Genomic DNA, 57,671 nt, shown 5'->3' with positions numbered 1-57,671 from the left:
CTCGGAAAGCACGTTATAGCGGGGAACTGGGCCTGACAGCTTATGATGCAGGCGTCATTACATCCTCTAAACTGTTAGCGGACTTTTTCGAAGGGTGTCTTGCCTATACGCAGGATGCCAAGGCTGTAGCTAACTGGATTATGGGTGACTTGCTTGCCTATTTGAATGGTAATAATCTGGAGTTGTCGCAGGTACAAATTACACCACAAGGGCTAGGCGAGATGATCGGGCTGATTGCAGCCGGAACCATCAGCAGCAAAATCGCTAAAACAGTATTTAAAGAAATGCTAGAGAGCGGTAAACTGCCAGCTGTTATCGTTGAGGAAAAAGGTCTAGTGCAGATCAGCGATGAAGGTGCCATTAAAGGGATAGTGGAAGCAGTCGTAGCCGCCAATCCGCAATCAGTGGAAGATTATAAAGCGGGTAAACAGAAAGCAATCGGCTTCCTGGTCGGACAAGTCATGAAAGAAAGTAAAGGTAAGGCGAATCCGGGTCTTGCTAATAAACTTCTCATCGAGGTATTGAGCAGCTAAACGCTTGTCGTCTGTAAAAGGACGCCAGCGGCGTTTATAATTGGGGTAATATACTTATGTAATAAGCTAAGGGCTTGTCGGCAACGGCAGGCCCTTAGCGGCATATAAGGGGACTGGTTAGGATGAATACAATTAACAAGCTAAATCTGCAGGATGAAAGCACCGTTAATGAATTATGGAGTCTTCAGCATAAGGCCTATAGACTGGAAGCTGAACTTATAGGCTTTCGTGAAATACCACCTCTGATGGAGACGAGAGAAATGCTCAGCAGCTCTAAAGAGGGTTTTTATGGCTGCTTCGATAAAGATGAGGAACTAATGGGTGCTGTTGCTGTAGAGGAAGAATCTCCTGGAAAATTGACGATTACACGAATGATGGTGGGGCCGGACTTTTTTCGTAGAGGTATCGCTAGCCATCTTTTGGAATATGTATTTGAGCATTTTGCAGGGATGGAGCAATTCATTGTGTCGACAGGCAAAAAGAATACACCTGCCGTTTCGTTGTACAGTAAACATGGTTTTCTGCCTACCGGTGTGGAGGAAGTCGCTCCAGGAGTTGAATTGATTGAATTTCATCGGAGTGGTTCTCTTTGAAAAAAGATATTCATAGACAACTATTTACGAAAGGAGGAGTCCAAAATGAAACATGACTCTGCAATGCTCCCAGAGCAGGAAGAACTGCAAGGTTCTGTTGATATAGAGACTAAGGAAAATGAGATACAGAAGAGGATTATTCCTCCGCGTCCGAAGCGGCGCCACCGCAAACGTAAATTTATTGCTGGACTGCTGGCAGCACTCATCCCTGGGACGGGGCATTTGTATTTTGGGCTTCTCCGAAAAGGGATCACCTTCATCTTTCTAATTCTTTTGGATATCTCAGCTTTATTGTATTTCTCATCCATCGGGATGCAGATCAATGTTCCACTGCTTATTTTACTTGCGCTCATTATTCCAGTGATCTATTTTTATAACGTGTATGACGTATTGCAATCAGCGGACAGGCTTCTTCGCTTCCCAGAGGATCATGATCTTGATATTTCTGTGACCAAAGCAAACGAGGCTCCTAAACGTCGTAGTATCGTCAGCGAGCCTGGGATATCCTTTGGACTCTTATTGCTCTTAGGGGGCGCCCTGCTTATTCTGTTCCGGCAGAAACCAACATGGCTCCAGTTCTTTATTGAACATTATGCCGAAATGGCCGTGTCTGTCATTTTAGTATGCGGTGGCTTATTTATAGGAGCTAGAGAAATTGCCAGAGCAGTTGTGCAGCGTAAAGACAATGAACCTCGCAAGCGGCGCGTGGGAAGATATACGGCTTCTGTATTACTGATAGCTATTTCTGTTCCTTTGTTTTTGGATTGGAGAGAGGGAACTGACTATATGCTTCTGCTCTTGAAGTGGTGGCCAGTCATCCCGGTGTTATGGGGGATTGAGTTCCTGCTGATGTTTATCTTCTCTAACCGTTCAGCCAAGGGAACCAGAATCAGATTGGATTTACGTGGGCTTTTATCTGCTATATTGCTAGCTGCGAGTGTATTTATTGTTGCAGAGCAAGAACATTATTTATATCTATGGAAAAATGTCAGTCTAAACCTGACGGCAGCAGCAGTGGACTATGGTGAGGCTAAAGGCAGCAAATATCAGAAAGCCCCGCTAATTGTTCCGGTGGAATTAAATACAGCAAAAATATCTATTGATAGTATTAATGGTGATATTTTATTACACCGTGCTCCAGTGGATGATATTCAAATTACAACGACAGTTTGGGTAGATCAGTTGGATGGGCCGATGGCTGAAGCTATATCAGAACAGTCCTTTGTGGACGTTGTTGAAGGGCCCAACATAAAAATCACCTCGAATAGCAAGGCCTATGGAGAATCTGGTAAACGCCAGCCACGCATGGATCTAGACATTTACTTGCCGGAGGATCGCCGCTTTAACCTCGATGTTCGCACTATGAATGGCGGGATCACGTTGCAGAATGTAGAAGCCATTGAAGACATTTCTCTGGAAACGGGGAATGGAGAGCTGATCCTTCATCGTATCTTTGGTAATGTTAAGGGAAAAACACTGAATGGAGCTGTCCGTGCCAGATCTGTTCAAGGTAGCGTTGATTTAACAACGAGCGGAGGCAATATGAATGCTTGGGATGTTACCGGTGCTTTGAAATTATCGACGGCTGTCGGCAATATTAGTGCGATCGGAAATAGCAATGATATCGATATTACTACCAAAAACGGTAATTTAGAGGTGGATGGAGCCAGATCCAAGCTACATGCCGAATCTCTAAATGGTACCATTGATGTTCGCTCTTCTGATGTCGCTGGAGATTGGGACATTTATAGCGCAGTTGGTGACATTCAATTGTATTTACCGATGTTAAGCAACTATACAGTGAATGGTTCCAGTGGATATGGTGATATTACTTCAGATTTGCCTGAACTTACAATTGATAAGAAAAAAGTATCAGGTGAAGTGGGAACCGGCGAGTTCAAGCTTCATGTTGAAGGAAATAGCAATCTAAATGTTAGGAAATATTGAAAAAAGTAATTTTTCTTATATAATAATAAATATAATGTATAGACTTCGTTGACAATATTGAAAAATCGGTCTTACAATCTTAAGAAGTATTTCTTTTATTTTTAAATTCAAAAGGCGGTGACAGTAATGGGGAGTGGAGTACAACATGCACTGGAACAATTAAAGACAACAGGTGTCCGTATAACGCCCCAGCGTCATGCGATTCTTACGTATTTGATGGAAGCAATGAATCATCCTACAGCTGACGATATATACCGGGCGCTAGAGCCGAAATTTCCGAGCATGAGCGTAGCAACTGTATATAATAATCTCAAGATGTTTATGGAAGCCGGCATGGTTCGCGAGTTGACCTACGGAGATAGTTCCAGTCGTTTTGATGCCAATGTATCTGATCATTATCATGTCATCTGTCAGCTATGCGGTAAGATTGAAGATTTTAGTTATCCTTCGCTTCATGATGTTGAGATACATGCAGAGCAGGAAACGGGCTTCAAAATTACGGGTTTGCGTATGGAATTGCATGGAGTTTGCAAATGTTGCAGAGAGAAGCAACAATAAGACAGAATACTACTGTACTTAAGGGCGTATAGCCAAGCTACACAATAAACGTGTGAAATCCGAAAGCGGAGGACTCACGTTTTTATTTTTTTCAAAATAACAAAATATAGTGAAAATGACTAACTTATACTGGTTATCCGGAACCAAGTGGATGTTATAATCGTATTGTTAGACTTAACTTAAAATTTTCTAGTATTTGGAGGATATATTTTGGACAGAAGATATAGACAGAAACGCGTCAAAAAGCGCGGAGGTCTTTTCCGACGCTTTTTTGGACTTTTGCTCATTGCGGCAGCAGCTTATTGGGTTGTGTTTTTTGTATTGCCAAATCGCCAGCACATCGATCCAGACTGGAAAGGCCTAGAACATCCTATCTTCGTAAAAGGAGAGCTAACAGGATATTCCGCCTCAGGGACCGGTGATAGCATGCTTTTACCTCTACCATTACTGCAGGAACATGTGGACTCATCTATTCGTTATGAAGAAAAGACTAAATCGGTCATCTTATCAACGGAAAGTGAACTTCTATATATGCAAGAGGATAAAACCAATGCTAGTCTGAACAATCGTCCGCTGCAGCTGCGGCTGGCACCTGAAGTTAAGGAAAAGATAACTTATCTTCCTGCGGATGTTTTAGAAGACCTGTATGGGTTTGAGATTCAAGAGGATACGACTACCGGGGCTGTGCTGTTAATGACAGCAGGGGAGAGTGTACCGCTGGGGAAAGTGAAAGGTGAAGCAGGTGATAAGACAGTCGCTCTTCGCAGCGAAGCGTCGATTCACGCACCCATCGTGGCCGATATGTCCCCAGGTGCCATCGTGAGTATTTGGAATAAGGAAAATGAGGACTGGCTGTATGTGCAGTTAAGCAGCGGTTATGCGGGTTATGCCAAGGTCAGTGATATTATCTCAGACGGTCAAAAGACAGTGGAACCCAAAAGCACCACTCCCTCACGGGCAGAACGAAGCTGGAAAGGGAAGTCAGTGAATTTATATTGGGAAGCTGTTTATCAACGCAAACCTGACCCAAGTACATTCGGTGAGCTTCCGGGCGTTAACGTGGCTAGCCCGACTTGGTTCAGTATCATAGATGGTGATGGGAATGTGCGCAGTCAGGCTGATAGTGCGTATGTGCAGTGGGCCCATGAGCGCGGTTTGGAAGTATGGGGGCTGCTCAGCAATAGCTTTGAACCAGACATAACCACTGAGGCATTGTCGAGCTATGAGAAGCGGATGAACGCGATCGTACAGATCCTCGAGTATTCAGATTTATACAAGCTGGATGGAATTAATATTGACTTTGAGAATGTATATACGAAAGACGGGGAGAATGTTACACAATTTATGCGAGAGCTAAAACCTATGGCTCAAGCCAAAAACTTAATCGTCTCCATAGACGTAACCCCTAAATCTAACAGTGAGATGTGGTCAGCATTCCTTGATCGTAGAGCTCTTAATTCAGTAGTTGATTATCTTATTGTTATGGCTTATGACGAGCATTGGGCTGCTAGTCCTGTAGCAGGCTCTGTTGCGTCTCTGCCGTGGGTAGAAAGCTCGTTAAGCCGGATCATAGAGGAAGACGATGTGCCGCCTGAGAAGCTGATTCTAGGGATTCCACTGTACACTAGAATCTGGACTGAGGCCCAGGTGGATGGCAAGACCAAAGTAAGCTCTAAATCGGTTAGTATGAATGCCGTTGAAAAAATTATTAAAGAGAAGAAGCTGACCCCGACCTTTGATAAGGCAGCAGGGCAGAATTACGTTGAGTATAAGGAAGATGGCGCTCTTAAAAAAATATGGATCGAAGACAAAGTTTCTTTAAAAGCTAGAGTTGAGCTTGCTAAGTCTTTAGGGCTTGGTGGCATTGGTTCATGGAATCGCAGCTTTAGTAATCCGTCTGCGTGGGAGGCATTACAAGGGATTCATAAGTAATTATTATTTCATTCATAATAAACAAAGGGGCCCCCATATTGGGAGCCCCTTTGTTGTATTAAGCAAATGTTTGATTGCATTATAAATCGCTAGTAATAAGCTTCTGTAAGATTTGTTTTATTGATTAAGCTGCTGACTCTTAAGTTGTTCCGCAGTAATATTGGCCTCAGCTGGATCCATAGTAAGGATGGTATGGCAGAACATACAGCGGTCTGTTTTGCCCAGCATTTTGGTCAGCTTGTGACATTCAGGGCATTCCAGTTGGACTGCGCTAGTTGACAGCATCCCAGCCCAGAAATAGATTGCAAGACTTGCCATCATTGAGATTAAACCGATTACAAGACCGATTCCAGCGAATACTTTTCCAGTTGAGCCCCAAAACACGATGCCCGCTGTACCCAAAACCATAAGTCCCATTCCGAGCATTGTGAGCAGTAATCCCCATGTGCGAAAAGCGTTGATCTTAGCCGTTTTAAACTTCATGAGTGTTTGCTCCTAACTAAATATAGTTGGGTTGTCCAGAAGGAACTGTCTTTCATATGTAGAATAATAATTATAACTGAATTATAACTGACTGGACGCAAAATCGCCAAATTTAATGGAGGGAAGCATGGAACTGTCCAATGTAACTTTGTTGAGTGGAGAAACGTTTGATGAGAATGTTTTAGGAGCGGTCGTTTTGCGGCAGAATGGGGATATTCCGTTTCAAAGCGCACTTCTTCAAGATTTTGATATGGTAGTGTTAGTATTGCATGAAGAACAGGATAGAGAGCATATTGTTCGCCATACCATTGCCGGTGACCAACGGACCCAGTCAGTCCATATTGGCCTTTTTGCTTTGGAGCAGGCTGTTATGGCAGGGGATAATAACGAACTTCTTATCAGTTTGATGAGGGGGGAAGTGATCTGGGACCCCAAGGGAATACTAGAGGAAATGCGACGTGAGATACTGCAATTTGAAGGACCGATCAAGGAACGGGTCGCATTTATGGAGTTTGCTCGCTTTTTGCATATGTATGTGAAATCCAAGCGCTATATAGAGGCTGGCTTTATTATGGATGCTTACAACTGTGTATTGATAGCCTTATACCATTGGGCAAGAATAGAAGTGAGTGAAGTGGGTGCTTTCCCCGAGCCAGCTATTTGGGAGCAGGTTAAAAGCATGAATACCTCTGTTCATAAACTTTATGAGGAGTTAACGGTCAGTACTGAGACCTTAGAGCAACGTGTGGAGCTTGTGCTTCTTGCATGTGAATTTGGGATTATGTCCAAAATGACGGACTGTTGTCTATTGCTCTTTAATATTTTGAATAGCCGTAAGGAAGCATGGAGCATTAAAGAATTACTGCAGCATTCAGGTCTGAGTCAATTAGAGTCTGAACTACCCCTTGTTTTACGAAAGCTGGTTTCTCGTTCGCTAATCCGAGAGATTACATCTTGGGCTGATGTTCACGAGGGAGAAGGGCATGCGATCCGCTATACATTATAGAGATAAATTAGATACAGTAGAAGATGTTTAATTATAGAGAGATGAGCAAGGATAGGGAGAGGCTGAGCACTCTCTTTTTTGTTTGTTTACTAATATGAAACGCTCATATTTATTCGGAAAAATTAATGGTTGACTCTTTCCTTGTTCATGTGTTAAATTATAACTCGTCCCTCTGACACAGAGATGTGCTTTCGAAAACATTCGAAAGACAACCGAAAAAAGAAATTAAAAAAAAGGTTGACTAAAACGAGGACGCTGTGATATATTATAAAGGTCGCTGCTGAACAACACATCGACGAAATAAACAGCTTGATCTTTGAAAACTGAACAACGAGTGAGTAGGAAATCACGTAAGTGAAATCCAAAATTAGAGAATTAATTTTCTCGTCAGATGTTTCAAAATGAGCATATCGCTCTTTTCAATACTAATTGGAGAGTTTGATCCTGGCTCAGGACGAACGCTGGCGGCGTGCCTAATACATGCAAGTCGAGCGGAGTTATTTTGAAAGCTTGCTTTCAAAATAACTTAGCGGCGGACGGGTGAGTAACACGTAGGCAACCTGCCCTTCAGACTGGGATAACTACCGGAAACGGTAGCTAATACCGGATAATTTCTTTTTTCTCCTGAGAGAAGAATGAAAGACGGAGCAATCTGTCACTGAGGGATGGGCCTGCGGCGCATTAGCTAGTTGGTGGGGTAACGGCCCACCAAGGCGACGATGCGTAGCCGACCTGAGAGGGTGAACGGCCACACTGGGACTGAGACACGGCCCAGACTCCTACGGGAGGCAGCAGTAGGGAATCTTCCGCAATGGGCGAAAGCCTGACGGAGCAACGCCGCGTGAGTGATGAAGGTTTTCGGATCGTAAAGCTCTGTTGCCAGGGAAGAACGTCCGGTAGAGTAACTGCTACCGGAGTGACGGTACCTGAGAAGAAAGCCCCGGCTAACTACGTGCCAGCAGCCGCGGTAATACGTAGGGGGCAAGCGTTGTCCGGAATTATTGGGCGTAAAGCGCGCGCAGGCGGCTATTTAAGTCTGGTGTTTAAACCTTGGGCTCAACCTGAGGTCGCACTGGAAACTGGGTGGCTTGAGTACAGAAGAGGAAAGTGGAATTCCACGTGTAGCGGTGAAATGCGTAGATATGTGGAGGAACACCAGTGGCGAAGGCGACTTTCTGGGCTGTAACTGACGCTGAGGCGCGAAAGCGTGGGGAGCAAACAGGATTAGATACCCTGGTAGTCCACGCCGTAAACGATGAGTGCTAGGTGTTAGGGGTTTCGATACCCTTGGTGCCGAAGTTAACACAGTAAGCACTCCGCCTGGGGAGTACGGTCGCAAGACTGAAACTCAAAGGAATTGACGGGGACCCGCACAAGCAGTGGAGTATGTGGTTTAATTCGAAGCAACGCGAAGAACCTTACCAGGTCTTGACATCCCTCTGAATCTGCTAGAGATAGCAGCGGCCTTCGGGACAGAGGAGACAGGTGGTGCATGGTTGTCGTCAGCTCGTGTCGTGAGATGTTGGGTTAAGTCCCGCAACGAGCGCAACCCTTAACTTTAGTTGCCAGCAGGTAATGCTGGGCACTCTAGAGTGACTGCCGGTGACAAACCGGAGGAAGGTGGGGATGACGTCAAATCATCATGCCCCTTATGACCTGGGCTACACACGTACTACAATGGCCGGTACAACGGGAAGCGAAGCCGCGAGGTGGAGCCAATCCCATCAAAGCCGGTCTCAGTTCGGATTGCAGGCTGCAACTCGCCTGCATGAAGTCGGAATTGCTAGTAATCGCGGATCAGCATGCCGCGGTGAATACGTTCCCGGGTCTTGTACACACCGCCCGTCACACCACGAGAGTTTACAACACCCGAAGTCGGTGGGGTAACCCGCAAGGGAGCCAGCCGCCGAAGGTGGGGTAGATGATTGGGGTGAAGTCGTAACAAGGTAGCCGTATCGGAAGGTGCGGCTGGATCACCTCCTTTCTATGGAGAATCGTTCTCTGCAATGAGAACATTCAAATCGGAAGCTCAGCTTCCAAAACTCAGGTTTAGGCCTGTTACTCACTCGTTGCTCAGTTTTGAGAGTTTAAGCTCTCAAGTAAGACTTGATCCTTGAAAACTGGATACCGAAACGAATTTGCGTTTTAGAACATCTTTTAGCAACTTGTGTAAACAAGTAAATGTTATTAGTGAGATTTTTCTTCGGAAGAATCAAGGTTAAGCTAATAAGAGCACACGGAGGATGCCTAGGCGCCAGGAGCCGACGAAGGACGTGGCGAACAACGAAACTGCCTCGGGGAGCTGTAAGCAAGCTTTGATCCGGGGGTGTCCGAATGGGGAAACCCAGCTGTGGTAATTCGCAGTTACTCATTTCTGAATACATAGGAAATGTAGAGGCAGACCAGGGGAACTGAAACATCTAAGTACCCTGAGGAAGAGAAAACAATAGTGATTCCGTCAGTAGCGGCGAGCGAACGCGGAACAGCCTAAACCTAAGAGCTTGCTCTTAGGGGTTGTGGGACGTCTCACATGGAGTTACAAAGGAATATGGTAGGTGAAGAGGTCTGGAAAGGCCCGCGATAGAGGTAAAAGCCCTGTAACCTAAACTGTATTCTCTCCGAGACGGATCCCGAGTAGTGCGGGGCACGTGAAACCCCGTATGAATCCAGCAGGACCATCTGCTAAGGCTAAATACTACCTGGCGACCGATAGTGAAACAGTACCGTGAGGGAAAGGTGAAAAGCACCCCGGAAGGGGAGTGAAATAGAACCTGAAACCGTGTGCTTACAAAAAGTCAGAGCCCTATTAATGGGTGATGGCGTGCCTTTTGTAGAATGAACCGGCGAGTTACGTTTAACATGCAAGGTTAAGCCGAGAAGGTGGAGCCGCAGCGAAAGCGAGTCTGAATAGGGCGAATTAGTATGTGGACGTAGACCCGAAACCGTGTGATCTACCCCTGTCCAGGGTGAAGGTGCGGTAACACGCACTGGAGGCCCGAACCCACGTACGTTGAAAAGTGCGGGGATGAGGTGGGGGTAGCGGAGAAATTCCAATCGAACTCGGAGATAGCTGGTTCTCCCCGAAATAGCTTTAGGGCTAGCCTCGGTATAAGAGTAGTGGAGGTAGAGCACTGATTGGGTGCGGGGTCCGCAAGGATTACCAAGCTCAGTCAAACTCCGAATGCCATATACTTATTGCCGGGAGTCAGACAGTGAGTGCTAAGATCCATTGTCAAAAGGGAAACAGCCCAGACCATCAGCTAAGGTCCCCAAGTGTGTGTTAAGTGGGAAAGGATGTGGAGTTGCACAGACAACCAGGATGTTGGCTTAGAAGCAGCCACCATTGAAAGAGTGCGTAATAGCTCACTGGTCGAGTGACTCTGCGCCGAAAATGTAACGGGGCTAAACACACCACCGAAGCTATGGCTAGATACGTATGTATCTGGGGTAGGGGAGCGTTGTGTAGGGGTTGAAGGTGTACTGAAAAGAGCGCTGGACACTACACAAGTGAGAATGCCGGTATGAGTAACGAAAAGATCAGTGAGAATCTGATCCGCCGAAAGCCCAAGGTTTCCTGAGGAAGGCTCGTCCGCTCAGGGTAAGTCGGGACCTAAGGCGAGGCCGAAAGGCGTAGTCGAAGGACAACAGTTTGAAATTACTGTACCACCGTAATCCGCTATGAGCGATGGGGTGACGCAGGAGGGTAGTGACGCGGACTGATGGATGTCCGTCTAAGCAGTGAGGCTGATGTGTAGGCAAATCCGCACATCATTAAGGCTGGGCTGTGATGGGGAGCGAAAATTATAGTAGCGAAGGTCATGATCTCACACTGCCAAGAAAAGCCTCTAGCCAGGAGAAGGTGCCCGTACCGCAAACCGACACAGGTAGGCGAGAAGAGAATTCTAAGGCGCGCGGAAGAACTCTCGTTAAGGAACTCGGCAAAATGACCCCGTAACTTCGGGAGAAGGGGTGCCCCGGTAGTGTGAATAGCACGAGGGGGCCGCAGTGAAAAGGCCCAAGCGACTGTTTAGCAAAAACACAGGTCTGTGCGAAGCCGCAAGGCGAAGTATACGGGCTGACGCCTGCCCGGTGCTGGAAGGTTAAGGGGAGTGGTTAGGGGTAACCCGAAGCTATGAACCGAAGCCCCAGTAAACGGCGGCCGTAACTATAACGGTCCTAAGGTAGCGAAATTCCTTGTCAGGTAAATTCTGACCCGCACGAATGGCGTAACGACTTGGGCGCTGTCTCAACGAGAGATCCGGTGAAATTTTAATACCTGTGAAGATGCAGGTTACCCGCGACAAGACGGAAAGACCCCATGGAGCTTTACTGCAGCTTGATATTGAATTTGGGTACGATCTGTACAGGATAGGTGGGAGCCGTAGAAATCGGAGCGCAAGCTTCGGTGGAGGCGCCGTTGGGATACCACCCTGATCGTATCTAGGTTCTAACCTAGTACCCTTACCGGGTACGGGGACCGTGTCAGGCGGGCAGTTTGACTGGGGCGGTCGCCTCCTAAAGAGTAACGGAGGCGTTCCAAGGTTCCCTCAGAATGGTTGGAAATCATTCGCAGAGTGCAAAGGCATAAGGGAGCTTGACTGCGAGACCTACAAGTCGAGCAGGGACGAAAGTCGGACTTAGTGATCCGGTGGTACCGCATGGAAGGGCCATCGCTCAACGGATAAAAGCTACCCTGGGGATAACAGGCTTATCTCCCCCAAGAGTCCACATCGACGGGGAGGTTTGGCACCTCGATGTCGGCTCATCGCATCCTGGGGCTGAAGTAGGTCCCAAGGGTTGGGCTGTTCGCCCATTAAAGCGGTACGCGAGCTGGGTTCAGAACGTCGTGAGACAGTTCGGTCCCTATCTGTCGTGGGCGCAGGAAATTTGAGAGGAGCTGTCCTTAGTACGAGAGGACCGGGATGGACGTACCGCTGGTGCACCAGTTGTTCCGCCAGGAGCATGGCTGGGTAGCTACGTACGGACGGGATAAGCGCTGAAAGCATCTAAGCGTGAAGCCCCCCTCAAGATGAGATTTCCCAATTAGTAAGACCCCTTGAAGACGACGAGGTAGATAGGTTGGAGGTGGAAGTGCAGTAATGCATGGAGCTGACCAATACTAATCGGTCGAGGGCTTATCCTATACGTAGAATGCAGATTCGTTTCGGATTCAGTTTTCAGGCATCAAGCCTGGTATGAATATTCCCTGATAGCTCAGTTGGTAGAGCACTCGACTGTTAATCGAGTTGTCACAGGTTCGAGTCCTGTTCGGGGAGCCATATGGAGAGGTGTCCGAGTTTGGCCGAAGGAGCACGATTGGAAATCGTGTAGGCGCCACAAGCGTCTCGAGGGTTCGAATCCCTCTCTCTCCGCCACAAATTTTTAATTAGTATGGCCCGTTGGTCAAGGGGTTAAGACACCTCCCTTTCACGGAGGTAACATGGGTTCGAATCCCATACGGGTCACCAAATTTTCACTTGATTTATCCTAGTGGACTTTGGTACAATAACAATTGTTGTTTATGGAGGCTTAGCTCAGCTGGGAGAGCATCTGCCTTACAAGCAGAGGGTCGGGGGTTCGATCCCCTCAGCCTCCACCATAACACTTTCTTACTGACGCGGGGTGGAGCAGCCCGGTAGCTCGTCGGGCTCATAACCCGAAGGCCGCAGGTTCAAATCCTGCCCCCGCAACCAATTAACTTAAGCAATTATATCTTTTGGAACCGTGGTGTAGTTGGCCTAACATGCCTGCCTGTCACGCAGGAGATCGCGGGTTCGAATCCCGTCGGTTCCGCCATTTTCATCATGGCTCGGTAGCTCAGTCGGTAGAGCAGAGGACTGAAAATCCTCGTGTCGGCGGTTCGATTCCGTCCCGAGCCACCATTTATCATCACAAAAGAATGAGTGCCATGCCGGTGTAGCTCAATTGGTAGAGCAACTGACTTGTAATCAGTAGGTTGGGGGTTCAAGTCCTCTCGCCGGCACCATCCTTGGAGGATTAGCGAAGTGGCCAAACGCATCAGACTGTAAATCTGCTCACGTGAGTGTTCGGTGGTTCGAATCCATCATCCTCCACCAGTTTTTAGGGGCATAGTTTAAAGGTAGAACAACGGTCTCCAAAACCGTTGGTGTGGGTTCAATTCCTGCTGCCCCTGCCAAGTTCTTTCTAAAGTTTAATATGGCGGCCGTGGCGAAGGGGTTAACGCACCGGATTGTGGTTCCGGCATTCGTGGGTTCGAGACCCATCGGCCGCCCCATTTACTTTAAAATGAATAATGGCAACAATATCAACTTAATATGGCGACTGTGGCGAAGGGGTTAACGCACCGGATTGTGGTTCCGGCATTCGTGGGTTCGAGACCCATCAGTCGCCCCATTTTACTTTAAAATGTTATTGGGGATTAGCCAAGCGGTAAGGCAACGGACTTTGACTCCGTCACTCATAGGTTCGAATCCTATATCCCCAGCCATTTTATGCGGACGTGGCTCAGCGGTAGAGCATCGCCTTGCCAAGGCGAGGGTCGCGGGTTCGATTCCCGTCGTCCGCTCCAAGTTTTCATGGCGCCATAGCCAAGTGGTAAGGCAAAGCTCTGCAAAAGCTTTATCCCCAGTTCAAATCTGGGTGGCGCCTCCATTTAGTTCATATGTGCCGGCGTGGCGGAATGGCAGACGCGCTCGACTCAAAATCGAGTGGGAAACCGTGGAGGTTCGAGTCCTCTCGCCGGTATCTTAAAAAGGTTTGTAAGAATGCTTTTATAAGCAATCTTACAAACCTTTTTCTTTATGTCCTTGGGTTTACAGCAGTAAGCCGTTGAATAGAGAGTTTCTCTATTTCAACGGCTTTTTTTAATCTGATTAGTGATTAACCTGATTGATTATTAATGCGGAATGCTCGCGGGGTAAGACCTATTTCTCGTTTGAACATATTGCAGAATTGGGCATCGTTCACAAAACCTGCAGCAGCAGATACTTCAGAGATTTGCATCTGAGTATGACGTAATAGAGATTTTGCATAATCCAGGCGTTTTAACAGCAAATACCGCAGGGGTGAAGACCCGAAACGTTCTTTAAATAGATGGCGAAAACGATCGTAACTATATCCGGACATTTCTGATAGTGTTTCGACGGACAATTTATGGCGATAATGCTCATTCATATAATTAAGGACATATTGTACTCGATCTTCTGTTGGGGATTGATATCCAGAGGCACTAAGAAGCCTCATAAGATGGACGGTAATCTCGCTCATTTGTAGGTTTAGAAGCTCAGAGAATCCGTCTTGCTTGCGTGTAAACTCTGCTTTCATTCGCAGCAGGATTTGAAGAACGGTCTGATCTTTATCATCTTCATATACGCCGAGCAGATTACTCATATTAGGGTGTTCTGAGTGGAAGCCTACAAATAATACATTTGCATCCTCACGGTGGTGCTCGTCATGTTTATGATTGGGTGGCACAAGCGCGAAAGAAGAGGAGCGAAAATGGTAACTTCGTGGGCCAACATTGGTTGTCCCTACCCCCTGTAAATAATAGACTAGTTCGTAGCATTCATGCTGGTGTGGAGGGATATAAGTATTTAGCTCATGTGTGGCACTTACAATATATAGAACACGATCCATGATGATCCTCCAATACTTATGTTTTAGCCGAATCGTACAAAACAATGACCGAAATCATATAATTATTTTTAATAATATTTGTTATGATCGTATCAATAAATCCGAAAGTTCGCAACCTGACTGGCCATCTCGTTCGGAAATAAAGCGGATTATTAATAATAATGGTATTTTTATTGCTATTTTTGAGCCTAAACGTTAAGTTTATTACTTTTAATGATACTTTATTTGGAAAAAAGAGAATTTCCATTTGAACCGTGAATTATACAATGGGTGAAGATGGGATTCTGCGGATTACTAACCAACTAAAATTAGGGGTGGAATAGAGTAATGAATAAAAAAGTTCTTTCTTTGTTGTTATTAATGGTGATGGTTCTGGTCACAGCATGTGGGAATAACACGTCCAATAATGGTTCTTCAACGAATACTGGATCCAAAGCGGACGAAGGCGGAGAAACAGGTGCAGGGGATAAACTCAAGGTTGTATTGCTGATTCCGGGGACACTTGGGGATAAATCATTTTTTGATTCCGCTAATAACGGCTTGCAAAAGGTTAAGGATGAACTTGGTGCAGTAACAAAGGTTGTTGAAATGGGCGTTGATAAAACGAAATGGGAGCCTACATTTAACGATATCGCTTCCGAGGATTGGGATGTAATTATTTCTGGCGGTTCTGAAATTACAGAGATGTTTAATGCAACGGCAGAATTGTATCCAGACAAAAAATTCATTAATTATGATACCGACATCGATGAAGCACCAGATAACATGTACAACATGTCTTATGCGACAAATGAAGTATCTTTCTTGGCAGGTGCCGTAGCAGCATTAGCTACACAATCGGATATGCCGAATGCTACCCCTGAGAATGTGATTGGGTTTGTCGGCGGTATGGATATTCCGGGGATTAATGCTTTCTTGGTCGGTTACATTCAAGGTGCTCAGTACGTTGATCCTGATGTAAAAGTGGCTGTGTCGTACGCTGGTGATTTTGTTAACCCTGCAAAAGGTAAGGAGCTGTCTCTAATTCAATATAACTCCGGTGTGGATGTTATTTTTAACGTGGCTGGGGGTACAGGTCTTGGGATCTTTGACGCAGCTAAAGAGAAGAAAAAATATGCAATTGGTGTAGACTCCGATCAGGCAATGTTGATTAACGATACGGATAGTGAAAAAGCAAATCTAATCGTTACTTCATCTATTAAAAAGATTGATACGGCTATTCTAGGTGCAGTGAAGAGATTGCAAGAGGGTACGCTAGAAATGGGCAAACGTGATGTATTGAGCTTTGTAGATGATGGTGTAGGTATTGCTGAGAATGATATTTATAAAAATGTATTCCCGGCTGATCTTCAGGCCAAGGTTGAAGAAGTGAAGCAAAAGCTGATCAATAAAGAAGTTAAAGTGGATAATGCGATGGGGATGGAAACCGCAGAGGTAGAAGCTATTCGTAACGCAGTTAAGCCTTAAGCTTTAAATCTTAAGATCAGTTCTATAGAGTTAAACCTACAGTTGGAGATTCTTCTAGTCAGGGGAATTCCAGCTGTATATTTTTGCAGACCTCCAAGTTGAAAGGCGTTGAGACCTATGTACACAGCTCTGCTGGAAATGCGGGGAATTACCAAGGTATATCCCAATGGCGTCGTTGCAAATAAAGACGTGCATTTTTCTTTACGTGAGGGAGAAATACATGCGATTGCAGGTGAGAACGGTGCAGGTAAATCGACTTTAATGAAGATTATGTTCGGCATGGAAGAGCCAAGTGAAGGCGAGATCTATATCAAGGGTGAAAAAGTAAAGCTGCAATCCGCTCAGGACGCCATTGATAGAGGCATCGGCATGGTCCACCAGCATTTCATGTTGGTACCTTCTTTTACGGTGGCAGAGAATATGGTGCTGGGTATGGAGCCGCGCAGAGGAGTTGGCATTAATTATGCCGAGGCTGTGCGCATGACGGAAGAGACCGCAAGGAAATACAATCTGGCAGTGGATCCAAAGGCAAAAGTAGAGGATCTTACAGTTGGGATGAAACAAAAGGTTGAGATTCTTAAGGCGCTGCTGCGTGGTGCTAAAATTCTGGTGCTTGATGAGCCAACTGCGGTGTTGACTCCACAGGAAACAGAGGAATTGTTCCGCGAGCTTAAGCAATTAAGGGAACAGGGCCATACGATAGTTTTTATTTCGCACAAATTAAAGGAAGTCAAAGCGATTTGCGACAGAATTACGATTATGCGCAGCGGCCGTAGTGAAGGTGTTTTTCAAACACAGGATGTGACAGAACAGGAAATCTCGCGACTAATGGTCGGCAGAGACGTCGTGCTGAAATATGACAAAGAGATTCTGGCTGTTAGTGAGCCAATACTAACGGTGCAGGGACTCAGTGTGAATGATGCAGATGGCAAAGCATTATTGTCGGATATCAATTTTGCGGTACGTGGTGGGCAGATCGTTGGGATTGCTGGTGTAGAAGGCAACGGGCAGACACAGCTCATTGAAGCTCTTACAGGTAGCTTGAGAGGTGTCTCAAGTCAGGGCTCTGTACTAGTGAAGGGAAAGGATATCCGTGAATCGGATATTTTGGATATTCGTAAGCTAGGCGTTTCCTATATACCGGAGGATCGGATGCGGCAAGGGATCGCTAGTGAGGCAAGCATAGCTGATAATCTGCTATCTACTCAGTATCGTACAAAAGCAATGAATAAAGGTCTTTTTTTGAATGGCTCACGAATTGCCAAGCTAGCAGTATCCCTTGTAGAGGAATTTAAAGTCCGCTGTTCAGGACCTTCTCAGCCCATAGGAATGTTGTCAGGTGGTAACATGCAGAAGGTAGTCGTAGCTAGAGAGTGTTCGACTGAACCGCAGCTGCTTATTGCAGAACAGCCGACACGGGGTGTGGATATAGGCGCAGCCCAGTTCATACATCAAAAGTTGTTGGAATTACGTTCAGACGATTGCGCGATTTTGCTAGTGTCGGCAGATTTGAATGAGATCTTGGAGATCAGCGATAGTCTGTTAGTAATGTACGAGGGTAAGATTGTTGCCTTTTTCGAGGAGCCATCTAAGGTTAGTGAGGAAGAATTAGGTCTTTATATGCTGGGGATTCATCGACAGGACGAGGAGCACATCGGGAGGGCCGTAAATCATGTTTAAAGTTAAATATTTTGAGTACATTCGGACATCGGCGGTAATCGTTATTGCACTCGTTATTGCCTTTCTGATCATCTCTTTGGTCAGTAATCAGCCTGTGAAGACGATTGGTATATTCCTATTAGAGCCGTTATCCAGTAAAGGTCATATTGGTAATGTGATTGAGATGGCGATTCCGCTCATGTTCACTGGGTTGGCAGTATCCTTGTTGTTTCGAGCCAATATGTTCAACCTGGGAGCTGAAGGGATTTTCTATTTCTCCGGTGTTGTAACTTCCGTATTGGCTATTCATTTAACGCTGGACGGCTGGCTGCATCCGATGGTAGCTATTGCTGCAGGTTCAATTGTAGGAGCGTTGCTCTCGGCAATACCTGGTATTCTGAAGGCAAAATGGAATGCTAATGAGTTGGTTACATCCTTAATGTTCAATAATATTTTGTTCGGAGTAGGGCTATACCTACTGAACTATCATCTGCGTGATGCTAAAGCTTTTGCCAATGTATCCTACAAATTCGAGAAAACGGCACTGCTGAGTAAAATGGTCTCGGGCACCCGTATTCATACCGGTCTTATTATCGTTATCGTGCTTATTATTGCAGCTCATCTATTCCTATACAAAACGAAATGGGGATATGAGCTGCGCATGACAGGCATCAACCGGGACTTTGCCCGTTATTCCGGTATGAAGACAGCCAAGGTTATTATTCTCGTCCACTTGATTGCAGGTTTTATCGCAGGTATGGGGGGCTCCGTAGAAGTGCTGGGGATGTATAACCGTTTCCAATGGACGTCACTGCCTGGTTATGGTTTGGATGGTGCCCTTGTAGCGATGTTAGCCAAAAATAATCCGCTGTCCGTAATCGGCTCTGCATTATTCCTAGCGTACATTCGAATTGGGGCTGACATGATGGCGCGTCTGTCTGATGTACCTTCAGAGATGATCTCAATTATACAGGCAATTATCATTCTTCTGATTTCGGCTGAGCAATTTCTGAAATTCTGGAAAAATCGGATGCTCTTGAAGGAGGCGAAGGAAGCGTGAATAGTTTGTTTGATGTGATTTTTACAACTGACTTTGCGTTCTCTGTCCTTCGCGTGACGACTCCGATTCTGTTCGCCGCGCTCGGCGCACTCATCTCCAACCGTGCAGGGATCATTAACATTGGGATGGAGGGCATCATGCTTGTTGCCGCTTTAGCGGGTGTCATCATAAGCAGCTATACACATAGCGCATGGGTAGGTCTGCTTGGGGCGGTGCTGTCTGGAACATTGATCGCTGGAATATTAGCTTTTTTCACCCTGAAATTCAAAACACATATCATTCTCGGGGGTGTGGCCATTAATATGTTCGCTTCGGGAGGCACTGTGTTTATCCTCTATCTGCTTAGTGGCGACAAGGGTTCTTCCACTTCTCTGGCGAGTAAAGTTCTGCCTAGTGTCCAGATTCCTTTGTTGAAGGATATCCCGGTGCTTGGACCTATTTTATCGGGGCATCACATTCTGACGTATGTTTCTATATTGGCTGTGTTTGTTGTCTACTATCTATTAAACCGTACACCGCTTGGACTGCGCATTCGTTCAGTGGGTGAAAATCCACATGCGGCTCAATCCGTGGGTGTAAGTGTTGTGAAAATACAGTATATGGCTTTGCTGCTTAGCGGATTTTTTGCCGGTTTAGGCGGTGCTTATATGTCGATGGGGTATTTGTCACTGTTTACCCGCGATATGATCGCTGGCCGGGGCTGGATTGCCATTGCCGCTGAGTCGATGGGAAGAAGTACGACCGTAGGCACGGCGCTGACCTCTTTATTATTTGGTACTGCAGATGCATTGTCGAATGCGCTACAGGTGTTAAAGATTCCTGCGGAGCTAATCGCCACTCTTCCTTATGTAGCCACGGTAATTGGACTTGTGATCTACGCAGTATCTGAGACACGAAAAAAGAATAAAAAACTTAAAAGCCCGCTAGTTAAATAGCGATTGAAATGATTGATACACAGCCAAGGAGTGAGTACCTATGCCAACACCTATTATTATTGACTGCGATCCAGGGCATGATGACGCAATAGCGATACTGCTTGCCATAGCAAATTCGGAGAAGTTAGATCTGCGCGGGATTACAACGGTTGGTGGAAACCAAATTTTAGATAAAATCACGGAAAACGCCCTGAAGGTGATCAGCTTCGTGAATGCTGACATTCCTGTAGCTAAAGGGGCTGCTGGCCCACTGTTCGGCAAGCTTGTTACAGGTGAGGAAGCGCATGGTGAATCGGGCATGGATGGGCCGCTTTTGCCTCCAAGTAAATTCCGCCCTGTAGAGCAGGGTGCTGTGGAGTTTATGCTGAATATCATCCGTTCTTCAGAGGAGAAGATTACGCTCGTGCCGATGGCTCCTTTAACAAATATCGCACTGCTAATCACGGCTTATCCAGAGATTAAAGACAGAATTGAAAAAATCTCACTGATGGGGGGAGGTATCTCTTATGGGAATGTCACCTCTACTGCGGAGTTTAATATCTATGTAGATCCTGAAGCAGCCCGTATTGTGTTTGAGTCGGGGATTCCGATCACAATGAGTGGTCTGGATGTGACCGATAAGGCTGCTATTTTTGAAGATGAGATCCTAGCATTGAAAGAGCGGGGACCAGTGTCTACAATGGTCGGAGAATTGCTGGATTTCTATTCGATTTACGGTAAAAAAATGGGCTATGTCGGCAGTGCGCTGCATGATCCATGTGCTGTTGCCTGGCTGCTGCATCCGGAACTATTTGAATCTGAGCATCTATATGTAACGGTGGAGACAGAAGGCAAGCTGACGCGGGGAATGACAGTTGCAGACAGACGGAAGAAGACGGATCGTCCAGCGAATGTGCAAGTATTGGTGGGCGTTGACCGGGAAGCATTTATGAAGCTGATCTTTGATTCACTGGAAAAGCTTGATCAAGAGCTGCTGCTAGCGGCTGAAGGGAAGTAGCCTATGGCAGGATGGGAGAGACTTCAAGAGACCGTGCAGTTTGAAATTGCTCAGCGTGGAGAAGAAGGTTGTCTGATTGAGGGTTTTGCGGATAAGCTAGCGGCTGCTGGTGCCGATGAGCTCAAGCTGATGCAGGTATACAATGAGCTAATGGAGCTTAGGATCAGTGAGGATTTTCCGTATCAAGAGCCATCCTCTCTGGAGGAGATTCGTCATCTACGTCCAGAAGGCCCACGTAAGCTTGAGGCGGACTGGAGCGAGGCGGAATGGAGAGATAAGTTCTATGGAGCCTGGCTCGGTAGAAGTGTCGGCTGCGCACTCGGGAAACCGCTGGAGTATTGGGACTATCTCTATGGGAAAGATGGCCGTCCGGGCTGGGAGAATATTGAGCTATGGTTTCAGGGTGCGGACGCCTGGCCAATTACTGGCTATACGCCTGGGCATTCACGGGCAGAGGCTGAATATGGTCTTGGCTTAAGTGAATGGACACATGCGAGTACCCGCGAGACGATCAAGTATATGGAAAGCGATGACGATATTCGCTACACTGTCCTGGGTCTTATGCTGCTGGAGCAGAAGGGTCTGAACTGGGATTCTTGGGATATCGGAAAGCTGTGGCATACACATTTAACATATAGTCAGGTGTGCACGGCGGAGACACAGTCATATATGAATTTTGCGCAGGAGACCTCTCATCTGCATGGCGAGAAGCCTGCGGATTGGCTGGTGCGGCAGGAAAGAGTGCGGATGCACTTAAACCCTTACCGCGAGTGGATTGGTGCCGCTATACGCGCAGATGGACTGGCTTATGGCGCAGCAGGTTATCCTGAGCTTGCGGCAGAACTAGGCTGGCGCGACGCTTCATTTTCACATGTGAAAAATGGCATCTACGGTGAGATGTTTAACGCGGCGATGATATCGGCAGCTTTTGCAGAGAAGGATAATGAACGGATCCTAGAGATTGGCCTTAGCGAGATTCCGCGTACCAGTCGTCTGGCCAGTGATGTTTTGCGGGGGATAGATATTGCGCAGAAGGCCAAAAGTGAGCGGGAGTTGGTTCGTAACATTTGGGATACTTTTAGCCACTATGATGCAGTCCATACAAATAATAATGCTGCTCTTGTAGCTGCGTCGCTTGTTTATGGCGGGAATGACTTTGAAAAAACAGTTGTCACTTCCGTATATGGTGGAATGGATACAGACTGTAACGGGGCTACTGTGGGCTCAATTATGGGAGCGAAGCTTGGAGCAAGTAAATTGCCGGCTTCATGGATCGAACCGCTTCACGATACGTTATATGCCGATCTGCCCGGATTTCATCCGATAGCGATTTCGGAATGTGCGGAACGCAGCTACCAAGTGTTCTTGAAGATTCGCAGAGAGCTTGGCGAAAAGGCATAAAAGATTTAGCGAGTATGGGACTCGATAGATCAGGGATTCAGGGATTACTATATGAATTATGGGATGTCTTAAGCTATTGGCTAAGACATCCTTTTTTGCGTAACAGCAGGTCTTTAATCACACTCCAACGAACCAAATGTAGCTTTAACTGCATTTCATACACTTAAAAAAACCAAATATGGCTATATTAACAGTGGAGCGTTTAGTGGTGGGGCAATAGGAGAATCATGATTTCAAGAGGGAAGGATTATCTTTGCTACCCTTTTTATTTTATTAATAAATGTGTAAAAAGAGCCCGGTATAAAGGGTTTTTAGGTTTTCATCAACCTTCCTGGTATATCATTTAAAGAAAAATGATGACACAGCAGAAGAAATGTCTTATTATTTAAGGAGATTTTTAATAAAACAGATTTTAGAAAATTGTAATACAATGTCTCACTTGATGGAGGTTCATTATATAAGGGAAAGGAAGGGGGAGCTTCTAATACTGTCGCTGAGTCGGGTAAGTAAAGGGTACAAGCTGAAGGAAGGCATCTATCAGGCTGTAGATGAGGTATCGCTGGAGGTAAAGCAGGGATGCATTCATGGGATCATTGGTGAGAGTGGTGCGGGGAAATCTACGCTGCTGCGACTGATGAATCTTCTGGAACAGCCGGATGAGGGAACGGTTACCGTAGATGGCCACAACCTGACCGAAATGCCTAGTAAAGCACTGCGTAAAGCAAGGCAAAAGATTGGAATGATCTTTCAACAATTTAATCTTGTTTATAACGTCACTGTAGAGCGGAATGTTTCGATCCCGCTGGAGCTGGCAGATGTCCCAAAGCATGAACGAATGAAGCGTGTGAAGGAGTGTCTGGATTTTGTTGGACTGGCAGATAAGGCAAAACAATATCCGGCACAGCTCAGCGGAGGACAACGTCAGCGTGTTGCGATTGCCCGCGCACTAGCGAACAGTCCGGGAATATTACTGTGTGACGAGCCAACGTCCTCCCTGGACCCAGGAACCACTACAGATATCTTGAACGTGCTGAAGCATGTGAATTCAAGTCTTGGAGTAACGGTTGTCATTGTTACGCATGAGATGGATGTTGTCAAAAGCATATGTACTCATGTATCGGTGATGGAAAAAGGGCGCATTGTAGATTCGTTCTCTCGTGAAGACGGTGAATTCCGTCCAGCAGCAGCCAGTACCGGGACATACCGCGATCAGATTCTTGGTAAAGCGGGGGAAGATCATGTTTGATAGTGTACTTCAATATCAGGCACAGATGTGGGATTCGATTGGTGAAACCTTTGTGATGGTTGGTATTTCTGTTGGAGCGGCCGTGCTGCTGGGGCTTCCACTGGGTACCTTGTTGTTTTTTTTCCGAAAAGGGCAGCTTTATGAGAATACAACGTTGTCTCTGGTGCTCAACAGTATCGTTAATATTATCCGCTCTTTTCCGTTCCTGCTGCTGGTCGTTGCGCTAATTCCAGTCACTCGTTTCCTGGTCGGGACCGCCATTGGTACGATTGCAGCAGCGGTTCCATTATCTATAATCGCTATTGCCTATTATGCTCGGTTAGTGGAGCAGTCGTTGCTGGAGGTTCCTAAAGGGGTCATTGAAGCAGCATTATCGATGGGAGCCTCGAAGCTGGGCTTGATCTTTAAATTTCTGTATGTGGAAGCTCGTTCGGGTCTAGTCCTTGGACTTACTACTTCTACAATTAGCTTTATCTCCTTCTCGACCGTGATGGGAGTTGTTGGTGGGGGAGGGGTTGGTGATTTCGCTATCCGTTATGGTTATCAGCGTTTTGAGACGGAAGTGATGATCTATGCCATTCTAGTGATGATTGTATTAGTCCAATTGGTTCAGTTCACCGGGGGGACTATCGCAAGGCTGTTGGATAAGCGGTAATACAAAATAGTTCAATATATAAACTGGGGGTTAGTAGTACTAATGAAAAAATCAATGATACTTGTGCTTACATTAATGGTATTGGTCGTAGCGGGTTGTGGCTCTAATAAAGCAGCCGAGAACAATGCTGCAAAAGGTAGTAATGATGAGTTAACCAAATTAAAGATCGCTACACTGATCCCACCTATGACAGAAATTCTGGATATTGTGAAGCCGCTCCTGAAGGAAGATGGCATTGATCTGGAGATCGTTGTTCTCTCTGATAATGTGCAGCCTAATGAGGCGTTGGCTAATAAAGAAGTAGACGCTAACTTTTTCCAGCACGTTCCTTATATGAAGCAATATAATGAAAGCAAAGGTTCTAATCTGGTAGAGGTACAGCCTGTTTATGACGCTATTTATGGCGGATACTCCAAACGTTACAAGACTATAGCTGATCTTCCTGAAGGGGCTACGCTTGTAATGGCTAATGATCCATCTAACATCGGCCGTTCATTGCAAATGTTCGCTGCAGCTGATCTTATTAAGCTAAAAGAAGGCGTAGGCATTCAAGCCACACAAGCAGACATTACTGAAAATCCAAAGAAATTCAAGTTTGAAGAAGTCGATCTCCTAATGCTGGCCCGTATGCTTGATGATGGCGATCTGGTAGCCATGACTCCGGCTTATGCGAGCCCACTAGGATTGACACCGAAGAAAGATGCACTGATTACGGAAGGCGAAGATTCCGAATTCACAATTACTTTGGTGGCACGTGAAGATAACAAGGACTCTGACGCCATTCAAAAGCTGGCTAAACGGATCAGCGGTCCTGAAGTGAAGAAGTTCCTTGAGGATAATTACGCGGATATTGCGTTGCCTGCGTTTAAATAAGCTGAATATGGATCTATAAAAAAGGGCAGCCCGGCGATATTTACCGGGCTGCCCTTTTTGTAATAGGAGTATTTAGGTGTGTCTTACATTACTCGGCTTCTCTCAGCCGTTCCACAATGGATGCTTGGGATAACGTTTTATAGGCTCTCAGTGTCACTGTGTAAGCGAGAATTAACAAAATAGGAACGGTGAGGATAAACGGCAGCCAACTCATCTGAAATACCATAAAGGCCATATTATCCGTGATGCTTTTGGAAAGGTTATAGGTCAGCAATACACCTAATGTTGAGGTTATGAGGACGGTTAGCAAAACGGTGTAGAATCCTTCAAGGATCAGCATACGTTTTAGCTGCTTTTTAGTCATGCCAATACTCTCCAGCATGGCAAGTTCATTCCGGCGGGAGACTACCCCGGTGAGTACAGTGTTGATATAATTCAGCACCCCGATTAGAGCAATGACCAGGCTAAGCCCATACCCGACGGTTTGAAAAATGCGAATGAATCCACCGAGCTCATCCTTGTAATCCTCCCTTGATTTTAAAGTTAATTCATCAGTTGAATCTGTTAAAGCTTTGACCACTTGTTCTACCTGGTCCAGCTTAGTCGGATCGACATGTAGTGTGGCTGAAACGATATTGGCTGGATCTGTACCCTTCGGCATTTCCTTCTGCAGCTCCGAAGCAGGGAGGAAGATGTTGTAACCTAACATAGAGTAAGATTTTGTTGTGGCAGCATATACTGCATCATGTTTTACTACTGCCATCACTTCATAAGATTTACCCGACTTCTCGAAAGTGACTGTATCTCCAGGATGATAATAGGTGCGGTAGCTATCTTCTTCTATAAACATGGCCTCAGATATGACCGCATATTTTCCTGAAGCAAACTTCTGCCTGTTAAACTCCCCTTCAATAATATCCTTGTCCACAAGATCATACCAGCCCGGATCTAATCCATATAAATGATTGTAGACCATCCCCACCTTTTCTAAAGTGGAGAGAAGATAAGGATGTGGGTCAGCAGCTGCCATTGGCTCCAAAATAGCCCGGACAGCATCATCGACAGGAGATGGAACATATCTGTGGTAAACCTTATCAACAGTTTCTACACCGTCAATTTTACTTAGATTGTTGGCGAATTCCTCTGAAAGCTTATATGGATCACCGTCTCGAGGCCCTGTAATACTGACTAGCACTTCATTCTGAACCACAAAATCACCGGAGATAAAGGCACGCAGATATTTATTCACATCCAGTGAGGAAATTACTGTAAAAATGGTACTGAACAAGATGATACTCAAGGAGAGTGAAGAGAGCATCAGGATCAGCTTCTTTTTGCTTCTGAACAGGTTGGAGAACGCCATGTTGTGAAGTTTTGCGCCATGTTTTGATTTTTTGGCATTCCGTTTTCCACCGCTGCTGACTCCGGCAAATTTTACAGCCTCTACCGGCGAGGTTCGCGAAGCCATTCGGCCCGGTTTGCTTGCGGCGATCCATACTGTCATAAACGAGAATGCTGCTGCACCAATAAATATCCACGGGCTAGCAGAATAGACATTATCAGTAGAACCGTTTAAAAATGAGGAGGCCATCGGGAGAATCAGCAGACCTAGCAGATACCCGAACCCCAATCCAAAAGGCAATGCGACGAGATAAAGTGACCGGGCCTGAATGGAGATGATCTTTTTCAGTTGTCGGGGTGTGGTACCGATGGTCTTTAGCAGCCCGTAAAATTTGACATCCCGCACGACGGAAATAAAAAAGATATTGTAGATTAGTAAATAGCCGCTCAGCATGGTGATAAGAATGACAACTGCATAAGGAATGATATTCAGTAGATTATCGGAGAGAGAAACACTTGTATAAGCCGGATTGACACCATAAGGTACATCCAGGCCGGTGTCCGTCAAAATCTTTTGTACCTTCTGTTCAATATTATAAGAATTATTAAACATCACCCCTAGACCTGCGGTGTTCACATAAGAACCCGTTGCCTCAGAGATGTCCGGGTCAATATGGGAAATGTTCTTCTGTGTAAATGCTTCGGATACAAAAGCCAATCCTGACATCGCCAAATTTTGATCGGTTTCGTAATATCCGGAGAGCTTAAAGTCTTGGCTTATGACTTTTTCACCAATGTCTATATCCAGCTTCACAGTCTGGCCTAACTCATGTTTTGCTCCTAGCAAGTCAAGCGCCCAAGTATTTAGGACGATTTCATTCTCTTGGGAGGGCAGTCCGCCGGCTATAAAGTTGATAAAACCGTGTTTGGCATAATTCTCGTCAATTCGAAGGACCTCTACCCGGTGATTCTTGAACAGACTGGTGCTTATATCGCCAACCTTAAGGAAGACGCCATACTCTTTGATGGATGGTTGATTCTTCAGCTTCTCCAACTCGGCAGGATTCAGATATTTGAAGCTTCCATGATAATCGCTGCCGGTAGTCTGCATTTGTGCGCGTTGCATCGATTTGTTAATACTGAGCGCCAAGGTAAACACGCTGGTGATCAAAAGCGTAGTCAGTACGATGGCACAGATGATAGTGAAATTGCGAGCACGGTTGGCTTTGAGGCTTTTTTTGGCTAAAGTAGCAATGGTCTTATGGTTATTCGTGCTGATCATGGCTGGCTCACTCCGGAGCTACGGAGTTCTCCAGTGAAAATGACGCCATCTTCAATACGGATAATACGGTCAGCAGTTTGAGCAATTTGTTCATTGTGTGTGATCATCACAATGGTTTGGTTGAATTTTTCACTCATCTGTTTAAGTAAAATCAGCACTTCTTGGCTTGTTTTGCTGTCCAGATTACCTGTAGGTTCATCTGCTAAGATGATTGAAGGTTTGGTCGCCAATGCTCTGGCTATTGCCACCCGTTGCTGCTGTCCGCCAGACAGATTAGAAGGTAGAGTATTCATCTTTTCCTGCAAGCCTAAAGTGCGGATGATTAGATCAAGATAAGTTTCGTCAATTTTGCCACCGTCCAGTTCAATGGGCAGCACAATATTCTCCCGCACATTTAGTATGGGTACCAAATTGTAGTTCTGAAAAACAAACCCCACCGATCTGCGCCGAAAAATGGTCAGCTTCTCATCACTCATCGTAAAAATATCATTCCCGTCCACGTAAACCTTGCCCTCTGTTGCCCGATCTAATCCACCAAGCATATGAAGAAGGGTGCTTTTGCCGCTGCCGCTAGTGCCGACAATGGCGACAAACTCCCCTTTATCCACTGACAGTGATATACCGTCCAAAGCCTTAACGCTTGCGCCAACCTTTCCATAGTGTTTTTTTAAATTTTCAGTCTGTAGAATCGGCATAACTCTTCCCCTCCAATGAGATCTGTTTGTCCATGATTTAAGGGTAGCAAATCAATCTGACAGGAGAGTGTCTGAATTCTGACCATAATGACACATTCTATTTCAGCGCTGGGGCAGGTAAACAGAGAAGGTTGTACCTTTTCCAGTTTCAGAAATGACGTTGATATGGCCGCCTTGCGCCGTGATAATCTCTCTGGACAAAAACAACCCGATGCCGACCCCCTCGAATTCACGCGCTTGCTTTCCTCGGTAAAACCGCTTAAAGATGTGAGGGATTTCTTCGCTGGGGATTCCAAGTCCAGTATCGGTAAGGTGGAGACAGGTGAACATCTCGTTGCTTTCAGCAAGAACGGAAATTTGTCCGTTATGTGGTGTGTACTTCACAGCATTCTCGAGCAGGTTGAATAGTGCTTCACTTGTCCATTTGACATCGTGGCAGGCTAAGATGTGTATCCCGCAGTCAATATTGATCGTAATTTGTTTGTTTTCCGCTTGTGCATAAATCTGGGATAAAGCCTGCGTCAGAGTTTGTATGAGCGGTTTCGCCTCAATCTGCTGTAGGGAGATCATTCCTGTTTCCAAACGTGATAATTTGATTAGAGACTGGATCAGCCAATCCAACTTATCTGACTGCGCTTTAATGTGCTGTATGTAGTGCCGGACATTCTCATTTAGTCCGGGCATCTCTTCGAGCAACTGACTGAATACCATGATATTAGAGAGGGGGGTCTTGGTTTGATGGGAGATATCCGAGATCAGCTCTTTTATTTTGTTTTTCTCTGTTTGAATATTTCGTTCATTCGCCTTAGCCATCCCTATATACCGCTTTAGTTTATGTTCCATCGAAGACAGAGCGGTTTCTTCATAGTTAGTGAGTGGCGGCAGGTCATGTATAGCCCGTTCAATCGCAGTATCCAAGGTCTGTATATAGATTGCGATCTGGCGGTTCCATAACCAGACCCATACGGCTCCTGTAGCTAATATACAGATGATAAATAGAGAAGTCAGTTGGAGCAGAGTGGGGTCGAACCCGTACAGAAACATTATACTGCCGATAAAACAGGCCACTAGTATAAGGATGATCAGTAAAAAGAGCCTATGAATTTGCTTGAAATTAGCAGGTGGGCTATTGGTTTTCATGGTTTTTGCCCTTCAGTCCACATGTATCCAAGTCCGTAAATGGTCTTGATATATTTGGGTGCTGCCGGGTCATCCTCAAGTTTAGCACGCAGCCGTTTGATGGCTACTGTCAATGCGTTTTCATCCACAAATTCGGCATCCTTGCTCCAGATCTTGTCTATCAGCTGTTCTCGGGTCAAAATATTGCCCGTATTCGTCACCAGCAGCCGCAGCAGTTTTTGCTCAGTTTTGCTCAGCTGGAGCGATTGTTTATTTTTGCTGTACTCCAGTTTCTCAAAATCGAGTTCTAAGGGACCCAATGTTATTTTTCCAGTCCCTAGTGATTCCGTTCTTCTGAGCACTGCCATTACTCTGGCGCGAAGCACCATTAGGCTGAATGGTTTAGTGATATAGTCATCGCCCCCCAATGCAAAACCGGTGATAATGTCGGACTCCATATCATTGGCGGTTAGGAAAATAATGGGTACGCGTGAGGTCTTGCGAAGTTGCTCGCAATAGTCCAGCCCACTTCCGTCTGGCAGATTGATGTCCAGAATGATGAGATCAATAGGGTTAACTGCGAAAATATGCTCCGCCGCGGCAATATCGTAGGCTTGATGGATCATGACATTGTTTTGAGAAAGAGTGAGAGCGATCCCTTTATTTAAACTACGGTCGTCCTCAACGATCAGTATGTTCATAGTAATTCTCCTTTGTTTCTTATTTGATCATTATACATTCTCGGGATTTATTCGAAAGCGAGATTTTTATTTAGTAGACAGTTGAAAGTGGACTTTTCTTTATAATCTTTAAAAATGTTTTATTGTATATTAAATGTAATTTTCTAGAACAAATAGTTAGTATAGTCCTCAAAAAAAACATTGTAAACGAATTTTTTTATATAAAATAGTAAATTTTTGGAATAACATGGAATATAGAAGGGCACCAAAAAATCTCTATTTTAATAATGCAATTAAAATTTACAACGAAACTGAAGAAAAAAATGAATATTTCAAGAGATCTATGTAGAGGAGAGAAGGACTTTGGAACAAAAAGATGTAATAAGCTTTTCCCCCAATACAAAGTTTTTATTTAATAATGATCTAGCTATTGTTTTTAATAGACTTAATCGGAAGTGGGTTAAGATTCCAAGAGTCTGTCAAGAAACTCTGAATGAGTGTGATCAACGCAAATATAGTTTTGGGGAATTAATGGACGCAATGGCGGATGATGAGGATCGTGAGTATATGTCCGAAGTAGTTCAGTCTCTAAGCAGAATAGAAGTGTTTGACTCTCAAACGCCAAAGACAAGACTGCATGATGTCAGCTTTGCTATTTCAAATCGATGTAATCTCCACTGCAAGCATTGTATGGTCAATGTTGATAGCTGTGCTACAAATGAGAAATTTACAACGAAAGAGATAATCTCTGCTCTGGACAAAATAATTGCTGCTAACCCCGAGGCGATAACGATAACAGGTGGAGAAGCGCTGGTTCGAACAGATTTTAAAGAAATCATTACTTACTTAAGAGTTAACTTTGATGGTCATATTTCTCTAATGACTAATGGGACATTAATAAACGAAAATAACGTCAAATATATTATAAATTCGATTAATAGTATAGATATTAGTTTGGATGGAGTGGACGAAGAAACCTGTTCAGTGGTCAGAGGTAAAGGGGTTTTTAAAAGAGCAGTGTCAGCCATTCATTTATTACAAGAAAATGGATTTCATAAAATAACAACTTCTATGATATTAAGCGCTACCAACCAAAATTATGTTGATGAATTTTTTGAGCTTAATAAAAGGTTGGGTTGTAAAGGGATCCTACGAGCGTTAAGTTTTGTTGGACAAGCAGAGCAGAATAAAGAGTTGCTTACAACCACAGTCTCTAAAAAGACCAGTGTGGATATATCGTTGAAAGATAAATGGGAAAAAGAAGATCAGAAATTCTATACATGTTCCTGTGCAGCAGGGTGTAAAACACTCACGATTGAGAGTGATGGCGGAATATATCCATGCAATTTGTTCATAGAACCCGAACATAAACTTGGGGATATCATGGACATAGCATCGTTGGAAGAGTGTTTAGTCTTAAGTGACAAACAGTTTTTAAGTGACAGCTTGCAACAATATGAACCGGAACAAATGGAAAAATGTAAAACTTGTAACGTTAACTACTTCTGTTGGAGTTGTATACACGAGATTGTAGATTTGAAGTCTCCAGATGATTTTGAACAACGTTGTATGGGAATGAAGAGTTTTTTAGAGTCAGTATGGGCGTAAAGATGAAATTATGAGGAGCTGATCCCAATCAATGTAACTATTTTTTTTACAAGAGACTGTAATCTGCAATGTAGTTATTGTTATGAAGGAGAAAAATTTTCAAAAGAAATTACTGGAGAAATAATTAATGAGATACCAGGCTTTTTACTAGAACACATGAGGAAGATAAATGATCAGAAAATAAATATTGTGACACACGGAGGAGAACCCTTGTTGGTTTTTCCAAAAATAAAATCATTTATAAATAAAACCAAAAAAACAATACCAAAAGCAAAGTTTTCGATTACAACCAATGGAACAATTATAAATGATGAAATTTTAGAACTTTTATCTAATGAATACGAAAATGTCTCAATCAGTATTGATGGTACCAAGGAGGCACACGACCAAAATCGAGTTTATAAAAATTACTCCGGTTCATTTGATTTAGTTAAAAAGAATGCATCGCGTTTGCTAGAACGAAGACCAGATGCAGTAGCCAGAATGACTGTGACCAGCTCAAATGTATCACAGCTAAATCAGGGTGTTATTGAGTTAATTCGGTTGGGATTTCAAAATATAATGCCAGTACCGGATGAAAATGATAGGGAATGGGATGAACAATCACTTGAAGTACTTTTGGAACAGTGCAAGCTTATTACATCTTATTTGCACAATAACCAAGAAATAAGCACAACACTTGATGTTGGATTTATAAATGATGCGCCTAACAAAACCAAAAATTCAGTTTGTGATGGTGGAATTGGCTCATTGACTATAGATACAGATGGGAAACTTTATCCTTGTATTATTGCAAACGGGGTAGAAGAGTTTTGTATTGGAAACATTTTTGAAGGAATAGATGAAGAAAAATTAGTAGAAATTCATTCCGAGGATAATCGAGTCATAGCAGAGTGTGATGGTTGTGAACGATATCACTATTGTACAACCACCAGATGCAAAATTATTAATCGGATAAAAACAGGTGATTTTAATAAAGCATCTGGAACAAGGTGTTGTCTAGAGCACATTTTTATTGAATCGGCAATTTATACTGAAGAACTAGTCAAAATTATTTAATTGCGTTAGTAGAATAAATCCCACCCCATTAAAAAAAAAATTAGAAAGGAGGACTGAGCGTATGAAGGTCACTAAAATCACAAGAAAAACCACCCTTTCTTCCAATGTAGAAGCTCAAGGATGTAAAGATGACTGCAAAGTTAAAGTATGGGCTGGAAAAAAAGAAGCCGATGGTAGCGCAGCGGGTTGTTGGTCCACTTATCAATATACTCCACGTTGGAATCCACTTGGCTAAGCTTAAATAAAATTTTAAAAAAACGAGAGGAGAAATAATCGAATGTTAAATGTGCAAAAAATTAAAAATCCAATAACAATCAACCAATCTAATGTTCAGGGACAAGGATGTGATGATGATTGTACTGAACATAATAAATTCGTTGGTAAATCTAATGGGAACACAAAGGGTTGTGTAAAATATGACACGATATATACACCTAAAAATAATTGGTTTGCATAATATATAACTTTCTGTAAACTGTGGGATTTATTTTATTATATAAAACCACTGCCGGGTTTCGTTACTTGGAACTCAGTAGTGGTTTAAAAATATTGTTTTAACAGGAGCACATTATGGAGCCCATAGTAGTGATTATTGATTCTGGTATAAGGGCCACGCTCATTGGTGAGCGATTAATAGACTCAATTTCATTTCAAAAAGAAGAGCAGGAAGTGGATCGTTCAGGGCATGGGACTGCATGCGCTATAGTAATCAAGTCTATATGTCCAGACTCAAAATTCATTTCAATCTCTATTTTGGATGCCGAAGGCTTTACTAGTTCACAAATATTAAGAGAAGCACTGGAATATTGCCTTACTATAGACTGCCATATCATAAACTTAAGTCTATCTTTACTGGATGAGGATAACTATGAAATAAAAGAAATATGCGATGAATTGCTAAAACAAAATAAAGTTGTAGTTTCCGCTGTAAGAAATCGATATAAGTTAAGCGAACCAGCCATTTTCGATTCAGTTTTAGGGGTAAGAGGAAGTCTTTTTCCTTCACCAAATGAATTTTGGTTCAATTCACATAAAACAATACAACTAATAACAGATATGACCCCTGTTTTTACTAACCCGGAACTCGGAAAGTATTTTGTGTTCTCAGGCAATAGCAAGGCAACAGCTGTGGGGTCCGGTTTAGTTGCTAGAACAATCATGTTAGAAAATTATGCAGTTATAAAAGATATTTATCGAAATTTATCTAATAAATGTATAAAGAGTCAGTGGATAGAACGTGAATTGCAAGCAGCGATATCTTCACATCGTTATAAAAGAAGAAATGCTAAATTTGCAGAAAGCAACGTCGTTTATGCAAAAATCGAACAATTGATTAGACAAGTCTCTACAACTGCGGGTGAGAACATAATAGATGAAACTCTGAAAGCTAATGACAGTCTTTTTGAAATGGGGATTATGGTACCTGAAACTGTCGTCCCGTTAATACAGGCATTGGAAGAGGAATTTAGGGTAAGACTTGATTTGAAAAATATAACCCCTTTTATGCTGGAGACAATCAGTTGTATTAGTGACACACTGAGAGGTGTTAAAAATAAGACAGACAAAAATGATATTACAAATATGGAAATACACAAAGGGATCACGTAAATTTTATTTTCCAATCGGGCTATGTCTTTTATTTAGCACCATAGAATCTCTTCTAACACCGTATCTTATTTCACAAATTATTGATCAATCTATATCCAACAAAGATCTGTCGTCTTTATTGGAGTATATATCTATTATTCTAGTTGTCAGTATTATTGGGTATATTAGCATGATTGTTTCGCAGAATTTAACTGTAAAGCTAGAAAGGGAAATCACCTTAAAAATAAGAGAAGAATGCCTGGATTGTATTTGTAAGCAGTCTGGAGAATTTTATACCTATGCAGATAGTAGCGATTTGCTTACTCTAGTTCTTCAGGATGTCGAGAGTATAGCAGATATTTTAGCGAGACAGTTACTAACAATGGCATATAACTTCATAAAGATCATCGGTGTGTTATTTCTCATCTTCAAATTACAAAATAACATGTCGATCGTCATGATTGGCCTTATTCTGCTGATGATTTTTCTACAAATATCGTCAAACAAAAAAATAGAAAAAGCTACCTTAGATAGTAGGCATTCGATTATAAAGTTGCAAAGTTCCTTGCAGGAATTAATTATGAATTTGATGAATTTTGTCCAAAACGGACTGATAATATTTCAAAATAAAAAGATTAAAAGAAATGAAGATGATTTCACAAGAGCTAAAATCAATACAACTTTAGCAATGGCTAAATATAATTCACTTATGAATTTTATTAGCTCGATTATTACAGTCACAATCGTTGGATGGGGAGGATTTAATGTCATCACACAACTGATGACGATTGGGGATCTTTTTAGTTTTCAGGTATATACTCAAAGATTGATTTCTCCGGTCATGAGTATGTTAAATATTAGTGCTGATCTGGCATCAAGTTATGTATCGTGGGATAGACTGAACACTCTTCTAACTCGAGAATCGACCATTAAAGATAGCGGGAAATTAAGTTGTGAAATTAATGGACAAATACAGTTCTCAGATGTGAGCTTTGGCTACAATCAAACAGAAATATTATCCAAGGCTTCATTCACCGTTAACGAGGGAACCATTCACGCTATCGTTGGGCCAAGCGGAGCAGGAAAAACTACTATTATCCAACTCATATTTCGTCTTTGGGAGCCCCTTGCCGGAACAATAACATTAGATGGGCGAAGGATTTCTGAATATACATTAGATTGTCTAAGAAGACAGATTAGTATTGTCAGTCAGAATATTTTTCTTCTTAACGATACTATCTATAATAATATCGTTTTAAACAAAGAGAGTGTCACTGATCAAGAAGTCGAAAGAGCATTAAAAGGAGCGAACATATACGATCTGGTGCATGGCTTAAAGGATGGATGGCATACAGTTATAGGAGAGAATGGAATCCGTTTATCCGGTGGGGAAAAGCAACGTTTAGCTATCGCGCGAGCCATTTTTAAAGATGCACCTATCATGGTTTTCGATGAAGCTACTTCAATGCTGGATAACAATACAGAGCATGAAATAACAGACCAGATTCTATCACTATTTAAGGGAAAGACAATTATTATCATAGCTCACCGCTTATCTACAATTCGAGGTGCAGATATAATTTCTGTTTTGAAAGAAGGTCAAATTATAGAGAGAGGAACACATCATCAATTAATGCAGGAAGAGGAATTTTACTATCGTTTGTATACCACATCATAAAAGACAGTAGGGCATATGGGGAATAATCACATTTATTATCATCAGATATTCTAAAGAAATAGAGGGGTTGTGCATGAGTATATTAAAAGCTAACGACTTGAGAAAGTATTACGGTAGTGAACCAAACCCTGTCAAAGCGTTGGATGGCATAACAATGAGTGTGGAGCAAGGTGAATTTGTGGCTATCGTTGGGACTTCCGGCAGCGGTAAGTCTACGCTACTGCATATGCTCGGGGGCCTTGATAATCCTACCTCTGGCACCGTAGAAGTGAATGGGAAAGAACTGTCAAAGATGAACAGTGATCAGCTTACGATTTTTAGACGTAAAAATATCGGGTTCATTTTTCAAAATTATAATCTAATGCCGATACTTAATGTCTACGAGAATATCGTTCTGCCGATTGAACTTGATGGAAACAAGGTGGATAAGGAGTATGTGAACATCATTGTAAGGATGTTAGGACTGAAGGAGAAGCTGAATAATTTACCCAACAATTTGTCTGGGGGCCAACAACAGCGTGTAGCAATTGCAAGGGCTTTAGCGATGAAGCCCGCTATTATCCTTGCCGATGAGCCCACTGGAAATTTGGATAGTCAAACAAGTGAAGAGGTAATCAAGCTGCTGGAAATGACTAGTCACCAACTAAATCAAACAATCATTATGATTACACATAACAACGAAATTTCCTTGCGTGCTGATCGGATTCTCCGTATGGAGGATGGGAAAATCGTGGATTAGAGAGGGAAAAAATGTATAGAAATCATTCTTCATCCGTCATCCGAAAATTATTTCAGAGATACTATAAGGCAAACAAAACCAGAAATATTATATTGGCATGCGCCATCATTCTTACGACCATTCTGATTACAGCAGCTTGCAGCACATTTTACAGTTACTTGAAATTATCTAAACATCAAGAAATGAAAGAAACCGGGACAAGTGCTAATGTTATTTTGAGTCGTCCAACACAGAATCAATTAGATTTATTAAGTAAATTTGATATTTTAAAGCCTGAAATGAATATTCAAACCAAAATGGGATCACTTGTCAATAATAAGGGACAGGCTGGGATTGATATACAGATGATCAGTTCTACAAATTGGGAGGAATATAGCGGATCACTTGTAGATAATATGCAGGGTACCTATCCTGCTAAAGGCAATGAAATCATGATGTCAACATGGCTGTTGAATAGGTTGGGATACTCAAAGCCGCAGACTGGAATGGAGGTTTCATTGTCTGTTGCTATCAGTGATATTTCAAAAAACGGCGACGCAGAGGTTCAGAGCCTTCCCTTTACTCTGTCTGGATTCTATGAGGACACGGCAAATATCAATTCTGAAAACAATCGAATTGTCTTTTTTTCAGAAACATTTTTAAGAGAACATCCGCAGGAAGTGCCGAATCTTGTAGGGTTATTATTTAAAGATACCAGACATTATCACGATAAAATCGAGCAGATTCGAGCCTCCATTGATTTGGATGGAAATCAGCAGTTGATTCCTTCATATGACGGTAAATTGAATATGAATGTCAAGGATTCACTGGTTGCAGTAATAATGGTTTTGTTTTTTATGTTTGATGGATACCTTATTATTTTCAACGTTGCGTATATCTCTATTACTCGAGACGTACGATTTTATGGGCTGCTGAAAATGCTGGGAATGACTAGTGCGCAAATCAAGCGAATTGTCTATTACAGTGTTGCTAAAGTAGCCTTTTTTGCCCTGCCTGTGGGGATGCTGTTGGGATGGGGGCTTTCATTTTACGTAGTGCCGCTTGCCTTATCTTCGTATGAGGGTTTCTCATCCATAGATAGGCAAGTCAACTTATGGGTGTTGCTCTTGGCCCTATTTTTCTCAGCGTTAACTCTATTTTTAAGCTATAGAGCACCTGCAAAGAAGGCAGGGAGAATTTCTCCGATTGAAGCGTCGAAACATACTGATACACAATCCGGAAAACAAAAATCAAGAGGTAGACATGGCGCGAAAATACCGTATATGTCGTTAAAAAATATACTCCGTAGTAAAAAAAGATTGCTTTTTGTTGTGTTAACGCTCTTCTTAGGCAGCACTGCACTTGTGGTGCTTTCCACATTTCTAAAATCCTTCAGTGCGGAGGAATACATCAATGCAGAGGTTAAATACGACATTGCTATGTATAACCAAATGACCAGAGCCAGTTTTAATCCAACAGAGGAGCAGCACTTTACTCCTGAGTTGTTGTCGCAAATTTCCGCAGTAAACGGGATCCGTGAACTCGAACGAACGACGGTAGTATCTATTTTCCAGCATTATTCAGATAGTACTCATGGTGAGTGGCTGCGAAATTACAATGAATTTCGTGCAGGTGTGAATGAGGAACTCAGAGATAAAAAACATTATGAGGAAGATCCTAAAACTAACTTTTGGGGTTTATTGATCGGCATTGATGATAAAAAACTGGAGGAGTATAACCGTACTGCTAAGAACCCGATTAATTTAAGCGACTTTTCCAAAGGGAAGATAGCATTGGTAACTGATATTAATGGGAATGGCATTCCAATAGGTGTACAGATACCCTTTACGGTAATTGACAACAACAAGAGCTATAAGGTGAAAATTGGCGGTCAAATGACGTTTGAACGTGATGCTATGAATAGTGGTGCTGCTCCATGGCTAATTGTGTCAAATAATGTTATCAACAAATATCATTCTGATGCTGTGATTTACTCTATTAAGATTAATGCGCAAAAAGGAAAAGAACAGGATGTGTTGAATGAGGTCAAACTCCTTACAAGCGGAGACAGCAGCATTTCACGCACCTCAAAAATTGAACAGGCAAAAGCGTTTGCTGACTTAAAGCAGTCTTTTTCCAATCTTTCTATTGTTATCATTATCATTTTAAGCAGCATCGGTGTTTTGAATTTTATTAACACTATATTAGTAAGCATTGTATCCAGAAAACAGGAGTTTGCTGTTCTAGCATCTATTGGCGCGACGAAGAAGCAGATTAAATGGCTGATCACCTTTGAAGGAATCTGGTTTGCTCTAATTGCCTTTGTTCTTACATTAATAGTGGGTAGTGGCATTAGTTATCTGGTCTTTAATATATTGCATGAATATATAGGCTATGGAGTGTTTAGATATCCGGTTACCTCTTTAATCATATATTCGGGGGTTGTCTTGTTGATCTGTTCTATAATTCCTGGTTTGTTGTACAAATCTATTTCCCGTTCAAGTGTTATTGAACAGCTAAGACAAGCGGAATAATAATGCAAGGGAGGTGGGAACTTTGAAACACAATAGTGGAAAAACTATGAAAAAATTGGCAAAGCGCTCTCTTAAATCTAGCAAAAATTATTTTGCTATTCTGGCAATAGCCTTGGCTGCGATTATGTTCACCAGTGTATTTACTATTGCAGGGAGTTTGTTAGAGTCAATGAAAGACAACAAGATGAGAATCGCGGGGAGCAATGCTCATGGTGGATTTCATCAAATGTCTATGCCTGAGTATAAAAGAGTCTCTTCAGATTTAATGATTAAGGACATCTCCTATTCGGTTCTTATCGGTGATGCACAGGGGGCTGCCTTTTCTAAGTTACCTACAGAAGTGAGGTATGGTGAGGAAAAGTATGCAAAATGGGCGTATAGCTTACCACAGCTTGGAAACATGCCACAGCAAAAGAAAGACATAAGTGTAAGCACCTTGGTATTGGATGCGCTGGGTCTTCCCCATACATTAGGTCAATCTATTTCGTTAACCTTCAAAACAGATGAAAAAACAATAACAGATACCTTTACCGTTTGTGGAATTTGGGATGGAAATCCGCTCTCTTGGCGTCAAAATATTTGGCTTTCTCGTGAATATGCAGATTTAATAGCTCCTGTGGCAACTGAACCATGGAACAACCGTCCCAATGTGTACTCAGGCTATATCAACAGTCAATTTTGGTTTTCGAATACGTGGGATATTGAAACGAAATCTGAACAACTTGCCAGCAGAAGTGATTTTGATGGTCAAATAACTGTTAACGCTTCTTATGATATTCTAGGATCTGAACCTCAAAATATACTTCTAGGTTTCCTTGTAATCACAGTGATTTTCTTAGCTGGATATTTGTTAATCTACAATATATTCTATATTTCAATTGCACAAGAAATTAAATCTTATGGTTTATTAAAAGTCATTGGGACAACTTCAAAACAAATCAAAAGAATGGTTCGTTATAAGGCAATATATCTTGCTTGTATCGGTATTCCTTTTGGACTAGTGATAGGTTGGACGATCGGTCGTTTTCTTGTTCCGGCTATTATCGATATTTTTGGTGAAGATATGCGCGTCGTAACAAGTGTACACCCGCTTATTTTTGCTATTGCCGCTATATCCAGCCTCTGCACAGTGTTATTAAGTTGCTTAGGGCCAGCAAAGGTTGCATCAAGGGTTTCTCCAATAGAAGCTCTAAGTTATGTTGAAGGAAAACAGGCGGGAGAACTAAGAAGAAAAAAGAAAAAAGCTCAACCAATAACATCCGTTCGTCTAGCAATGGCTAATTTAAAGAGGAACCCCCGAAAAGTGATCATCGTCACGCTTTCTTTTACACTTAGTTTGGTTATTCTTAATAGTACTTATGGTCTTGTGCATTCTTTTGATTTTAATAAGTTCATTGAGTTTCAGTCTGTTTCGGACTTTACGGTTGCTGATACTTCGATCATAAATAATTCGCCTCCATTTGATACTTCCGGTGTAAGCAATGAGTTCATAAAACAAGTAGAGTCATTGGACGGGCTTGAAAATAGCGGTAATGTTTATGTACTCCCTTTAACACAAAATTTAAGTGATCAGGCAATGTCTGCGCTGAAAAGAGAAGTCGGCTTGATGAATGAAAAGGACCAAGAGGAATTTCTGAGTTCTCAGGAAATGGTGAAACGGAGATCAATAGTGAATACATTTGGTTTCAGTGAGTGGCCGGCACAGATGATTCAAGTAAAGGAAGGAGCTTTGGATCAAAAACGCTGGGAGAACGGAGAGGGAATCTATGTTACTAACTGTAAGAAATTCCTAGATGGTACAAGCAGCATTTATCATCCGGGAGATAAAGTTAAAGTGAGTTTTGGAAACGAAAAGGAAAAGGAATATGAAGTGCTTGCCATTGTTGATTTTCCGGGAGCTATTCACTCAGTGGCATATTATGATATAGGATTAGAGTATTTGTTGCCTTCGGATGAACTGCTTGCCCATGCAGATTCTATGCTGCCAATGTATACAATCTTTAACGTAGATGATGAACATTTAACTCAGACAGAAAAATGGCTGGAGGACTATTGCTTACATACGGATACCGGATTGGATTTCTATTCGAAGAATACTTCTAGAGAAACCTTTCGTAGTTTAATCTTTATGTATGAGGTGGTAGGAGGTGCATTTTGTATTCTGCTAGGTGTTATTGGGATTCTGAATTTCATAAATTCCATGCAAACTTCTATTTTAACCAGAAAACGAGAAATTGCCATGCTGCAATCAATAGCCATGACGGATAAGCAGGTAAAAGAAATGCTTATCTTTGAGGGGGTCGGGTATGCCTTCCTAGGGCTGATGTTTTCGATTGTGCTAGGAAGCTTGGCAAATACTACCCTAGTACCCGCAATGGGAGCAGAACTTGATTATTTTACTTGGACTTTTACATTAACCCCTATTTTACTTAGTATAATCCCCTTTATGCTGGTCTCTATTGTAGTACCCGTTTTGTGTTACCACAGCATATCTAAGAAGACTATTATTGAAAGATTACGGAGCGAGGTTTTTTGATAAAGAGCCACATAGTTAACCCTAAAGGAAAGTTCAAAAGGGCATCACCTATATAGGGTGGTGTCCTTTTAATTTTTGATGGGTAGCATTCCCATTTATATGTGCAAAGGTTGGTTATGAGCTACAACTAGCCCAACAGTGGTCTGTAGTCGTACAGCTACCTCGACTAAGGTCCAGTACGAAAAACCGTCGTTGGTCTGTTTTGAAAGTCTGCGATTTACCCTAGAATAAGGCTATAAGGTTAAGGACAACGAAAGGCGGTGAGAAAAAATGCAAAGAAGACAAGGAAACGGATTAGCGGTTGTACTGATTGTGATTGGTGCGGTTATGCTGCTCGGCATTGCGCTTCCTCTGATCCACGGAATGTTCAGATTACTTTTCCCGGTATTGCTGGTTGTTCTCGGGTACTACGGGATTAAGAGCGGACGCAAGATTATTGGTTGGGTACTGATGTTCATTGGTGTGATGTCCCTGATCGCGAAGCTTTCCTGGATCATTGGACCACTTCTAGGAGTGGCGTTGATCGTCTGGGGCGTATCAGCATTAAAGGGCAGAAGTAACAAGGGTACTTATTAAGAAGCAATGTACTTAAACAAGAAGCAGGGAGGGAGCAGGAGATCATGAGTGTTTTTCGTCGCATGAGGGATATTACTGTAGCTAATCTAAACGAACGTCTGGAGCAAAGCCAAGATCCCGTGAAACTAATTGATCAATTTCTACATTCAACCCGTGAGGAAATCAGTGAAGCTGAAAGGCTGTACCAGCAATATGCTTCCCACACGAAGCAATTGCAGCAGCAAGTGAACCAAGCAACTGCCATGAGAAACAAACGTGAAGAGCAGGCGTTGTTGGCACTTAAAGCAGGCGAGGATCATCTCGCGAAGCTGGCTTTACAAGAAAAGATCATTCACGAGGAAAAACTGGAGCAATATAGCGGGCTGCTAGAACAGAGCAAGCAATCCTTGTTTGAACTTGAAGCTCAGCTGAATGAGCTGAAAATAGAGTATCAAACGGTGTACAGCAAACGTCAGTATTATTCGGCACGAATGGAGTCGCTGCGATTGCAGCAACGGATGAATCAAAGAGCCAGTGCTTATGGCAATGGTGGTGATGTTCCCAAAATGTTCGGACGTCTGGAAGATCAGATGTCGGATTGGGAATTAGAAGCAAAGAGCTTGCGTGATTTGCGGCGCATGGGACAGGAATATGCGGTGCAAGCGGGTGAGACCGTAGCGACCGTACTCGAAAGAGAAATGGCTCGCCTAAAGGAGAAACTGAACAATGGTGGAAAGGAGTAGCGCTATGAGTCGATTGTATCGTTCAACAAGAGATAAAGTGATGACGGGTCTTGCAGGTGGATTATCTGAGACACTCGGTATTGATTCCACGTTATTCCGGATTCTATTACTGGTCAGCATTCCGTTTACAGGTGGTGCGGTGATTCCGGTATACTTCATTGCAGCAATGGTCATTCCTAAGGAACCGACGCATTATAATCCATTTGGACCAGGGCCTGGGGCACCGGGTGGCCCATTCGGCGGACCCTACTCAGGCAGACCGGAACATGGACACGGACCACAAGCTACTGGCGGATATGGACCTTATGGACGCCAGCCAAATTACAATCCTAATTTTGAGAAGAACAACGCTTATTCCGCACCGGACTCCGGTTTGGATGCGATGATGAAGGATATTGAGAAGAAGGCTTTGCAAAAAGAAGTAGAAGAACTCAAACAAAAACTGTCTAAATATGAGAAAGGGGAATTGTAAATCATGGGAGTATTTCAAAGAATTAAAGATATGACAAAAGCGTCGGTAAATGACTTGTTGGATAAGGTAGAGGACCCAATCGTAATGCTTAACCAATATCTGCGCGATATGGAGGCTGAAATTCACGAAGCAGAAGTAACAGTTGCTAAACAAATGGCTAACGAACGCCGTATGAAGCAACGTGTGGAAGAAGCAGCAAAAATGTCTGCACAACGTGGATCACAAGCTGAACTGGCACTGAAAAATGGCCAAGAAGAAGTAACTCGCAAGCTGTTGGAAGAAAAAATCTACTTTGACCAAAAGCAAGTGGAGTACAGTGATCTTCACGCACAAGCTGAAGTACACGCTAAGGAATTAGTGCAACAACTGCATGACATGAAGGATGAGTTCTACAAGCTGCGCAACAAACGTAACGAGCTTGTATCCCGTGCTCAAATGGCTAAAGCTAAAAAACAAATGTCGCAAATCAGCAGCGTACATTCCATTGAAAGTGGCAGTGCATCACTCGGATTCCACCGGATGGAAGAGAAAATTATGCAGCTTGAGGCTGAAGCAGATGTAATGCGTGCACCTTACAGCCCATCCGCTGCTTATAGCAAACCCGTTGATGTTGAGAAGCAACTGAAAGTGGATGAGCAATTGGCACTACTGAAAAACAAGCTGAATGATACACCCGCGGCTCCTTCTCTAAACAAAAAAGAACAATAAATCCTGTTCCTAAAACTTGGACGGATATGATATGCTGGACAAGAAGAAGCCATACGGTATGGATCTCCATACCGATATGGCTTTTATAGCGGCTAGCTATAATATTTAACGGTGATAATATTCCTCATCATAGTGACGGATATCTAACCGATAGTATAAAATGAGTTTTGCTTCGCAAAACTTTTAGGAGGTGCGAAATGGATAAACGAAACCGTTTGATTGCCATCGGACTGATTGCTGTTGGCTGCATGATGATTTTTGGTAGATGGCTCGGCTTTTTCTCCATTGTCGCGCTTCTGTTCCTGCTGCTGGGAGTCTACCGTACGACATCAGGCAAAGTAAAGCAGGGCTATAAACTGCTCGGGATAGGTGCTGTATTGCTTTTGCTGGACCATTTGGTGCTCGTGCTGGGGATTTGTTTAATCTCACTTGGGATGTTTTTTACCAAATCCAAAAGAGTACAGCGTAAGGAAGGGTTTATGCAGAAGCAGAACTTTTCATCCAGATTTGACTGGGACCGCTCACCTTGGGTGATGCACAGCCTTAGCTCTTGGCATGTACTGGGTGAGGCCGATGTGGATCTTTCATTAGCTATGGCGGATCATAAGGAAACGGTCATGCTGTTTCAAGGGATTTTTGGCGATATGGACATTAACCTGTCCGATGATTACGGCGTGGAAATTGAAGCTTTTGTGCTCTTTGGGTCCATTGAATTCGGCAACCAGCGAGATACAGGGATGTTGAACCGTCTGAATTGGAAATCAGCTAATTATGACAGCAGTGAATACAAAGTGAAATTTAGTGTTTCTTATTTAATGGGAGATCTAGATGTACGATTATCCTGAAAAGCTTGATAGAGAAGGGAGAGTCCCCCGCATGGAAAAAAAGAACAAAAACATGATATCACGTAGCATGGGTGAGGGGGCTCTGTTCTCTTTGGTCATGCTGCTTGTGATAATGTATGTCATGTATACATATGGCTATTTGAAGCCTTTTGAAAGCTGGAAGTTTGGCGTGCGGACAGCCGTCACCCTAATTCTTCTGCCAATGGGCTTTGGGATTGGTTATGGCTTTTATCAGAGCTTTCGTGTGAAGCGGCAGTTGGAACGTCTTAGGCAGACCCTCGTATTATGGGAAAAGGGAAATTTGACGCTGTCCATGCCGGATCTAGGTGATGATGAGCTGGGAAGGCTCGGAGAACAGCTTGGCCGGATTAGCGGCAAATGGGAGAATCAAGTGACGACGCTGCAGCGGTTATCCACGAATAACGCGAAGCTTGCGGAGCAGGCGCGGGTATCTGCTATTATGGAGGAACGGCAGCGGCTTGCGCGTGAACTGCACGACGCTGTTTCCCAGCAGCTATTTGCAATCTCCATGACTGCCACGGCGGTAGGCCGGACATTGGAGAAGGATTTCGATAAAGCCCAGCGGCAAATTGCGCTTATAGAAGAAATGTCTGCCGTAGCCCAATCGGAGATGAGGGCATTGCTGCTGCATTTGAGACCTGTTTATTTGGAAGGAAAGGGCCTCGAACAAGGTCTGCAGGAATTGATCAAGGAGCTTAAGATCAAGGTTCCAATCGAAATTGTATTTGAAATGGACCCTGATGTGCAGCTGTTAAAAGGGGTAGAGAATCACTTGTTCCGTATCGTCCAAGAGGCGATTTCTAATACACTTCGTCATGCGAAAGCAGAAAAAATGGAAATCCGGCTGCATAGACGGGGAGATACAGTTCGCTTGACGTTGCGTGATGATGGGATCGGCTTTGAGATGGACGACACCAAACAAGCTTCCTATGGTTTGTCGAACATGCAGGAGCGGATTAATGAAATCGGAGGCTCCATTCAGTTCATTACCGCTCCGGGTAAAGGGATGCGTATTGAGATTACCGTTCCGTTAGTCAATGAATAATAGGAGGAAAGAGTAACCATGGAGATGGAGGAAGCGATTAAAGTACTACTCGTAGATGATCATGAAATGGTACGGATCGGACTAGCAGCTGTTTTAGGTACCGAGGATGGAATTGAGGTCGTAGGTGAAGCTGGAAGTGGAGAAGAAGGTATTCGGCTGGCTCAGGAGTACAATCCCGATGTGGTCTTAATGGATCTCGTAATGGATGGGATGGATGGCATAGAAACGACTAAACAGCTGATGAAGCAGTACCCAGAGATCAAAGTTATTGTTCTTACAAGCTATTTGGACGATGAAAAGATGTATCCTGTTATTGAAGCGGGTGCTTTTAGTTACCTGCTGAAGACTTCGCGGGCCAGTGAAGTGGCGGATGCGATCCGCGCTGCGGCAAGAGGACAGTCCGTGCTTGAGTCACAGGTGGCCTCTAAAATGATGAACCGTTTTAGAAACAATGCAAAAGGAGAATCACCTGCTTATAAAGAGCTTACGGAGCGCGAGATGGAAGTATTACGTCTGTTGGCGCAAGGTAAATCCAATCAGGATATTGCCGATCAACTAATTATTGGAATCAAAACTGTGAAATTTCATGTGACGAATATTCTCGCGAAGCTGGGCGTAGAAGACCGGACCCAAGCAGCAATTTATGCATATAAAAATGGACTAGCTGAATAACAACAAAGGACTGAAGCCTCTGCTTCAGTCCTTTTTATTGTACAAGAAAGTAGTTTTGGGGCCTCCGCAAAGTATCTGAGTACGCATTGAAGCAAATCCCTCTCTTTGTGGGAATATTTCAGGTATAGAATCTCCTAATTCGAACATACTGTCTAGTAGATTGCTAGAGAGGTTCGAAGGGAGAATGACATATGCGGAAGATGAAGCTGAACAACGGAACAAAAAAAGGGACTTTTTTTATAATGATAATCGTGTGCTGCGCTGCGGCTCTGCTAGTTAATCTGCAAAGTGTTAAAGCGAATTCACCCGTTCTTGATGAGGGCGATAACCAAGCTTCAACAGGAGCCGAACTGAATCATGCTCTTGTGAGTTTAATAGATCTCGGAAAAGAAACAACCGTTTCTGATTCACCGCTGCGTTTAGTGTTAAAGTGGCAGGGAGAAAGCAGCAGTTACGCGGATCTGTCTGCCGAAGTTGCTGAGTTAAGCACAAGTCTCGGATTGAATGTACCGTCAGGTACTGAGGAAGATGGACATATGACTTATCGTACAGAAGCTGTAAAACCATATGAATCGCGGCTCTCCTTATTTTGGAGTGAGCTTAGTGCAGGAAACAGTTATGTGATTGTAACGTTAGATACGGCTGATCTGCAAAATGAAGCTGGCTTTCAAGCGGCTGCTCGTGAAGTAAGTATGATTCTTGAACAGAATAAAATTAAGGCGGAATGGAATGTATCCCTTCAAGGAAGCGCGCAAGAACAGGGAGCACCTGAAAAAGTTCTAGCACAGACGGAGTCATTAATGGATGAACAGTTTGAAGCTGTGACCGGAGGAGAAAGCTACAAGGATATCTCAACGGTTAGCCGTACGTATTCGATTCCTAATTTGAATCGCTCTGTGATGAGTGGAAATCAGTTAGTTTCTGCCCAAATCGCAGTGCATCATGAAGATCAGAAGGGGACAAACCGCGTAACTATAGGCTTTCCTTTAATAACCATCGAATATTGACATTTTTCTCTTATATAAGCGCAGATATAGTTAATAATAAGAAATATTAATTGAAATTTGCGAAATCCCGAGAGTATTTGTCAGGAATGTGATAGCATCCTTTTTAGGAATATGCTAAAATGACATAACGTCGTTATTCACCTTATGTTAGTATCGACGCTGAGCATGTCAATAAACTATATTACATACAGAAAGATGAGGAGCCATGGCTGAAAATCAAACCCTTGATGCACTGCATACACCCGGTGCTGTCTTTTTTATCTTTGGGGCAACCGGAGACTTAGCCCGGCGTAAGCTTTTCCCGGCGATTTACAGCTTGTACCGTGAAGGTAAGCTGGCACAAGATTTTGCGGTAATTGGCGTGGCGCGGCGCCCGCGTACTCAGGAAGAATTTAGAAGTGATGTGAAGGAATCCATCCTTGAATTCTGCCGTTACAAAGCGGGAGAAGAAAGCGAATGGAATGAGTTTGTACAGCATTTCGAATACAAATCTCTGGACATTAACAATATTGATGGTTTCCGCGAGCTAAGAGCACAAACTGAAGTTCTTGAAGAGAAATTCAGTATTCCGGGCAATCGGATGTTCTATCTTGCGCTGGCGCCTGAATTGTTCGGCAGTGTCTCCTTCAATCTTAAAGCTGGCGGGATGCTGGATAGTACGGGTTGGAATCGCCTCGTAATTGAGAAGCCTTTTGGTTATAATCTGGAGTCGGCTGAACAGCTGAACGAACAGATTCGTCAGGTCTTCAAAGAAGAGGAAATTTACCGGATTGACCACTATCTTGGTAAAGAAATGGTACAGAATATCGAAGTGATTCGTTTTGCTAATGCTTTTTTCGAACCGCTCTGGAATAATAAACATATTGCCAATATTCAAATTACACTTGGCGAAACCGTAGGTGTAGAAGAACGCGGTGGTTACTATGACCATGCGGGAGCCTTACGGGACATGGGCCAGAATCATATACTGCAACTGCTGACTATGATTGCTATGGAACCACCAAGCCGTCTGCTCGCAGAAGATATTCGTGATGAGAAAGTGAAGGTACTTCGTTCCCTTCGTCCTTATGCGACATCTGATGAGGTGCGTGAGAATGTCGTAAGAGCACAATATATTCAAGGCTTACACCAAGGCAAAACCCTTCCTGCTTACCGTCAGGAAGATAAGGTTGACCCTGAGTCGAATACAGAGACGTATTTTGCTGCCCGTGTATTTGTAGATAACTTCCGCTGGGCTGGAGTTCCTTTCTACATCCGTACAGGTAAACGTCTCCCAGTGAAGACGACGGAAGTGGTAGTTGAGTTCAAAGGTATGCCAACCAACGTTTATTTGGGACAAAAGCATAAACTCGAGCCTAACCTCCTTGTAATCCGTGTGAACCCAATGGAAGGCATTTATGTAAAGATTAATGCCAAGAAACCGGGTTCGGAGTCTGAGATTCAACCGCTGGCTATGGACTTCTGTCAGAGCTGCCTGGTTGGAATCAATTCTCCGGAAGCATATGAGCGCTTGTTACATGATGCCGCACGCGGCGATTCCACTTATTTCACTCGTTGGGATGAGGTATCCTCGGCATGGTCATTCGTGGATCGTATTGCGAAAGCATGGAGCGAAGAGTCTAGCGACTTATCTTCTTATCCTGCTGGCTCTTGGGGTCCAGTGGAAGCAGATGAACTGCTTGCTAAAGAAGGTTTCCATTGGTGGCCTGTAAACGGCCAAGATGAAGATAATGTGGTTTGGCTGAAGAATAACTAAACCTTGAGTTAATGCTATCTCCCTGCAGAGGATGCAGGGAGATTTTTTGTAATGCTAAGATCTAAAAGATCGGACTTCAGACGGTGTTTGGGGGATCTGGGCACTGTTCTAATAACTGCACTTTGTACAATTAAAATCGCTTATCTCGTTGTGATTAGTCTTTTAGATGTATTTTCTGCAACTATAATCACCGGATAAGGCGGAAAAGCGTGCACAACTTATTTTTAATTGCATCAAATGCAACTAAAGGCTAATGAAAATGCTAATACTTCAAGTAAGTGTAGGAAATACATCTATTTTCTTGAGCGATGATATGTGGGGATCATAATCCAGACCATTTGGGAGATATTTTGCGGCACGCGCTTTTTAGTAGATAATGTCTGCCGGATTTTGATATACTTTAGAGGATGCTTTCACTTGAAGCGGACTGGAGCTAGACCTAAGAGCTATTCATTCAGAAATGAAGGGGTATGAACAATGAGCAGAGCACCGATTTGATGAACCCCAGTGTAATTGAAGCAGAAGCAGGAATTTTATATATGAAGGGATATGTGTAATGAACAAAGCAATAGATCAGAAGCTGCAAAAGGAAGTGGATAGACGCAGAACCTTTGCGATCATTTCCCACCCGGATGCGGGTAAAACAACTTTAACGGAGAAACTGCTGTTATTCGGTGGCGCGATCCGTCTGGCGGGAACGGTTAAGGCCCGTAAAGCGAATAAGCATGCGACGAGTGACTGGATGGAAATTGAGAAGCAGCGGGGGATTTCTGTAACGTCTTCCGTGATGCAGTTTGATTATTTGAATCATCGCGTGAACATTTTGGATACACCGGGTCACCAAGACTTCAGTGAGGACACCTACCGTACCCTAACTGCAGCGGATAGTGCGGTCATGCTTATTGACGTGGCAAAAGGTGTGGAAGCCCAAACCACCAAACTGTTTCAGGTATGTGCTAAACGGGGTATTCCGATCTTTACCTTTATTAACAAGCTGGACCGTGAAGGACGTAGCCCGTTTGATCTGATGGAAGAGCTGGAGCAGGTTCTTGGTATTCGTTCTGTGCCAATGAACTGGCCGATCGGTAGTGGACGTGAGCTATGCGGCGTATATGACCGGATGAAAAATCAGGTAGAGCTATTCCAAGGTGACGATCACTCCGTAATCAAGGTTCAAAAGGTTGACGGATACCGTGATCCAATCATTCGTGAAATGGCTGGAGAGTATCTGCATGATCAACTGTGTCAGGATCTGGAGCTGCTGGATGTAGCAGGCGATGCTTTTGACTATGAAAAAGTATTAAGTGGTGAACTCACACCTGTGTTCTTTGGCAGTGCGATCAACAATTTTGGTGTACAGACTTTCCTCGATAATTTCTTGGATCTGGCACCGAAGCCTGAACCACGCCGCAGTACTATAGGGGTAGTAGAACCAACGAATGAGAAATTCACTGGTTATGTGTTCAAAATTCAAGCGAACATGAACCCGGCTCACCGTGACCGGATTGCTTTCCTGCGTATTGTGTCCGGGAAATTCGAACGGGGTATGAGCGTGAAGCATGTACGTGCCGGTAAAGATATCAAGCTGGCGCAACCACAGCAATTTTTGGCGCAGGACCGCGATATCGTAGAGGAAGCTTATCCGGGAGATATCATCGGTCTGTTTGATCCAGGTATTTTTAGAATTGGTGATACCTTGAGCCAAGCAGGAGATATGGAATTCGATGAGCTGCCAACGTTCTCACCAGAGATTTTTGCTAAAGTGAGTATTAAAAATGCATTGAAATCGAAGCAGTTCCAGAAGGGTGTCGATCAGCTGACTGAAGAGGGCATGATCCAGGTGTTCCGCACGGTCAACTTTGACGATATTTTGCTTGGCGTAGTTGGACAACTGCAGTTTGAAGTGTTTGAGTACCGCATGAAGGGTGAATATGGTGTGGATGTTCAGTTGCAGAGAATGCCGTACCAGTTTGCACGTTGGATCGTAGATGAAACTAAGCCGGATGCGAGCAAATTCAGAATCAACTCAACGTTGGTGACGGATAAGAAGGGCAATTTTGTCGTGTTGTTCGAGAACGAATATGCTATGCGGACAGCGATGGATAAGAACCCGACAGCTAAATTCCTGGAAATGGCTCCAAAAGCATTACTATAATTAGGACGCTATAACTTTCTGAATGTAATAATAAAACCTCCGCCTCCATAGGTGAAGTTACACCATGGTGAGCGGAGGTTTTTGACTAGTTGCGGTCAGTTTACGATGTGATATCCCCAGGGGTAATAGTCTCCAGGTGATCATGTAGCATGGTAACCAACCTATCTTGCTTAGCGGGATCTAAATCCTTCCAGATCATTTCGAACACGGCGCCAAGTCCCGGGAGTGCTGCCTCCGGACCGTCCACAGAGCCTTCAATCATATGACGTAAATCCTCTTCAGATTGACCGTGCACTTTATGAATAATCGCCTGGCGCAAGTCAATGGTAACGGGCATAATGTACCTCCTTTTTTTGAAAATATAGTGATATTGACCTCGTTATAATGTGCCCTGCAAAGGTGCTGGAAATTCAAGTTTTTGTCCAAATATAAGATAGTATAAGTTTGACACATATATATCATCCTTATATTCCTACGAGAAACGGTTGTCATCCATAAGGACGGCAATGACGTTTCTTCTTGGCTTATGCTATACTGTTTGAGATATAGAATGCTACGGGAGGTACATAGACATGGCCAAAAAACAATATGCCGTCATCGGTATGGGGCGTTTCGGATCTAGTGTTGCTAAGGCGCTCAGCGGCATGGGGTTTGATGTACTTGCGATTGATGCTGACGAGCAGCGAACACAGGAAATTTCAAGTATTGTAACTCATGCCGTATCTGCAGATTCCACGGATGAGGAGGCGCTGCGTGCCCTTGGTATTCGCAATTTTGATGTGGTGGTTGTAGCCATTGGCGAGGACATACAAGCTAGCATCCTGACAACACTTATCCTAAAAGACCTGGGTGTGCCTGCAATTCTGGCAAAAGCCAAAGGTGAACTGCACGGCAAAGTATTAAGCAAAATTGGTGCGGACAAGGTGATTTATCCTGAACGGGATATGGGAATGCGGGTTGCGCATCATCTTGCTTCGCCTAATATATTGGATTATATTGAGCTGTCGCCGGACTACAGTATTCTGGATATGAAGGTATCCGGACCGATGCTCGGAAAAAATCTACAGGAGCTCGACATCCGCGCAAGATTTGGCTGCAACGTAATGGCCATCCGCCAAGGTGAAGAAATGAACATCTCTCCCCGTGCAGAGGATCGCCTGATCGATGGCGATATCCTTGTTATTGTTGGGCATAAGGATAATTTGACTAAGCTGGAGATGGCGTATCAGTAGGAACAAAGAATAAATGGCAAGGCAGAAGAAAGGAAGACTTTATGGAAATCATGTCTCCGCAAAATACGCGGGTTAAAGAGTGGGCCGGGTTACAGGAGAAAAAGCATCGTGACAAGGCTCGTAAATATATCGTAGAGGGCGTTCATCTGGTTCAAGAAGCACTGCTGGCTGAAGCAGATGTGGAATGCCTAGCTTATGACCTCGACAAAGGAATGCCTGCTGAACTTAAGGGGCTGCTTCAGGCCGTTCAGGGAATGGAAGTGATTGGCGTTTCGGCGGCGATCATCTCAAAATGCAGCAGCACCAATACGCCGCAGCCGGTGTTCGCCATCGTGCGGAAGGAACAGCAGGCTGTAGAAGCTATCCTAGCGAAGAAGGATAGCCTTGTGGTTGTGCTGGACGGCGTGCAGGATCCCGGCAATGTCGGCACCATCATCCGCAGTGCGGATGCAGCGGGAGCAGACGGAGTGATCCTCGGACAAGGCTGTGCCGACCTCTATAATCCGAAGACCATCCGGTCCACGATGGGCTCGATGTTCCATCTTCCGGTGGTGGAGGGAGAGTTAAGTGAGATTTTGCCACAGGCCCGGGAAAATGGGGCGCTGCTGGTGAGTACTTCGCTGCAGGGAGAAGAATCGTGCTATGAGCACGATTTTCAGGGCAGCCAGTGGCTGCTGATTGGCAGCGAAGGAAAAGGCATCTCGCCGGAAACGGCGCGACTCGTGGACAAGAGTATCATCATCCCGATGGCAGGCCGCGCGGAATCGCTGAACGCCGCAATGGCGGCGACGATTTTGCTGTTTGAGGGCATGAGACAGCGGGGATAAATTGTCACCGTTTGTAACGTAGTTTTCTCACACTAAATCCAGTCCTGATGATCAAGATAATCTTGATCATCAGGACTTTTTTATAATCCTGCAACAGTATTGGCTGCATATTGGCCTGGTCATTTCCATTCTCAATACTTATACATTCTTTAGAAATTACTGTTTTCCGAATATTCATGTGTCATTCTTTTTTACGACAAATATATACGAATGTTGGAGGGAAAGTGTAAGGCACAAATTCAATTTTCTCAATAAGTAGTTGTTTAGCCCATCTTTTTTTCATGTGCAGCGAGTGCTGATATGCAACTAAAATTCCGCCTGGTTTAAGTGACTTAACAATCTGATGTAGGATTTTGTCACGCATTTCAATTGAAAAATTAAAAAATGGTAATCCGCAAATTATGCAATCTAACTCACGGATGCCTTCCTGATTCAATTTCTTGAGTAAGTAGCTGGCGTTGGAATGGAAAATGCATTCCGGATAAATTGCTTTTAAGTGTTCTCTCATTTTTTTATTCCGCTCAAACAAAAGCACTTTTGTAGAATTCGTTAATTGTGATGTCATGAGATGTGTAATAGCACCTGTACCAGCTCCAAGCTCTGCAACGGCATTTACATTATGCCATTGTACAGACTGGACTATTTTATTGGCTAATAATTGCGAACTGGGTAGAATATTTCCTACCCGCTTTGGATCTTTGAGGAAGCCTTGTAAGAAAAGTAAGTATTCAGACATAATCAATTAGCAATCCTCTCCGAAAGGCAATCTCAGTTGGAATGTGAAGACGTCATGAGTGTGTTTAAGCGTTAAAGTACCCTTGTGCAACTCAGCAATATTCCTAGCTATCGAAAGACCAAGTCCTGCTCCGGTTTGAATTCCCTGGCTTTTTCTTGAGTGGTCAACCTTATAAAATCGGTCAAATAGACGGTTTTCTTGATCCTGTGAGAGGGGAGTTCCTTTATTTTCAATCTCAATGGTACAGTGTTCAGAATCAGTTGTAATTCGTATGCTAATGCTTCCCGGGCTGATGGAATATTTTAAGGCGTTCATAAGTAGATTATCTATGGCTCTGGCTATTTTCTCACTGTCGATTAAGGTGAGGATTGGATTCTTATCTATATCTTTTATAAGGTGGACATTGTTTTCTTGAGCGATCGGTTCGAATTCGAATAACAATTGATTCAAAAGCTGCGACAAATCGATTCTCTCCAGATTTAAACGGGAATCCACCGAATTAAGTCGGGTATATTCAAACAAATCATCAAGGAGTTTCTTCAAATGAAGCGCCTTGTTATAGGTGTTTTGAATAAAACGTGTGTATTCTTTTTTATCTTGGTACGATTCTGTACGTAAAAGCTCAATATACCCGATAATACTTGTAAGAGGGGTGCGTAAGTCGTGTGAAATCCCCGTGATCATCTCCATCTTGGATTTTTCTATTTCGCGTTCCTTGATGATCTGTTGCTCTAAGCGCTCTGCCATCCGGTTGATGTTCAAAGCCACCAGTCCTAGTTCATCTTGGCGCACAACATTTACCCGATAACTCAAATTACCTTCGGATATAATCTGAAGTCCTTGTTCCAGCGCAATTAAATCTTTGACGATTCGCCGGGTCAATGTAAAAAATGTAATAACGAAAATAATGAAAAACATCGGAGTAAGAAGGTAGGCAAGAAAATTGAACACCCAATCCAATTTTGTTGCATTTCCAAAATGAAAGAACAAGATGCTAAGTGAGGTATTTATCGCAATGGTAATTATGAAACTCAACACCATCCTGATTAAGATATTGGATTGAATGCGTTTATTTATTTGTAGATTTCGTATGATTTTAATCAACTTTGTAACCAACTCCCCAGACTGTCTTAATATACAGAGGTTCTCTTGGATTTTCCTCTAATTTTTCTCTTAAGTTACGAATATGAACCATTACGGTATTGTCAGAATATCCGTAAGGCTCTTTCCATACACTCTCGTAAATTTGCTCCGAACTATAAACTTGCCCAGGCCGGCTTGCAAGCAGGGTTAAAATCGCAAACTCTAGTGGAGTTAATGAAACTTCAATTCCATTTAACTTTACGGAATGTTTATTTTTATCTATGATCAGGTTTTTAATTATAAGCAGAGAGTTGAATTCTTCCTTTCCAATTAAGGACTGACGCCGTAACTGAGCTTTTACACGGGCCAGTAGTTCCAGTGGATTAAACGGTTTGATCATGTAATCGTCTGCCCCGGTAGTTAGACCTGTGATTTTATCAATGTCCTCTTGCTTGGCTGAGAGCATAATAATTGGGATATTTGATATTTCCCTAATTTTGAGACAGGCTGTGATACCGTCCATTTGAGGCATCATCACATCCAGGATAACCAGTTGAATGGATGTTGTTTGTATTGTACTCAACGCCTCTTGACCATCTGCAGCTTCAAGCACTTGGTAACCTTCATTTCTTAAGTAAACATGAATCACATCTCGAATTTCAGAATCATCATCTGCAACAAGAATAGTATTCAATGGACGCTGCCCCTCTTCTATATTTATTTTATTATGTTTCCCTTTTACGACAGACGTAGACGAAAGCGGGAGGAAAATTAAATGGCACATATTTTATTGTATCAATATTAAAATATTCGGAGAGTTGCTTCTTCATTTGAAGTGAATACTGAAAGGCGATAAATAATCCCTCAGGTTTAAGGGATTGGTAGATCTGTTCAACCAATGTATTTCTTAATTCGGGCTCAAAATTGAAAAAGGGCAGCCCACTAAAAATACAATCCAACTGATGAATATGTGAACTTTTAATTGTTTCTACTAAACTAGCAGCATTATGATAACAGGAAAAGTCCGGATAGCTTGTCTTCAGGTTATGCCTCATGGTTTTATCCATCTCAAATAGTAACACTTTCGTTGTACTAGTTACCTTAGTATTGATTACACGGGTGATTGCACCTGTACCTGATCCAAGTTCAGCGACTGCTTTAACTTCATGCCAAGGGGCTTGGTTAACCATGCTGTGTGCCAGAAACCGGGAACTCGGGGTAACACTGCCTACCTGTTTTGGATCATGAATAAAACTTCTTAAAAATAAGAGTTTTTCATTGAAGCTCATTCGGAATTCCTCCATAATTTTAGAATTGATTTAGATGTTTATTAATTTTGATAGGATGTGATCTCCAAAGTACGTTCCTACAAAAAAGAACAGTAAGGTCCAACTTAAAGCACTGGGATATGAAATAAGGGCAAATCGTTTATAGCTTGTACCGCTGAGCCCGATCAACATGGGAATGATGTAACGTACAACTGGAATAAACATGCCGATATACATAGCTGTACGCCCACGTTTTTTTAGAATCTGCTCTGCTTTTTTAAAATGTCTATTAGCTTCAAATTTGCACTTCAGCTTTTGCCCAAAGAATTTACCTGCAAAGTAGGCAACCGTAAAGGCCGTTAATAGCCCTGATAAAATGCAGAAATAAGTCATCCAGGAATTGATAATCCCCATGTGGCTTAGGGTAGCTCCAGTGAGGATTGTAATTTCATTAGGGATTGGAATTCCAAAAGGGCCTAACGTGAAAGCAAGATAAAAAATCAGATATCCATACTGATTGATTAGCTCTAAGATGGTATTACTGGCCAATATGCCGCCTCCTTCGCTTACTTCAATACAGAAATCTTAACTAAAAAAACTGAGGAATTAGGTGGGGGAATTCTAAAGAAATCCTGAAGAGACTTAAAATTCGATAGGATTGGCCAAGTCTCTTATTTATGGGGGGCTAAATTATGATAGAAGAGGGGATCCGTTTCTGCCCTGCAATTTGAAATGTCGTTGATATCA

Annotated in this window: 48 protein-coding genes, 16 tRNA genes and 2 rRNA genes (1 of these 66 running past the window's edge); 54 read left to right on the top strand and 12 right to left on the bottom strand. The window is 43.4% G+C overall.

Annotation, left to right across the window (positions count from 1 at the left end; translation table 11 throughout):
* From gatB to MKY14_RS17705, 5 genes are all read left to right on the top strand, one after another.
* A protein-coding gene (gene gatB, locus MKY14_RS17725; protein ID WP_076179766.1) for an Asp-tRNA(Asn)/Glu-tRNA(Gln) amidotransferase subunit GatB crosses the window boundary here: on the top strand, positions 1–533 show its final stretch. Its footprint begins 913 nt before the window's first position; only the last 533 of its 1,446 coding nucleotides appear in the window; its start codon lies off the left edge, out of view; its stop codon occupies positions 531–533.
* Between the two features lie 122 nt (positions 534–655).
* Entirely contained in the window at positions 656–1,126 is a 471-nt protein-coding gene (locus tag MKY14_RS17720; protein ID WP_076146333.1) for a GNAT family N-acetyltransferase, read from the top strand.
* A 45-nt stretch (positions 1,127–1,171) separates the two neighbouring features.
* The gene (locus MKY14_RS17715; RefSeq protein WP_248549640.1) at positions 1,172–3,073 is read left to right on the top strand and encodes a DUF4097 family beta strand repeat-containing protein; all 1,902 of its coding nucleotides are present in this window, start codon (positions 1,172–1,174) and stop codon (positions 3,071–3,073) included.
* A gap of 126 nt (positions 3,074–3,199) precedes the next feature.
* Positions 3,200–3,631 carry a peroxide-responsive transcriptional repressor PerR gene (gene perR, locus MKY14_RS17710; RefSeq protein ID WP_036680160.1) on the top strand — a complete coding sequence of 144 codons (432 nt, stop codon included), beginning with the start codon at positions 3,200–3,202 and terminating at the stop codon, positions 3,629–3,631.
* Between the two features lie 210 nt (positions 3,632–3,841).
* Positions 3,842–5,563 carry a glycosyl hydrolase family 18 protein gene (locus tag MKY14_RS17705; protein WP_340976984.1) on the top strand — a complete coding sequence of 574 codons (1,722 nt, stop codon included), beginning with the start codon at positions 3,842–3,844 and terminating at the stop codon, positions 5,561–5,563.
* 117 nt (positions 5,564–5,680) lie between these two features.
* Here the strand turns inward: MKY14_RS17705 and MKY14_RS17700 are convergent, their stop codons facing one another.
* The gene (locus MKY14_RS17700) at positions 5,681–6,046 is read right to left on the bottom strand and encodes a DUF2614 family zinc ribbon-containing protein (RefSeq protein WP_036680151.1); all 366 of its coding nucleotides are present in this window, start codon (positions 6,044–6,046) and stop codon (positions 5,681–5,683) included.
* A gap of 127 nt (positions 6,047–6,173) precedes the next feature.
* On the opposite strand from MKY14_RS17700, the gene MKY14_RS17695 reads away from it, so the two are divergent.
* The 19 genes from MKY14_RS17695 (at position 6,174) to MKY14_RS17605 (ending at position 13,778) form a co-directional block, all read left to right on the top strand.
* The gene (locus tag MKY14_RS17695; protein WP_076128632.1) at positions 6,174–7,052 is read left to right on the top strand and encodes a nucleotidyltransferase-like protein; all 879 of its coding nucleotides are present in this window, start codon (positions 6,174–6,176) and stop codon (positions 7,050–7,052) included.
* Positions 7,053–7,478: 426 nt separating this feature from the next.
* A 16S ribosomal RNA gene (locus tag MKY14_RS17690) occupies positions 7,479–9,036 on the top strand.
* 232 nt (positions 9,037–9,268) lie between these two features.
* Positions 9,269–12,195, top strand: a 23S ribosomal RNA gene (locus MKY14_RS17685).
* The 16S and 23S rRNA genes sit together here with 16 tRNA genes alongside, the layout of an rRNA operon.
* Before the next feature lie 60 nt (positions 12,196–12,255).
* Positions 12,256–12,331: transfer RNA gene (locus tag MKY14_RS17680), tRNA-Asn, on the top strand.
* Positions 12,332–12,334: 3 nt separating this feature from the next.
* Positions 12,335–12,427: transfer RNA gene (locus MKY14_RS17675), tRNA-Ser, on the top strand.
* Between the two features lie 18 nt (positions 12,428–12,445).
* A tRNA-Glu gene (locus tag MKY14_RS17670) sits at positions 12,446–12,520 on the top strand.
* Between the two features lie 55 nt (positions 12,521–12,575).
* Positions 12,576–12,651, top strand: a tRNA-Val gene (locus tag MKY14_RS17665).
* 17 nt (positions 12,652–12,668) lie between these two features.
* A tRNA-Met gene (locus MKY14_RS17660) sits at positions 12,669–12,745 on the top strand.
* Between the two features lie 25 nt (positions 12,746–12,770).
* Positions 12,771–12,848 (top strand) — tRNA-Asp (locus tag MKY14_RS17655).
* A 10-nt stretch (positions 12,849–12,858) separates the two neighbouring features.
* A tRNA-Phe gene (locus tag MKY14_RS17650) sits at positions 12,859–12,934 on the top strand.
* Positions 12,935–12,962: 28 nt separating this feature from the next.
* A tRNA-Thr gene (locus MKY14_RS17645) sits at positions 12,963–13,038 on the top strand.
* Positions 13,039–13,043: 5 nt separating this feature from the next.
* Positions 13,044–13,129 (top strand) — tRNA-Tyr (locus tag MKY14_RS17640).
* A gap of 6 nt (positions 13,130–13,135) precedes the next feature.
* Positions 13,136–13,209, top strand: a tRNA-Trp gene (locus MKY14_RS17635).
* 23 nt (positions 13,210–13,232) lie between these two features.
* Positions 13,233–13,308, top strand: a tRNA-His gene (locus MKY14_RS17630).
* Positions 13,309–13,351: 43 nt separating this feature from the next.
* A tRNA-His gene (locus MKY14_RS17625) sits at positions 13,352–13,427 on the top strand.
* A gap of 19 nt (positions 13,428–13,446) precedes the next feature.
* Positions 13,447–13,521, top strand: a tRNA-Gln gene (locus MKY14_RS17620).
* Between the two features lie 6 nt (positions 13,522–13,527).
* A tRNA-Gly gene (locus MKY14_RS17615) sits at positions 13,528–13,602 on the top strand.
* A gap of 9 nt (positions 13,603–13,611) precedes the next feature.
* A tRNA-Cys gene (locus MKY14_RS17610) sits at positions 13,612–13,685 on the top strand.
* 14 nt (positions 13,686–13,699) lie between these two features.
* Positions 13,700–13,778, top strand: a tRNA-Leu gene (locus MKY14_RS17605).
* Positions 13,779–13,913: 135 nt separating this feature from the next.
* On the opposite strand, the gene MKY14_RS17600 is transcribed toward MKY14_RS17605, so the two are convergent.
* On the bottom strand, positions 13,914–14,669 hold the full coding sequence (locus tag MKY14_RS17600; protein WP_076130295.1) for an AraC family transcriptional regulator: 756 nt from the start codon (positions 14,667–14,669) through the stop codon (positions 13,914–13,916).
* 327 nt (positions 14,670–14,996) lie between these two features.
* Here MKY14_RS17600 and MKY14_RS17595 point away from each other — a divergent pair, with 327 nt between their 5' ends.
* From MKY14_RS17595 to MKY14_RS17555, 9 genes are all read left to right on the top strand, one after another.
* Positions 14,997–16,136 carry a BMP family ABC transporter substrate-binding protein gene (locus MKY14_RS17595; RefSeq protein WP_076308848.1) on the top strand — a complete coding sequence of 380 codons (1,140 nt, stop codon included), beginning with the start codon at positions 14,997–14,999 and terminating at the stop codon, positions 16,134–16,136.
* Positions 16,137–16,253: 117 nt separating this feature from the next.
* A complete protein-coding gene (locus tag MKY14_RS17590) occupies positions 16,254–17,816 on the top strand; it encodes an ABC transporter ATP-binding protein (RefSeq protein ID WP_076308849.1) in 1,563 nt (520 codons plus the stop codon).
* Positions 17,809–18,855: an ABC transporter permease gene (locus tag MKY14_RS17585; RefSeq protein WP_340976982.1), complete on the top strand. Its 1,047-nt coding sequence runs from the start codon at positions 17,809–17,811 to the stop codon at positions 18,853–18,855. Before MKY14_RS17590 ends, MKY14_RS17585 begins: the two co-directional genes overlap by 8 nt.
* Positions 18,852–19,790, top strand: coding sequence for an ABC transporter permease (locus MKY14_RS17580; protein WP_036685567.1), 939 nt, complete (start codon positions 18,852–18,854; stop codon positions 19,788–19,790). The genes MKY14_RS17585 and MKY14_RS17580 overlap by 4 nt, the downstream gene beginning before the upstream one ends.
* 40 nt (positions 19,791–19,830) lie before the next feature.
* Entirely contained in the window at positions 19,831–20,787 is a 957-nt protein-coding gene (locus MKY14_RS17575) for a nucleoside hydrolase (protein WP_076184827.1), read from the top strand.
* A 3-nt stretch (positions 20,788–20,790) separates the two neighbouring features.
* Positions 20,791–22,188 carry an ADP-ribosylglycohydrolase family protein gene (locus MKY14_RS17570; protein WP_076310230.1) on the top strand — a complete coding sequence of 466 codons (1,398 nt, stop codon included), beginning with the start codon at positions 20,791–20,793 and terminating at the stop codon, positions 22,186–22,188.
* A 484-nt stretch (positions 22,189–22,672) separates the two neighbouring features.
* Positions 22,673–23,434 carry a methionine ABC transporter ATP-binding protein gene (locus MKY14_RS17565; protein WP_081392555.1) on the top strand — a complete coding sequence of 254 codons (762 nt, stop codon included), beginning with the start codon at positions 22,673–22,675 and terminating at the stop codon, positions 23,432–23,434.
* The gene (locus tag MKY14_RS17560; RefSeq protein WP_036685560.1) at positions 23,427–24,089 is read left to right on the top strand and encodes a methionine ABC transporter permease; all 663 of its coding nucleotides are present in this window, start codon (positions 23,427–23,429) and stop codon (positions 24,087–24,089) included. Before MKY14_RS17565 ends, MKY14_RS17560 begins: the two co-directional genes overlap by 8 nt.
* 42 nt (positions 24,090–24,131) lie before the next feature.
* The gene (locus MKY14_RS17555; RefSeq protein ID WP_036685556.1) at positions 24,132–24,962 is read left to right on the top strand and encodes a MetQ/NlpA family ABC transporter substrate-binding protein; all 831 of its coding nucleotides are present in this window, start codon (positions 24,132–24,134) and stop codon (positions 24,960–24,962) included.
* Positions 24,963–25,050: 88 nt separating this feature from the next.
* Here MKY14_RS17555 and MKY14_RS17550 read toward each other — a convergent pair whose 3' ends face one another.
* The 4 genes from MKY14_RS17550 to MKY14_RS17535 all read right to left on the bottom strand — a co-directional run bounded on the left by MKY14_RS17550 (position 25,051) and on the right by MKY14_RS17535 (position 30,100).
* Complete coding sequence (locus MKY14_RS17550; RefSeq protein WP_076281978.1) at positions 25,051–27,585, bottom strand: ABC transporter permease; 2,535 nt, start codon at positions 27,583–27,585, stop codon at positions 25,051–25,053.
* Positions 27,582–28,280 (bottom strand): ABC transporter ATP-binding protein, encoded by a 699-nt coding sequence (locus MKY14_RS17545; protein ID WP_340976980.1) that lies wholly within the window; start codon positions 28,278–28,280, stop codon positions 27,582–27,584. Before MKY14_RS17545 ends, MKY14_RS17550 begins: the two co-directional genes overlap by 4 nt.
* Before the next feature lie 102 nt (positions 28,281–28,382).
* On the bottom strand, positions 28,383–29,420 hold the full coding sequence (locus MKY14_RS17540; RefSeq protein ID WP_076280288.1) for a sensor histidine kinase: 1,038 nt from the start codon (positions 29,418–29,420) through the stop codon (positions 28,383–28,385).
* Positions 29,417–30,100, bottom strand: coding sequence for a response regulator transcription factor (locus MKY14_RS17535; protein ID WP_076130304.1), 684 nt, complete (start codon positions 30,098–30,100; stop codon positions 29,417–29,419). The genes MKY14_RS17540 and MKY14_RS17535 overlap by 4 nt, the downstream gene beginning before the upstream one ends.
* A 342-nt stretch (positions 30,101–30,442) precedes the next feature.
* On the opposite strand from MKY14_RS17535, the gene MKY14_RS17530 reads away from it, so the two are divergent.
* From MKY14_RS17530 to MKY14_RS17440, 19 genes are all read left to right on the top strand, one after another.
* Positions 30,443–31,687, top strand: coding sequence for a radical SAM/SPASM domain-containing protein (locus MKY14_RS17530; RefSeq protein ID WP_076220400.1), 1,245 nt, complete (start codon positions 30,443–30,445; stop codon positions 31,685–31,687).
* A gap of 18 nt (positions 31,688–31,705) precedes the next feature.
* Positions 31,706–32,746 (top strand): radical SAM/SPASM domain-containing protein, encoded by a 1,041-nt coding sequence (locus tag MKY14_RS17525; RefSeq protein ID WP_339248807.1) that lies wholly within the window; start codon positions 31,706–31,708, stop codon positions 32,744–32,746.
* A gap of 61 nt (positions 32,747–32,807) precedes the next feature.
* Entirely contained in the window at positions 32,808–32,981 is a 174-nt protein-coding gene (locus MKY14_RS17520; protein WP_175620029.1) for a hypothetical protein, read from the top strand.
* 42 nt (positions 32,982–33,023) lie between these two features.
* Positions 33,024–33,203 (top strand): hypothetical protein, encoded by a 180-nt coding sequence (locus MKY14_RS17515; protein ID WP_076220402.1) that lies wholly within the window; start codon positions 33,024–33,026, stop codon positions 33,201–33,203.
* Positions 33,204–33,316: 113 nt separating this feature from the next.
* On the top strand, positions 33,317–34,354 hold the full coding sequence (locus tag MKY14_RS17510) for a S8 family serine peptidase (protein WP_340976979.1): 1,038 nt from the start codon (positions 33,317–33,319) through the stop codon (positions 34,352–34,354).
* Positions 34,314–36,011 (top strand): ABC transporter ATP-binding protein, encoded by a 1,698-nt coding sequence (locus MKY14_RS17505; RefSeq protein ID WP_217696564.1) that lies wholly within the window; start codon positions 34,314–34,316, stop codon positions 36,009–36,011. Before MKY14_RS17510 ends, MKY14_RS17505 begins: the two co-directional genes overlap by 41 nt.
* 73 nt (positions 36,012–36,084) lie before the next feature.
* Positions 36,085–36,750: an ABC transporter ATP-binding protein gene (locus MKY14_RS17500; protein ID WP_076130305.1), complete on the top strand. Its 666-nt coding sequence runs from the start codon at positions 36,085–36,087 to the stop codon at positions 36,748–36,750.
* A gap of 11 nt (positions 36,751–36,761) precedes the next feature.
* A complete protein-coding gene (locus MKY14_RS17495) occupies positions 36,762–39,263 on the top strand; it encodes an ABC transporter permease (RefSeq protein WP_340976978.1) in 2,502 nt (833 codons plus the stop codon).
* Positions 39,264–39,285: 22 nt separating this feature from the next.
* Entirely contained in the window at positions 39,286–41,799 is a 2,514-nt protein-coding gene (locus tag MKY14_RS17490; protein WP_340976977.1) for an ABC transporter permease, read from the top strand.
* Between the two features lie 270 nt (positions 41,800–42,069).
* On the top strand, positions 42,070–42,375 hold the full coding sequence (locus tag MKY14_RS17485) for a LiaF transmembrane domain-containing protein (protein ID WP_076130307.1): 306 nt from the start codon (positions 42,070–42,072) through the stop codon (positions 42,373–42,375).
* Between the two features lie 44 nt (positions 42,376–42,419).
* Entirely contained in the window at positions 42,420–43,097 is a 678-nt protein-coding gene (locus MKY14_RS17480; RefSeq protein ID WP_036685541.1) for a PspA/IM30 family protein, read from the top strand.
* 4 nt (positions 43,098–43,101) lie between these two features.
* On the top strand, positions 43,102–43,569 hold the full coding sequence (locus MKY14_RS17475; protein WP_076184838.1) for a PspC domain-containing protein: 468 nt from the start codon (positions 43,102–43,104) through the stop codon (positions 43,567–43,569).
* A gap of 3 nt (positions 43,570–43,572) precedes the next feature.
* The gene (locus tag MKY14_RS17470; protein ID WP_036685540.1) at positions 43,573–44,277 is read left to right on the top strand and encodes a PspA/IM30 family protein; all 705 of its coding nucleotides are present in this window, start codon (positions 43,573–43,575) and stop codon (positions 44,275–44,277) included.
* 197 nt (positions 44,278–44,474) lie between these two features.
* Positions 44,475–45,122, top strand: coding sequence for a cell wall-active antibiotics response protein LiaF (liaF, locus tag MKY14_RS17465; RefSeq protein WP_036685537.1), 648 nt, complete (start codon positions 44,475–44,477; stop codon positions 45,120–45,122).
* Positions 45,123–45,153: 31 nt separating this feature from the next.
* Positions 45,154–46,188 carry a sensor histidine kinase gene (locus tag MKY14_RS17460; RefSeq protein WP_076130326.1) on the top strand — a complete coding sequence of 345 codons (1,035 nt, stop codon included), beginning with the start codon at positions 45,154–45,156 and terminating at the stop codon, positions 46,186–46,188.
* 18 nt (positions 46,189–46,206) lie between these two features.
* On the top strand, positions 46,207–46,860 hold the full coding sequence (locus tag MKY14_RS17455) for a response regulator (protein WP_036685532.1): 654 nt from the start codon (positions 46,207–46,209) through the stop codon (positions 46,858–46,860).
* A gap of 191 nt (positions 46,861–47,051) precedes the next feature.
* On the top strand, positions 47,052–47,867 hold the full coding sequence (locus MKY14_RS17450; protein ID WP_076184820.1) for a YwmB family TATA-box binding protein: 816 nt from the start codon (positions 47,052–47,054) through the stop codon (positions 47,865–47,867).
* Positions 47,868–48,072: 205 nt separating this feature from the next.
* On the top strand, positions 48,073–49,623 hold the full coding sequence (zwf, locus tag MKY14_RS17445; protein WP_036685526.1) for a glucose-6-phosphate dehydrogenase: 1,551 nt from the start codon (positions 48,073–48,075) through the stop codon (positions 49,621–49,623).
* Between the two features lie 556 nt (positions 49,624–50,179).
* Positions 50,180–51,778, top strand: a complete 1,599-nt coding sequence (locus MKY14_RS17440) for a peptide chain release factor 3 (protein WP_076184819.1) — start codon at positions 50,180–50,182, stop codon at positions 51,776–51,778.
* A 100-nt stretch (positions 51,779–51,878) separates the two neighbouring features.
* Here MKY14_RS17440 and MKY14_RS17435 read toward each other — a convergent pair whose 3' ends face one another.
* A complete protein-coding gene (locus MKY14_RS17435) occupies positions 51,879–52,115 on the bottom strand; it encodes a small acid-soluble spore protein SspI (RefSeq protein ID WP_076130310.1) in 237 nt (78 codons plus the stop codon).
* A 235-nt stretch (positions 52,116–52,350) separates the two neighbouring features.
* Between MKY14_RS17435 and MKY14_RS17430 the strand changes: the two genes are divergently transcribed.
* Complete coding sequence (locus MKY14_RS17430) at positions 52,351–53,010, top strand: potassium channel family protein (RefSeq protein ID WP_036685517.1); 660 nt, start codon at positions 52,351–52,353, stop codon at positions 53,008–53,010.
* A gap of 41 nt (positions 53,011–53,051) precedes the next feature.
* Complete coding sequence (locus tag MKY14_RS17425) at positions 53,052–53,837, top strand: TrmH family RNA methyltransferase (RefSeq protein WP_036685514.1); 786 nt, start codon at positions 53,052–53,054, stop codon at positions 53,835–53,837.
* Positions 53,838–54,018: 181 nt separating this feature from the next.
* On the opposite strand, the gene MKY14_RS17420 is transcribed toward MKY14_RS17425, so the two are convergent.
* The 5 genes from MKY14_RS17420 to MKY14_RS17400 are packed head-to-tail and all read right to left on the bottom strand — an operon-like array spanning position 54,019 to position 57,473.
* Positions 54,019–54,573: a class I SAM-dependent methyltransferase gene (locus MKY14_RS17420; protein WP_081383349.1), complete on the bottom strand. Its 555-nt coding sequence runs from the start codon at positions 54,571–54,573 to the stop codon at positions 54,019–54,021.
* Positions 54,574–54,579: 6 nt separating this feature from the next.
* Positions 54,580–55,614, bottom strand: coding sequence for a sensor histidine kinase (locus MKY14_RS17415; protein ID WP_340977060.1), 1,035 nt, complete (start codon positions 55,612–55,614; stop codon positions 54,580–54,582).
* Between the two features lie 55 nt (positions 55,615–55,669).
* Positions 55,670–56,350 (bottom strand): response regulator transcription factor, encoded by a 681-nt coding sequence (locus MKY14_RS17410; RefSeq protein WP_036685458.1) that lies wholly within the window; start codon positions 56,348–56,350, stop codon positions 55,670–55,672.
* 31 nt (positions 56,351–56,381) lie between these two features.
* Positions 56,382–56,945, bottom strand: a complete 564-nt coding sequence (locus MKY14_RS17405; protein ID WP_076144587.1) for a class I SAM-dependent methyltransferase — start codon at positions 56,943–56,945, stop codon at positions 56,382–56,384.
* A gap of 30 nt (positions 56,946–56,975) precedes the next feature.
* Entirely contained in the window at positions 56,976–57,473 is a 498-nt protein-coding gene (locus tag MKY14_RS17400; RefSeq protein ID WP_076220537.1) for a DedA family protein, read from the bottom strand.
* Positions 57,474–57,671 lie beyond the last annotated feature (198 nt).

This window comes from Paenibacillus sp. FSL R5-0887 (genome assembly GCF_038002305.1).
Classification (GTDB): Bacteria; Bacillota; Bacilli; order Paenibacillales; family Paenibacillaceae; genus Paenibacillus_AQ; species Paenibacillus_AQ odorifer.
The sequence above is the reverse complement of the archived record's forward strand: the minus strand, read 5'-3'. Positions and strand labels throughout refer to the sequence as shown.

Bases quoted from the DNA above. Each gene is read 5' to 3' on its own strand.
- MKY14_RS17720 (WP_076146333.1), top strand. From the start codon at position 656: ATGAATACAATTAACAAGCTAAATCTGCAGGATGAAAGCACCGTTAAT.
- MKY14_RS17715 (WP_248549640.1), top strand. From the start codon at position 1,172: ATGAAACATGACTCTGCAATGCTCCCAGAGCAGGAAGAACTGCAAGGT.
- perR (WP_036680160.1), top strand. From the start codon at position 3,200: ATGGGGAGTGGAGTACAACATGCACTGGAACAATTAAAGACAACAGGT.
- MKY14_RS17700 (WP_036680151.1), bottom strand. From the start codon at position 6,046: ATGAAGTTTAAAACGGCTAAGATCAACGCTTTTCGCACATGGGGATTA.
- MKY14_RS17695 (WP_076128632.1), top strand. From the start codon at position 6,174: ATGGAACTGTCCAATGTAACTTTGTTGAGTGGAGAAACGTTTGATGAG.
- MKY14_RS17600 (WP_076130295.1), bottom strand. From the start codon at position 14,669: ATGGATCGTGTTCTATATATTGTAAGTGCCACACATGAGCTAAATACT.
- MKY14_RS17595 (WP_076308848.1), top strand. From the start codon at position 14,997: ATGAATAAAAAAGTTCTTTCTTTGTTGTTATTAATGGTGATGGTTCTG.
- MKY14_RS17590 (WP_076308849.1), top strand. From the start codon at position 16,254: ATGTACACAGCTCTGCTGGAAATGCGGGGAATTACCAAGGTATATCCC.
- MKY14_RS17585 (WP_340976982.1), top strand. From the start codon at position 17,809: ATGTTTAAAGTTAAATATTTTGAGTACATTCGGACATCGGCGGTAATC.
- MKY14_RS17575 (WP_076184827.1), top strand. From the start codon at position 19,831: ATGCCAACACCTATTATTATTGACTGCGATCCAGGGCATGATGACGCA.
- MKY14_RS17570 (WP_076310230.1), top strand. From the start codon at position 20,791: ATGGCAGGATGGGAGAGACTTCAAGAGACCGTGCAGTTTGAAATTGCT.
- MKY14_RS17560 (WP_036685560.1), top strand. From the start codon at position 23,427: ATGTTTGATAGTGTACTTCAATATCAGGCACAGATGTGGGATTCGATT.
- MKY14_RS17555 (WP_036685556.1), top strand. From the start codon at position 24,132: ATGAAAAAATCAATGATACTTGTGCTTACATTAATGGTATTGGTCGTA.
- MKY14_RS17550 (WP_076281978.1), bottom strand. From the start codon at position 27,585: ATGATCAGCACGAATAACCATAAGACCATTGCTACTTTAGCCAAAAAA.
- MKY14_RS17545 (WP_340976980.1), bottom strand. From the start codon at position 28,280: ATGCCGATTCTACAGACTGAAAATTTAAAAAAACACTATGGAAAGGTT.
- MKY14_RS17540 (WP_076280288.1), bottom strand. From the start codon at position 29,420: ATGAAAACCAATAGCCCACCTGCTAATTTCAAGCAAATTCATAGGCTC.
- MKY14_RS17535 (WP_076130304.1), bottom strand. From the start codon at position 30,100: ATGAACATACTGATCGTTGAGGACGACCGTAGTTTAAATAAAGGGATC.
- MKY14_RS17520 (WP_175620029.1), top strand. From the start codon at position 32,808: ATGAAGGTCACTAAAATCACAAGAAAAACCACCCTTTCTTCCAATGTA.
- MKY14_RS17515 (WP_076220402.1), top strand. From the start codon at position 33,024: ATGTTAAATGTGCAAAAAATTAAAAATCCAATAACAATCAACCAATCT.
- MKY14_RS17510 (WP_340976979.1), top strand. From the start codon at position 33,317: ATGGAGCCCATAGTAGTGATTATTGATTCTGGTATAAGGGCCACGCTC.
- MKY14_RS17505 (WP_217696564.1), top strand. From the start codon at position 34,314: ATGATATTACAAATATGGAAATACACAAAGGGATCACGTAAATTTTAT.
- MKY14_RS17500 (WP_076130305.1), top strand. From the start codon at position 36,085: ATGAGTATATTAAAAGCTAACGACTTGAGAAAGTATTACGGTAGTGAA.
- MKY14_RS17495 (WP_340976978.1), top strand. From the start codon at position 36,762: ATGTATAGAAATCATTCTTCATCCGTCATCCGAAAATTATTTCAGAGA.
- MKY14_RS17485 (WP_076130307.1), top strand. From the start codon at position 42,070: ATGCAAAGAAGACAAGGAAACGGATTAGCGGTTGTACTGATTGTGATT.
- MKY14_RS17480 (WP_036685541.1), top strand. From the start codon at position 42,420: ATGAGTGTTTTTCGTCGCATGAGGGATATTACTGTAGCTAATCTAAAC.
- MKY14_RS17475 (WP_076184838.1), top strand. From the start codon at position 43,102: ATGAGTCGATTGTATCGTTCAACAAGAGATAAAGTGATGACGGGTCTT.
- MKY14_RS17470 (WP_036685540.1), top strand. From the start codon at position 43,573: ATGGGAGTATTTCAAAGAATTAAAGATATGACAAAAGCGTCGGTAAAT.
- liaF (WP_036685537.1), top strand. From the start codon at position 44,475: ATGGATAAACGAAACCGTTTGATTGCCATCGGACTGATTGCTGTTGGC.
- MKY14_RS17460 (WP_076130326.1), top strand. From the start codon at position 45,154: ATGGAAAAAAAGAACAAAAACATGATATCACGTAGCATGGGTGAGGGG.
- MKY14_RS17455 (WP_036685532.1), top strand. From the start codon at position 46,207: ATGGAGATGGAGGAAGCGATTAAAGTACTACTCGTAGATGATCATGAA.
- MKY14_RS17450 (WP_076184820.1), top strand. From the start codon at position 47,052: ATGCGGAAGATGAAGCTGAACAACGGAACAAAAAAAGGGACTTTTTTT.
- zwf (WP_036685526.1), top strand. From the start codon at position 48,073: ATGGCTGAAAATCAAACCCTTGATGCACTGCATACACCCGGTGCTGTC.
- MKY14_RS17440 (WP_076184819.1), top strand. From the start codon at position 50,180: ATGAACAAAGCAATAGATCAGAAGCTGCAAAAGGAAGTGGATAGACGC.
- MKY14_RS17435 (WP_076130310.1), bottom strand. From the start codon at position 52,115: ATGCCCGTTACCATTGACTTGCGCCAGGCGATTATTCATAAAGTGCAC.
- MKY14_RS17430 (WP_036685517.1), top strand. From the start codon at position 52,351: ATGGCCAAAAAACAATATGCCGTCATCGGTATGGGGCGTTTCGGATCT.
- MKY14_RS17425 (WP_036685514.1), top strand. From the start codon at position 53,052: ATGGAAATCATGTCTCCGCAAAATACGCGGGTTAAAGAGTGGGCCGGG.
- MKY14_RS17420 (WP_081383349.1), bottom strand. From the start codon at position 54,573: ATGTCTGAATACTTACTTTTCTTACAAGGCTTCCTCAAAGATCCAAAG.
- MKY14_RS17415 (WP_340977060.1), bottom strand. From the start codon at position 55,614: ATGGTGTTGAGTTTCATAATTACCATTGCGATAAATACCTCACTTAGC.
- MKY14_RS17405 (WP_076144587.1), bottom strand. From the start codon at position 56,945: ATGAGCTTCAATGAAAAACTCTTATTTTTAAGAAGTTTTATTCATGAT.